37 protein-coding genes and 3 pseudogenes are annotated in these 46,662 nt (G+C 71.3%); 23 read left to right on the top strand and 17 right to left on the bottom strand.

Annotation, left to right across the window (positions count from 1 at the left end):
* The first annotated feature begins 202 nt into the window (after positions 1–202).
* The 3 genes from UK12_RS17830 to UK12_RS17820 all read left to right on the top strand — a co-directional run bounded on the left by UK12_RS17830 (position 203) and on the right by UK12_RS17820 (position 1,121).
* Positions 203–478, top strand: coding sequence for an isoamylase early set domain-containing protein (locus UK12_RS17830; protein WP_045303993.1), 276 nt, complete (start codon positions 203–205; stop codon positions 476–478).
* A gap of 29 nt (positions 479–507) precedes the next feature.
* The gene (locus UK12_RS17825) at positions 508–807 is read left to right on the top strand and encodes a hypothetical protein (RefSeq protein ID WP_052681959.1); all 300 of its coding nucleotides are present in this window, start codon (positions 508–510) and stop codon (positions 805–807) included.
* A 143-nt stretch (positions 808–950) separates the two neighbouring features.
* Positions 951–1,121: a hypothetical protein gene (locus UK12_RS17820; protein ID WP_045303992.1), complete on the top strand. Its 171-nt coding sequence runs from the start codon at positions 951–953 to the stop codon at positions 1,119–1,121.
* 846 nt (positions 1,122–1,967) lie between these two features.
* Here UK12_RS17820 and UK12_RS17815 read toward each other — a convergent pair.
* Positions 1,968–2,879, bottom strand: a complete 912-nt coding sequence (locus tag UK12_RS17815) for an ABC transporter substrate-binding protein (RefSeq protein WP_045303991.1) — start codon at positions 2,877–2,879, stop codon at positions 1,968–1,970.
* Positions 2,880–3,649: 770 nt separating this feature from the next.
* Here UK12_RS17815 and UK12_RS17810 point away from each other — a divergent pair.
* Both UK12_RS17810 and UK12_RS39800 read left to right on the top strand, forming a co-directional pair.
* Positions 3,650–4,573 (top strand): phosphotransferase family protein, encoded by a 924-nt coding sequence (locus tag UK12_RS17810; protein WP_045303990.1) that lies wholly within the window; start codon positions 3,650–3,652, stop codon positions 4,571–4,573.
* 69 nt (positions 4,574–4,642) lie between these two features.
* Positions 4,643–4,939 carry a hypothetical protein gene (locus UK12_RS39800; protein WP_045303989.1) on the top strand — a complete coding sequence of 99 codons (297 nt, stop codon included), beginning with the start codon at positions 4,643–4,645 and terminating at the stop codon, positions 4,937–4,939.
* A gap of 601 nt (positions 4,940–5,540) precedes the next feature.
* On the opposite strand, the gene UK12_RS17800 is transcribed toward UK12_RS39800, so the two are convergent.
* Positions 5,541–6,347, bottom strand: a complete 807-nt coding sequence (locus tag UK12_RS17800; RefSeq protein WP_231591264.1) for an alpha/beta fold hydrolase — start codon at positions 6,345–6,347, stop codon at positions 5,541–5,543.
* A gap of 619 nt (positions 6,348–6,966) precedes the next feature.
* On the opposite strand from UK12_RS17800, the gene UK12_RS17795 reads away from it, so the two are divergent.
* The gene (locus UK12_RS17795; RefSeq protein WP_052681958.1) at positions 6,967–7,392 is read left to right on the top strand and encodes a cupin domain-containing protein; all 426 of its coding nucleotides are present in this window, start codon (positions 6,967–6,969) and stop codon (positions 7,390–7,392) included.
* 642 nt (positions 7,393–8,034) lie between these two features.
* Here UK12_RS17795 and UK12_RS17790 read toward each other — a convergent pair.
* Together UK12_RS17790 and UK12_RS17785 are read right to left on the bottom strand one after the other, a co-directional pair.
* Positions 8,035–9,378 (bottom strand): sensor histidine kinase, encoded by a 1,344-nt coding sequence (locus UK12_RS17790; protein WP_045303988.1) that lies wholly within the window; start codon positions 9,376–9,378, stop codon positions 8,035–8,037.
* Positions 9,379–9,385: 7 nt separating this feature from the next.
* Positions 9,386–10,054 carry a response regulator transcription factor gene (locus tag UK12_RS17785; protein WP_045303987.1) on the bottom strand — a complete coding sequence of 223 codons (669 nt, stop codon included), beginning with the start codon at positions 10,052–10,054 and terminating at the stop codon, positions 9,386–9,388.
* 114 nt (positions 10,055–10,168) lie between these two features.
* Between UK12_RS17785 and UK12_RS17780 the strand changes: the two genes are divergently transcribed.
* The 3 genes from UK12_RS17780 (at position 10,169) to UK12_RS36685 (ending at position 12,649) form a co-directional block, all read left to right on the top strand.
* Positions 10,169–11,392, top strand: a complete 1,224-nt coding sequence (locus UK12_RS17780) for a COG4705 family protein (protein WP_231591263.1) — start codon at positions 10,169–10,171, stop codon at positions 11,390–11,392.
* Positions 11,393–11,612: 220 nt separating this feature from the next.
* Positions 11,613–11,864: an Ig domain-containing protein gene (locus tag UK12_RS41385; protein ID WP_197084959.1), complete on the top strand. Its 252-nt coding sequence runs from the start codon at positions 11,613–11,615 to the stop codon at positions 11,862–11,864.
* Positions 11,865–12,007: 143 nt separating this feature from the next.
* A complete protein-coding gene (locus UK12_RS36685; protein WP_052681957.1) occupies positions 12,008–12,649 on the top strand; it encodes an enoyl-CoA hydratase-related protein in 642 nt (213 codons plus the stop codon).
* 255 nt (positions 12,650–12,904) lie between these two features.
* Here the strand turns inward: UK12_RS36685 and UK12_RS17755 are convergent, their stop codons facing one another.
* The 4 genes and pseudogenes from UK12_RS17755 to UK12_RS45060 all read right to left on the bottom strand — a co-directional run bounded on the left by UK12_RS17755 (position 12,905) and on the right by UK12_RS45060 (position 14,630).
* Positions 12,905–13,402 (bottom strand): adenosine-specific kinase, encoded by a 498-nt coding sequence (locus tag UK12_RS17755; RefSeq protein WP_045303982.1) that lies wholly within the window; start codon positions 13,400–13,402, stop codon positions 12,905–12,907.
* Positions 13,350–13,958 (bottom strand): hypothetical protein, encoded by a 609-nt coding sequence (locus tag UK12_RS41380; protein ID WP_052681956.1) that lies wholly within the window; start codon positions 13,956–13,958, stop codon positions 13,350–13,352. The genes UK12_RS17755 and UK12_RS41380 overlap by 53 nt, the downstream gene beginning before the upstream one ends.
* A gap of 61 nt (positions 13,959–14,019) precedes the next feature.
* Positions 14,020–14,478, bottom strand: a pseudogene (locus UK12_RS45065) (family 65 glycosyl hydrolase); the annotation flags it as partial.
* Positions 14,385–14,630 (bottom strand): hypothetical protein, encoded by a 246-nt coding sequence (locus UK12_RS45060; RefSeq protein WP_156178784.1) that lies wholly within the window; start codon positions 14,628–14,630, stop codon positions 14,385–14,387. The gene UK12_RS45060 and the pseudogene UK12_RS45065, both read right to left, overlap by 94 nt.
* Positions 14,631–15,003: 373 nt before the next feature.
* Here UK12_RS45060 and UK12_RS17745 point away from each other — a divergent pair, with 373 nt between their 5' ends.
* The 4 genes from UK12_RS17745 to UK12_RS17730 all read left to right on the top strand — a co-directional run bounded on the left by UK12_RS17745 (position 15,004) and on the right by UK12_RS17730 (position 19,645).
* Positions 15,004–17,751: a bifunctional acetate--CoA ligase family protein/GNAT family N-acetyltransferase gene (locus UK12_RS17745; protein ID WP_045303981.1), complete on the top strand. Its 2,748-nt coding sequence runs from the start codon at positions 15,004–15,006 to the stop codon at positions 17,749–17,751.
* A gap of 174 nt (positions 17,752–17,925) precedes the next feature.
* Positions 17,926–18,357, top strand: a complete 432-nt coding sequence (locus UK12_RS17740) for a 4Fe-4S dicluster domain-containing protein (RefSeq protein WP_231591262.1) — start codon at positions 17,926–17,928, stop codon at positions 18,355–18,357.
* Positions 18,354–18,806 (top strand): cyclic nucleotide-binding domain-containing protein, encoded by a 453-nt coding sequence (locus UK12_RS17735; RefSeq protein WP_045303980.1) that lies wholly within the window; start codon positions 18,354–18,356, stop codon positions 18,804–18,806. Before UK12_RS17740 ends, UK12_RS17735 begins: the two co-directional genes overlap by 4 nt.
* The gene (locus tag UK12_RS17730; RefSeq protein WP_045303979.1) at positions 18,803–19,645 is read left to right on the top strand and encodes an FAD/NAD(P)-binding protein; all 843 of its coding nucleotides are present in this window, start codon (positions 18,803–18,805) and stop codon (positions 19,643–19,645) included. Before UK12_RS17735 ends, UK12_RS17730 begins: the two co-directional genes overlap by 4 nt.
* Here UK12_RS17730 and UK12_RS17725 read toward each other — a convergent pair.
* A complete protein-coding gene (locus UK12_RS17725; RefSeq protein WP_269432029.1) occupies positions 19,613–20,146 on the bottom strand; it encodes a histidine kinase in 534 nt (177 codons plus the stop codon). The genes UK12_RS17730 and UK12_RS17725 overlap by 33 nt on opposite strands.
* 120 nt (positions 20,147–20,266) lie before the next feature.
* Positions 20,267–21,370 carry a PP2C family protein-serine/threonine phosphatase gene (locus UK12_RS17720; RefSeq protein WP_197084957.1) on the bottom strand — a complete coding sequence of 368 codons (1,104 nt, stop codon included), beginning with the start codon at positions 21,368–21,370 and terminating at the stop codon, positions 20,267–20,269.
* 517 nt (positions 21,371–21,887) lie between these two features.
* On the opposite strand from UK12_RS17720, the gene UK12_RS17715 reads away from it, so the two are divergent.
* Positions 21,888–24,566 carry a SpoIIE family protein phosphatase gene (locus UK12_RS17715; RefSeq protein ID WP_231591261.1) on the top strand — a complete coding sequence of 893 codons (2,679 nt, stop codon included), beginning with the start codon at positions 21,888–21,890 and terminating at the stop codon, positions 24,564–24,566.
* 13 nt (positions 24,567–24,579) lie between these two features.
* Here UK12_RS17715 and UK12_RS17710 read toward each other — a convergent pair whose 3' ends face one another.
* Positions 24,580–24,765 carry a hypothetical protein gene (locus tag UK12_RS17710; protein ID WP_045303977.1) on the bottom strand — a complete coding sequence of 62 codons (186 nt, stop codon included), beginning with the start codon at positions 24,763–24,765 and terminating at the stop codon, positions 24,580–24,582.
* A 124-nt stretch (positions 24,766–24,889) separates the two neighbouring features.
* Positions 24,890–25,408, bottom strand: a complete 519-nt coding sequence (locus tag UK12_RS17705; RefSeq protein ID WP_045303976.1) for a MarR family winged helix-turn-helix transcriptional regulator — start codon at positions 25,406–25,408, stop codon at positions 24,890–24,892.
* A gap of 94 nt (positions 25,409–25,502) precedes the next feature.
* Between UK12_RS17705 and UK12_RS17700 the strand changes: the two are divergent.
* The 3 genes and pseudogenes from UK12_RS17700 to UK12_RS17690 all read left to right on the top strand — a co-directional run.
* Positions 25,503–25,802, top strand: a pseudogene (locus tag UK12_RS17700) (EamA family transporter); the annotation flags it as partial.
* Between the two features lie 103 nt (positions 25,803–25,905).
* Positions 25,906–26,202, top strand: coding sequence for a DUF1330 domain-containing protein (locus UK12_RS17695; RefSeq protein ID WP_045303975.1), 297 nt, complete (start codon positions 25,906–25,908; stop codon positions 26,200–26,202).
* A gap of 386 nt (positions 26,203–26,588) precedes the next feature.
* Positions 26,589–26,972, top strand: a complete 384-nt coding sequence (locus UK12_RS17690) for a hypothetical protein (RefSeq protein ID WP_045303974.1) — start codon at positions 26,589–26,591, stop codon at positions 26,970–26,972.
* A gap of 276 nt (positions 26,973–27,248) precedes the next feature.
* Here the strand turns inward: UK12_RS17690 and UK12_RS36670 are convergent, their stop codons facing one another.
* The 3 genes from UK12_RS36670 to UK12_RS17675 form a co-directional block, all read right to left on the bottom strand.
* Complete coding sequence (locus UK12_RS36670) at positions 27,249–34,814, bottom strand: LamG-like jellyroll fold domain-containing protein (RefSeq protein ID WP_156178783.1); 7,566 nt, start codon at positions 34,812–34,814, stop codon at positions 27,249–27,251.
* Positions 34,815–35,340: 526 nt separating this feature from the next.
* Positions 35,341–36,927, bottom strand: coding sequence for a Na+/H+ antiporter (locus UK12_RS17680; protein ID WP_045303973.1), 1,587 nt, complete (start codon positions 36,925–36,927; stop codon positions 35,341–35,343).
* A 266-nt stretch (positions 36,928–37,193) separates the two neighbouring features.
* Entirely contained in the window at positions 37,194–37,445 is a 252-nt protein-coding gene (locus UK12_RS17675; RefSeq protein ID WP_045303972.1) for a hypothetical protein, read from the bottom strand.
* Positions 37,446–38,040: 595 nt separating this feature from the next.
* Between UK12_RS17675 and UK12_RS17670 the strand changes: the two genes are divergently transcribed.
* Together UK12_RS17670 and hemC are read left to right on the top strand one after the other, a co-directional pair.
* The gene (locus tag UK12_RS17670; RefSeq protein WP_197084955.1) at positions 38,041–38,439 is read left to right on the top strand and encodes an MBL fold metallo-hydrolase; all 399 of its coding nucleotides are present in this window, start codon (positions 38,041–38,043) and stop codon (positions 38,437–38,439) included.
* 738 nt (positions 38,440–39,177) lie between these two features.
* Positions 39,178–40,104 (top strand): hydroxymethylbilane synthase, encoded by a 927-nt coding sequence (gene hemC / locus UK12_RS17660; protein ID WP_045303970.1) that lies wholly within the window; start codon positions 39,178–39,180, stop codon positions 40,102–40,104.
* Positions 40,105–40,270: 166 nt separating this feature from the next.
* On the opposite strand, the gene UK12_RS17655 is transcribed toward hemC, so the two are convergent.
* Entirely contained in the window at positions 40,271–40,810 is a 540-nt protein-coding gene (locus UK12_RS17655) for a MarR family winged helix-turn-helix transcriptional regulator (RefSeq protein WP_082119710.1), read from the bottom strand.
* A gap of 785 nt (positions 40,811–41,595) precedes the next feature.
* Positions 41,596–42,048 carry a universal stress protein gene (locus UK12_RS17650; RefSeq protein ID WP_197084954.1) on the bottom strand — a complete coding sequence of 151 codons (453 nt, stop codon included), beginning with the start codon at positions 42,046–42,048 and terminating at the stop codon, positions 41,596–41,598.
* Positions 42,049–42,947: 899 nt separating this feature from the next.
* On the opposite strand from UK12_RS17650, the gene UK12_RS38135 reads away from it, so the two are divergent.
* From UK12_RS38135 to UK12_RS17625, 4 genes and pseudogenes are all read left to right on the top strand, one after another.
* On the top strand, positions 42,948–44,129 hold the full coding sequence (locus UK12_RS38135) for an ice-binding family protein (protein WP_082119709.1): 1,182 nt from the start codon (positions 42,948–42,950) through the stop codon (positions 44,127–44,129).
* 288 nt (positions 44,130–44,417) lie between these two features.
* Positions 44,418–45,188, top strand: coding sequence for a DUF5819 family protein (locus tag UK12_RS17635; protein ID WP_197084953.1), 771 nt, complete (start codon positions 44,418–44,420; stop codon positions 45,186–45,188).
* A complete protein-coding gene (locus UK12_RS17630) occupies positions 45,178–46,287 on the top strand; it encodes an HTTM domain-containing protein (RefSeq protein WP_082119708.1) in 1,110 nt (369 codons plus the stop codon). The genes UK12_RS17635 and UK12_RS17630 overlap by 11 nt, the downstream gene beginning before the upstream one ends.
* 73 nt (positions 46,288–46,360) lie before the next feature.
* A pseudogene (locus UK12_RS17625) lies at positions 46,361–46,662 on the top strand (DCC1-like thiol-disulfide oxidoreductase family protein); the annotation flags it as partial.

Below are 46,662 nucleotides of genomic sequence, written 5' to 3'. Positions count from 1 at the left end.
TGGCCGCGTCCTCGGCGCCGAGGAAGTCGGCGAGGGAGCTCCGGGAGCTCCTGGAGGTGGACCGGGCTCGGCCGAGGGGCCGTACGGCAGGGCCGGACGAGTGGCAGTTGCACCGGGCGGGTTGCCACCGCGCGCGGGAGTGGCTCGGCCGCGCGAGGATCGGCTGAATGCACTCCCCGAACGCTGTTAGGAGCGATCACCCATGCTGGAACGCACCCGTCGCAAGAACCGCACCGAGGTCACTTTCGTGCTGCCGGCCGGTCACCCGGCCGGCGAGGCCAGTGTGGTCGGCGACTTCAACGACTGGCGGCCCGGCGCCCATCCGCTCGCGCCGCGCCCCGACGGCTCCCGGGCGGTCAAGGTCGCTCTGCCGGCGGATCAGCAGGTGGGGTTCCGCTACCTCGCGCACGGCGACTACTGGTTCGACGAGGAGGCGGCGGACGGCCACGACGGGCGCAACAGCCTCCTGAACACCTGACATCCCAGGTTCGGCAAGTCCTGTCCCGAGTGACGGCCCGGTTCCGGGTGAACCGGACGGTCCGTCCTGAGATCCACCCCGCGTACCGCCGCTCGCTGCCGCTCGACGCCAAGGATACCGGCGTCGAGGGGAAAGCCGCCCTGTGGCGGGCACTTCGCGCAATCGCGGACCAGGACCCGCGCCTGGACCCGGACGCGCTGGACCGCCTCGCCCAGCGCGCCGACGATCAAGCGCGCACCCTGAACCGCTGGCATCGGGCGGTCAGCGCCCAGGTCCTGCCTCAGGACGAGGGGAGGCCCGGGCACGGCACCAGGTCGTCGTCCCCGTGACCCCCGGCCTCCAGGTGTCGATCACGTAAGCCCGCTGGAGGATGCGTACCGGGTGCCACCTCCACCCGGCCTGCGTATGCGCGCCCTGCCGCGCGGGGGCGACTGGCTGACGGTGACTGTGCCGACCGTGGAGGTAGTCGACGATGGTTCCGCTTCTGCTCGTACTGCTGCTGATCCTGATCCTGTTCGGCGCGGGGTTCGCGCTGAAGATCCTCTGGTGGGTGGCGCTGGCCGTGCTCGTCATCTGGCTGATCGGGTTCGTTGCCCGGGGCACCAGCGGTTCGGGTGGCCGCGGTCGCTGGTACCGCTGGTAGGGCCCCCGGGGGTGGACGGTTCGTGGTCGCTGGGCATGCGGCGGCCGGGGGCCGGTACAGAGTCAGACAAAAGCCGGTGCGCCCGTGGTGTGCGTGCCCCGGCCCGATACCGAGGAGCATGATGTGACCGCTGCAGTGTCCTTCCGGCCGTCCACGCTGCCGCCGTGGCCCATACGAGTACCTCGCCAGGCCGATCCGCGCAAGGCGGGCAACCGGTGAGCGCCGACGCCCCTGCGGCCGGTGTCCCGACCGGTACGGGCAAGGCCTCGGCTCCGGGGCCGAGGCAGGGCAGTACCGTCAGTGCGTGGCCAAGGTATTCACACGGATGGCGGCATGGGGGGAACTGGATCCGCCCCTGTCCGGGAGCGGCCGCACCCGTACCCGGTGGGAGACACTCCCGCGGTGGGCCCAGTGGGATCTGGTCGCTGGCGCGCCCCGCCGAAGGGCACACGGACGCCGTGGCGATCCTGGCCGAACTCGCGGTGTACGTCGGGAGCGACCTCCCCGCGGCCGGGGTCGGGGCGTGCCGGGGGTGGGCGGCAGAGCCGCCCGGCTACGTGCTGGAGGCGTGCGGGGTGCCCGGCGGGTGGCTGTTGTCGGGGGTGAAGCCTTTCCACAGGCAGGTCGCGCCAGGGCGAGCAGGTGCGCTACCCCTGGGCGTCCGACAGTTCTGGCGTGCTCGCAGGACCCGCCGACCGCAAGGCCTCCATGCCGCCCTCGCGCCAAGCGCGGAGCCGGCGCTCCACCGACCGCTCGCTGACCTGCAGACCACGGGCATCGGCTCGGCAGGTGAGGATCTCCTGCCGAGCCGGCCCCGGTGCGACCCGCTGTTCGAGCGTTCGTTGCTCAGCTGCCGTCGACGACGGAGTTCTGGACAGCGCCGGCGGACAGCTGCCGCTTCGAGAGGATCTGGTCGTACGTGCCGTCCGCGACGAGTGTGTTCAGGGCCTTCGTCAGGATGGTCTGCAGGTCCTTGTCGCTCTTCCGGACGGCGATCCCGTAGGGCCTGGGCTGCAGCTGGGGGCCGGCGAGGTCGAAGTCCTTCCCGCTGCCGTCGGTCTGGCTGCGGTACTGCGCCTTGGGGTAGTCGGTGAGGTACGCGTCCGCCGAACCGTCGCGCAGCTCGCTCAGTGCCTTGTCGTCGGTGTCCAGTTCGTCGACCTTGAGGGGTTTGCCGAGGTGGTCGCAGGCCTTCATCTGGCCGGTCGCGAGGTCGTCGTGAATGGTGCCCTTCTTCACCGCGACCGTCCTGCCGCACAGGCTGTCGAGCTTGGCGATCTTCTCGGGGTTCCCCTTGCGGACCACTATGCCGATTCCGGCCATGAAGTAGTCGACGAAGTCGACGCCGTCGTTGATCTTCTTGCCGTCCTTGTCGACGCCCTGCTCGCGCTCACGGGTGTCGGTGATGCCTGACAGCCCGACGTCGTATTTCTGGGCCAGCAGCCCCGGGAGCACGTTCGCGAAGGCTCCGACGTCCTCGAACTCGAACTTGACTCCGAGCGTCTTCTCCAGGGCGGCGGCGATGTCTGCGTCGAGACCGTCCGGGTCTCCCTGCGGGCCCCGGAAGATCACCGGGGCGGCGGTGAACGACGTGCCCACGTGGATCACCCCGGTCTTGCGGATCTGCGCGGGCAGTTGGTCGTGCAGCGAGGTCTTTCCGCCGCCTGCACCGCCGCCTGCACCGCAGGCGCTCAGCAGGAGCGCGCCGGTGGTGATGACGGCGACGCCGCCGAAGCTGCGAGTGGTGGAAGCTTTCATCTGAGATTTCTCCCGGTGGTCGACGCACAGTGCCGCGGGTTCGAGGCGTGTGGTGGCACCGAGCCGCGCCGACAGGCCTCCCACCGGCCCCGCTCCGGTGAGGTGGCATCCAGCCTCCGGGCGCTGCCGGGCTGGCACCCGGCAGCGCCCGGAGGCGGAGAAGCCGGTCAGACTATAACCACCATTACCGAGTGAGTGTTCACCGAGGTTCACGGGTGGTGGTGCCGCACCCCCACGTCACTCACCGTCGTCGGACGCCCACCGGCCTGGCCGCGGCACCGTCCCCGGCAGGTCGGTGGGCTGGCGGGCTGGTGGGCCGGCCGAGGACGCCGGGCGGCAGGGCTTCCTCCGGGGCCGTGAAGGTGGCGCCAGACGACCTGGACCGGGCAGCTGTCCGCCCCTCGTCCGTTGTGGGTACTCCACAAAAGGAACAGCCGGAGGGGCGGGGTCGGCGATGCGAGCCGCGGTCGCCGAGGTCGGCCATGAGGTTGCGGGCCTGCTGGGTGGTGATGTCCAGGCTTGGCCAGTCCAACTGAGCTCGAGGACCGGAACTCCGTGGTCTGCGAGGCGGATCGCATGCGCGGGTTCTTCCGGTGGCGTGGTCGCCGGCGTGCTCCTGGCGGCAGTCGCGAGAGCGGCACCCTGGACTTACCAAGGCGTGTTTGGCAAGTGGTCGGGCCGTGGCCGTTCGTCGGCGTGGCGGTGATCGTGAGCATGCATCGCGGGAAAGTCCGGTGCATCGATGAACTGTCAGCCCCTGGCATGCGTAGGTGAACCTTTCGCATCTCGGCGCGCCGATCGGGCCGATGATCCGCGTCCACGGCGGGTTCGCCAACCGGATGTACCGGCTCGACACCGGCCAAGGGTCGTTCGCGGTGAAGGAGTTGAACCTCGTCGGCCGCCGCTGGGCCTATCGCGTCGAGGACGTGTTCAGGTTTGAGCGGGCGGCCTTCGCCGCCGGCATCCCGATGCCGGAGCCGATCTCGGCCAGCCACCACACGCTCGTTCACCGATGGGTCGAGGGAGAAAAGGTGCCAGACGCACCGGTGTCGGCGGCGTACGCGTTTGAGATCGGTGAGATCCTCGCGCGCATCCACGCGCTCGACGTCGCGTGGACCCATGTGTCGATCGAGGAACCGACGTCACGGGACTGGCCCGAGCTCGCCGCGCGGGCGGCGGCGACCGGACAGCCGTGGGCCGACGAACTCGCCTCTCACATCGAGACGTTCCTCGCGATTGCCCACTTCGTCGACACCTGCGAACGGCCAGGCCCCGTCGTGCTGACCCATAGGGACATCCAACCGTGGAACCTGCTCGCTCGAGAGGGTCGGCCGGTGGTGCTCGACTGGGAGCTCTCGGGGATGCTCGACCTGTCAGGTGAGCTCGGCTCGACCGCGCTGAGCCTCGCGAAGGGACCTGGCTTCGACGACATCAAGCCCGCCATCTTCCGCTCGGTCCTCGACGGCTATGTCGCGGGGAGCGGAGCGCTGCCGCCGTCAGGTCCAAGCTGGTTTGTGTTCATGATCGGCGGCTGGCTGGGGCACACGAGGTGGAACATCCTCCGGTGCCTCGCCGGTGTCGAGGCGAGCACCGGCCCTGACCTCGCGCTGTCGCACGAGTCCGTGCGCAACGGCGTGCGCGGCCTCCCCGACCTGTTCGGCCGACTTCCGGAGCTCGAGGCGCTGCTCGTGTGACAGTGACCCGCGTCTGTGCTTGGTACGCGGCGTAAGGCGCGCTCCCGATTCCGCTCGGGGCCATAGTCGATGACCTGCACCGACGCGGACCCGCTGACACCGTCTCGGACCGGCCAGGACACCGGAGGCGCGAACGTGATCGCGGGTGTCGCCTGGCGTGACGCGCTCGCAGCAGGCGCCGACCGCGGCAAGCCTGCTCTCGAGGACTGGATCAACGCGGCGACCGCCTCGAAGGTTCGTATCCGACAGGCCGGCGGCGTCGACGCCCTCGGCCGAAAGGCCGTCGACCGCGTCGAGCAGTTCGGCCATGCCTGCCTGCCAGGCGATGTCGGCCGGGCTGTGCAGTCGGCGACCAGCGCGGTGTAGCCCTGGCCTATTTGAGAAGTGGGCTCATAGCCAGTCGTTGATGACGGCGATGGTGATGGTGGCCTGGCAGCGGCAGGCAAGTGTTTGTCATACCGGGTCGCCACCGCACGGTGGCGGTCGGGTAGCCGGGCCACGTTGCCGTGGCCCGGCCGGGTGAAGCGTCCGCCGTCGATCACGCCTGCCTTCAGCCATTGGCGTACGATTTCCCGGCCCGGGAACTCGCCGATGGCGTTCAGCAGGCGATCCGAGTGAAAGATGCAGCCGCGCTCCAGGCTTCCGCGGCCGGCCGCCATCCGCAGCGCGGCCAACGGCAGTTTGGACGCCATGTGGATCACCGTGATCTCCGCCGCGAGGAGGTCCTCCACCCGCTCGCGGGCACGGCGGTCCTGCTCACCGGCGCGCCAGGCGTAGAACGAGGAACGAGCGACGCCAGGATGAGGTTATCGACAAGGGTAAGGTGCACGTTCCTGTGACGTTCTCTTCTATTGACCCGAAACGCTCCGGATCCTGGCCTTGCAGCACGTCTCCGAAGGTCAGCGGCCCGACAGACGGAAGCCTTTGAGTTTCGGATCAATATGCACCCGGCGTGACTGATTTGGTGTCAGCTTTGGGTCGCGGCTTGCAGAATGAGCCTGCTGATCACTTCAGGGTGCGTCACGAGCGACAGGTGGCCTGCGTCGACCTCGATGGTCGTGGCGTTCATGCGCTGGGCCATGAAGTGCTCAAGCTCGGGATTGATGGTGCGGTCGTTCTTCGAGACTGCGTACCAAGACGGCTTCTGGTGCCAGGCGGCGATGCTCGTGGTGGGCGGAGTGGTCGAGAGCGGCCCTTGGGCCGCGTAGAGCACGAGGGCCTCCTTCCTGGGCACGCCGTTCGCGAAGTCCTGGAGGAACGCCGGCTGGCTCAGAAACCTGAAGCCGCCCGAGGTGATGATCCCGGAGTTGACCGGAGGGGTGGGGAACTTCGCGGACAGCGCAGCGAAGTCTTCGCCGGCTTCCGGGGCACGGGCGGCGACGTAGACGAGTCCGGTGACGTTCGGGGCGAGCCCGGCCTGGGAGATGACGGTGCCGCCATAGGAGTGTGCGACCAGGACCGTGGGCCCGTGTTGCCGAGCCAGTGCGAAGTTCGTGGCGGCGACATCGTCAGCGAGAGACGTGAGCGGGTTCTGCACCGCGATGACGTTCATTCCCGCCGCTTGCAGTAGTGGGATGACCTTCGCCCAGGAAGAGCCATCCGCGTAGGCGCCGTGTACGAGTACGACATTGCGTACTGCGGGCTTGTGGTCACGGGTTGCCTCCCGGGCTGTCGGAGCCGCAGAAAGCGTGGTTGCTGCGACTCCCGCGCCCAGAAGCGAGAACTGACGACGGCTGATCACCATCGTTACCGTCCCTTGCATGTCATTGCCCACGAAAACAGCGGGCACCTTGAGGTGTGCGTAGGTCCGTAGGCAGATGACCCCTCTCGTCCAACGAGATCCACGGGACAGAACGAGGGCGGATGACCGATGGGCATGCCGGACAGGTTCCGACGCCATCGCCCGGCACGGATTCTCCTCAATGGGCGAATTTACCTGGGCGCGGCGGTTGGCGCCCACTTTCCCGGTCTTGGCGGCGACGGTCAACTGATCGTTTCAGAAAGAGTTGAGCTGCGGGTCTTATGCTCGGCGATCTTCGTCGGCAGGGTGTCCGGGCGCGTGTTGATCTCGTTCCCGATGACCTGTGGGAGCGCGTGGCTCCGCTGCTGCCCCCCGCTCCGCCGCGGGTAGAGCGGCCAGGTCGAGGCCGAGCTCCTCAAGGAGCTCCCGGCGCAGCGCGCACTGGAGGGCCAGGTCGTGGTCCGGGTCGTAGCGTCTCGTCAGGGTGCCGGCGGTCGGGTCGCGCACCGAACCGGCTGTCAGGACATCGCCGCCTGAAGCGGCCGGTGTGCGTCACGGGACGTCAGATTCCGGCCGTTCGTCGGCGAACACCACAAGGTGTCGAGGACATCCCCCTAGTGTCGGGAGCCCGCGAAAGATCACGGAGGACCCCATGACAACGTACGATCCCGCACCCGCTCCGCCGGCTGCGGACCGGCTCACCGTCCTGCCCGCCCCCCAGGCGATCGTCGCCCCACAGGGCGGCCGCGCGCAGCGCGGCATCACCAGGGAACGTGCGGGGTCGCGCCAGCTGTGCCTGAGCCGCCTGGTCATCCCACCGCTCACCACCGAGCAGGCCCACCTCCACGCCGACCACGAGAGCGCGATCTACATCCTCAGTGGCGAGATCGAGGTCCGCCACGGGCCCGAGCTGGCCGAGGTCACCGTCGCCCGGGCCGGTGACTTCGTCTACATCCCCCCGAGCGTGCCCCACCAGCCGATCAACCGGAGCCCGACCCAGGAAGTCGTCGTCCTGGCCGCACGCACCGATCCGCACGACGTCGAAAGCCTGGTCCTGCTGCCCGACCCCCAGAACTGACCCCCACACGCCGACAACCCCTGGTGCCCGCAGAGGTGCCACGCCGCCCCATGTCCCGGCCGGGCGGGGCCGCCGCCAAGGTCGGCGACGGGCAGGAGCCGCAGGCAAGCCACGACAGAGGCCAGGCGCAGCAGGCGCTCGCCCCCACCGCCCCGGGACCAGACCCAGCGGCACCACAGCGACCAGGAGCAGCAGGCCGAGACGGCGGCGGGGCGGAGCTGCAGACCGGACCGGCGCATCGATCAGCGTGCCGTCGACCAGGAGGTCGGCGTTGGCGGTGATGTCGATGCCGGCGAACATCACGCCGTCCTCGCAGCGGGAGGAGTCGGTGTGGCAATGTCAGCACCCTGCGCACTGCCGTCCTGGGCTCAAGAAGCCACATCAACTGGACCTGTGTCCAGCCGCTTTGCGAAGTGCCTGAACTCCGAAGTCGCTCAACGAGCGACACGGGCCGGGTCCGGCACTCATCGGGACGCTCTCGCTCAACGGACACGGCACACGTCACAACTGTGAGCAGCCGGTGCCATAGACCGAGAACTCACACTGGAGCAGCACGGCTCGGGTGCGGCGGTGTGGCACGCGCTTGCCGCCCGCCGCGCGCCGGCAGCCGCGGTGCGGGGCCTGGGAGCCGTGTCCCGTCCGTCAACCTGCGGGAAGCGAGACCACGAACCTCGCGCCGTCGGACGAGTCCGCGAGGGTGATGTCGCCCCCGGCGGCGCGGGCGAGGCGGCGGGCCAGGGGAAGGCCGAGGCCTGCACCGTCGTGGCCGTCGCCCGGGTGGGCGCGGCGGCCCGCCTCGAAGACGGCCGCGCCCACCGACGCGGGCACGCCACAGCCGTCGTCGACCACCGCCACCTGCACCCCGCCGGGCCGCCGCTCGGACTCCACAGTGATCCGGTGCACCGCGTAACGGCGGGCGTTGTCGAGCAGCGGCGTAAGGATGCGCTCCATGAGCCCGTCGGAGATGCCTGCGGTCGCGCCGTCGCCGACCACGGTGACGGACGGAGCCTCGGGGTGTTCCTCGGAGCTGCGCCGGGCCAGTGCGCGGGCCACGTCGTCCACAGCGCAGCGACCGGGCACCTGGTCGTTGCGGGTACGGGCCTCGGAGAGCAGCGTCTCGCAGATCCGCTGCATCTGGGCCGCGGCGGTAGCGATGGCCTCGTGCGAGGCACGCCGGTCGTCGGCGCCCCGGGGACGGGCGGTGAGCCAGTCGGTCTCGGCGGTGATCCTGGCCAGGGGGGTGCGCAGCTCGTGGGAGAGCTCGGCGGTCAGCTGCTGCTCGTGGCGCAGCACGGCGGCCTGCCGGTCGAGGAGTTCGTCGAGGTTGCCGGCGAGCCCCGCGAGCTCGGCGAGGTGGCCATCGGCGCCGAACCTCTGGGCGGTGCCGTGTTCGCTCCACTCGGAGGCCTGGGCGCTCATCTGGCCCACCGGCCGCAGGGCCCGGCTGACCACCGTGCGGGTCACCAGGTAGGTGCCGCCGAGCAGCAGCACGCAGAGCCCTATCGAACCGGCCAGCACCGCCCGGGCGGTGACGTGGTACGCGTCCAGACCGACCGAGGCAACAACCGTGCCCACCTGGCGGTCCCCTGCCATGACCGGCAGCGCGTACATCCGGAAGGCGTGCGGTTCGGAGGTGTCCGCGAAGGTCTCTCCGTTCCCGGCCAGGTGGTCCGCACGGTCCTGGAGCGTACTCGATGCGCTGGGGCGCTCGATCGCCGTGGCGCCCTGGTAGATCCAGATGCCGACGTCGAGCGCCGTGTCGTCGGTCGGCTCACGCACCACGATCCGACCGTCCGGCTGAGCCTCCACGGTCGCGGCCACCGCCGCCGCGCGGGTGCGCACCAGGTCGTCGGCCTGCTGGCGCAGGCGCGCGCCCAGCTCCACGTTGAAGATAGTGGTGAGCACGGCGACCCAGATCGCGGTGGTGGCCAGCGCGAGCAGGGCGAGGCGGCCGCGCAGGGTGGCAGGGGCTCTCATGCTCTTCATGTGGTCCTCATGCGAAGCGGTACCCCACGCCACGCACCGTCAGGATGCCCTGCGCGCTGCCCGCCTCCCGCAGCTTGCGCCGCAGGCGCACCAGGTACTGGTCGAGGGTGTTGTCACTGACCTGGGCGCCCTCGGGCCACCCCGCCCGCAGCAGCGTCCGCCTGCGGACCACCGCGCCGGGGGCGGACATCAGGCAGGCCAACAGTCTGAACTCGGTCGGGGTGAGTGCCACCGCCTCGCCGCTTGTGGGCTCCAGCACGTGCGCGATCGGGTCCAGCCGCAGGCCGTCCACCTCCATGCCGGGCTCGCGCCCGTTGCGGCGCAGCGCAGCGCGTACCCGGGCGGCGAGCTCGGTCAGGTGGAAGGGCTTGGCGAGGTAGTCGTCGCCCCCGGCTGAGAAGCCCGACAGTCGGTCGGCCAGCGCGTCGTGGGCGGTGAGGAAGAGTACGGGCGCGTCGAAGCCCGCGGCACGCATGGCGTGGCAGACGTCACGCCCATCGGAGTCGGGCAGACCGATGTCCAGGACTACGGCGTCCACCCGGTCGTGGACGGCGCGCAGCGCGCCCGCCCCGTCGGCGGCGGTGAGCACCTCGAAGTGCTCCTCGCGCAGGCCTCGGGCGAGCACGTCGCGAAGTCCGTGGTCGTCCTCGACGACCAGCACGCGGTGAGCAGTCATGCAGGCCAGTATTGCCCGGCCGCGGCGTATCCCGGCAACCGGTGCTCAGGTTGTGTTCAGGTCCGATGTGTCAGCCTCGCCCTCATGGCTACCACCACTGAACGGCCCACGGCCATGCCCGACGCCCGCCGGATGCTGAACAAGGTTCCTGAGGTCACGATCTGGTTTTGGGTGATCAAAGTCTTGTGCACCACGGTCGGCGAGAGCTTCGCTGACTGGATCAACACGGCTCTCGGCGTTGGTCTGATCAACACCTCGTTGATATTCACCGCCGTTCTGGCCGGTGTCTTGGGCTGGCAACTCAGCACCAAGCGCTACATCCCGTTCGTGTACTGGCTCACCGTCGTGGTGCTGAGCGTGACCGGCACCCTTTACACGGACATCCTCACCGACAGCCAGGGCGTTCCCCTCGCGGTGAGTAGCAGCGTGTTCGCCGGCGTCCTCGCCATCGTCTTCGGGATCTGGTACGCCCGCGAGCGGACCCTGTCGATCCACAGCATCATCACCCGTCCCCGTGAACTCTTCTACTGGCTCGCGGTCCTGGTCACCTTCGCCCTCGGCACCGCGACCGGCGACTGGACCTTGGACCTGACCGGCTGGCCCCCGGGCATCTCCGTGCTCCTTCCTCTCGGGTTGATCGTGGCGGTCGTGGTCGCGTGGCGCCTCGGCGCCGGCGTGGTGCTCTCCTTCTGGCTGGCCTACGTCCTCACCCGCCCGCTCGGAGCCAACCTCGGCGACTGGCTCGCCTCGCCCGGCAGCGACGGCGGCCTGGGCTTCGGCACCGCGGTGACCAGCGTGATCTTCCTGGTCGCGATCCTCGCGACGGTCCTCTACCTCACGCGCAGCCGCAGCGACGTCATCGAGCCCCACGATCTGACCCGTACCCCACGGGCGGCTAACCCGGTGCGTGAGCGGATCATGCTCGGTTACTACGCCGTCGTGGCGGTCGCGACCGCGGCGCTTCTCGTCTGGGCGCACCAGCAGCCGCACGCGGCTGCGGCCGGTGAGGGTGACACCCCTGCACCCGCGTCCGCCGCTCTCACCCCGGACCAGGCGACGTCGTCGTTCCCTCCGGCTGAGATCGCGAAGTTCCACACGATCACAGCTGACACCCTGGCGAAGCTCAATTCGGGCAATCAGGCAGCCGCGACCGCCCGCGTCACCGACCTCGAGAAGGCTTGGGACGACGACCAGCCCACTCTCGAGCCCAAGAGCGAGCAGGCCTGGACCTTCCTCGACGGCGAAATCGACCACGTCCTGAAGGCGCTGCGCGCCCCGAACCCGGGCAAGGCCACCGAGGTCGAGGCCCTCAACACCCTCCTCACCTCGCTCAGCTGAGCGAGCGCGCTTCGGGCCATGCCCGGACAGCGGAGTGCCCGTCGGCGCGGGACCGGCGGGCACTCGGGGCTGCGGCTGTCAACCCTTGAAGGCTGCGAGGCCGTTGGGCGTTCCGAGCCCGGCTCCCGGAGCGGCACCGCGGTCTCGCTGCAGATCCACGCCACCGACTCCGCCTCGGGCCAGACCCTGACCTACAGCACCAGCGGCTAGTCAGGCCGGCCTGTCGATCAACTCCTCGACCGGCCTGATCAGCGGCACCCCGACCACCGCCGGTACCAACTCGGTCGGCGTCACGGCCACCGACAAAGTCATCCGAGGTCACTTCTTCTCACTGTCCGGAAGACGGCTGCTTCATCGTCGCCGAAGCACCCTCTCCGATCACCCACCGGGCATGCCTGCGCGGGTCGGAGAATCTACGAGGAGAGACTTTCCTGGACAACCTCCACGGACATCTCGATCGCGTCTTGCATGATCCGGAGCAGGTCCTTTCCCATGGCGCTCTGCGCCTCCAACTCCGCGACGGCGGTAGTGAGGTCGACCTCTGTGTGACCGTAGAGGATGTCGTCCCAGGCGCCCGCCAACCACCGGGCACGCACAAGCGCGATCCACTCCTCGGTGGATACCGTCCGTGGCGCGGCCACCGTCTCCGGAGACGATCCCGGTGGAACGCAAGGACCGGGTGGACTGATCACGCTGAACCGGCCGAAGGCGCTGAACGCGCTCAACACCGAGGTGATGAACGAGGCCGTCGATGCCGCCGGGGCCTTCGACCGGGATCCGGAGATCGGCGCGCTGGTCGTCACCGGCTCGGAGAAGGCCTTCGCGGCCGGCGCCGACATCAGGGAGATACAGGCGCTCACCTTCGTCGACGCCTGCCTCGGCGACTGGTTCGCCGCCTGGGACGAGCTGGGACGGCTGCGCAAGCCGGTGATCGCCGCGGTGGCGGGCTACGCGCCGGGCGTCGGCACAGGCTGGTGCGCGAGCCGCTCACGAGCGGTTTCGCTGACACCGGCGTACCGGGCGCGGCCCGATACCGGGTTGCCTGTGCGGGTGCGCGGGTCGAGCCTGGGGGAGTGGGGTGTTCCTGCGGTTCTGCGAGGGCAGGCCTCGAGGAAGCCGGCCCGCAGCCTGGCCTCCGCCCTGGTGGGCGGCCCCGGTGGGCTGCTCTGGCTCCACCTGCTCGGCCCGCTCGCGGGTGCGGCGCTCGCCGTTCCGCCGGCGCGTGGATCCTGCGCGGTCCGCCCGGCCCCGTGGTGACCCGTGCGGCGCAGGCCGCGGACGGGCGGCGCGGCAGGGACGACCTGGACGACGACCGCCGCTCGGCCCTCACGATGAGAGGTCCGACCGAGCCTTCGCAGAGCCGGGCCGCGACAGCGAGCCGGGTGAAAGGCCGCAGCGGCCCGGCACAAGGGGGGCGCGGCAAAGGAGGCGAGCCGCCCGCGGAGCGGTGACTCCGCGCGCAGCGGCACAGCCTCGTTCAGTAGAAGATGGCACCGAGATAGAACAACGAGCTCAGAGTTTGTAGCCGATCCGCCGTAGCAGGCGGTGCCGGTCCGCGGCGTCGTCGTCGGTCTCGACACCGACCGGTGGTACGCCGTCGACCACGCCGATCACGCCGCGGCCCTGCTCGGTGACGGCGAGCAGGACGTCCACGGGGTTGGCGGTGGCGCAGAAGATGCCACACAGCTCAGGCACGAGCTTGACGGCGTTGAGGACGTTGACCGGATAGCCCTCGCGCAACAGGATCACGAAGGAGTGGCCGGCCCCGATCGCCTGCGCATTGCGCACTGCCAGCGACACCAGCTCGTCGTCGTTACCGGAGCGGCGGACCAGGCAGTCGCCGGAGGCCTCGCAGAAGGCGATACCGAAGCGCAGGTGCGGGCCTGCCCCGGCCATCGCCTCATGCAGGTCCTCCACGGTCTTGATGAAATGCGACTGCCCGATGATCACATTCACATCATCGGGCTTCTCGATGCTCACCACATCGAAGGACAATCCGGTCGTGGTCATCAGGCCACCTCCTGTTCTCGCTCGGCATCAGACGATGCACGCCGCCCCGATCATGGCCACTGCCCGGGAGCGACGCCCGGACGGCACGCGGACGGCCCCTGCCAATCAACCGGGTAGGGCGAGCTGCCCCGACTTCGGGGAAGCGGAGGTTGAGCAGCCGGAGGACGAAGAGCTCGTCCCAGAAGACGTGACCGCGGTAGGCCTCGCCGTGCAGGCCCCGGGCGGGGATTCCGACGTCGAGGTCCACGGAGTGCTCGGAGTACGTCTGGAGCAGGTGGAACAGGTTCAGGTGGACCGCGCCGATGCCGTCGAAGTCGGCGTCGATGTGGCAGCGGCGCCACAACTCGGCCCAGCGCAGGGCGTGTTCGTCCAGTAGCCGGTCGAAGTCGGGGGCCTGCGCTGCGAGCAGCCGGGCGGTCTGCAGCGGAGAGGCGGTCGCCGGGTCGCGGGAGGTGTACACCGCGACGGTCTTCTCCACGGTGACCGGCCGGCCCTCGGCGGCGTCCAGGGTGAGGAGCTGGGCCGCCCAGCCGTCCAGGAGCTGTTCGGTGTGCACGAGGGGCAGCGGTGTGCCCCCCGTGGCGTACCCGGGTGCGGGCAGCGAGCGCGATGCGCAGCGGGGATCCGTTGGCGGCGGCCTCCAGCCAGAGCAGGCCGCCGGGGTCCGCGCCCTGCCCGGCCGGGAGGAGCTGGCGGCCGGCCAGACCGGCGTAGCGCGTGACGCCGGTGTTGGCCACCGCGCCGTCGAGGGCGGAGCGGACCTCCAGCGGGCCGGACCAGTTCTCCGGCACCAGGGTGGTCTCCAGCGCGACCAGGTGGGGCTGCGCCTGGCTGGCGATCCTGCGCTGCACCAGCCGGGTGCGGCGGCCCTGCGGGTCCGCCACCAGGGCGTACCGGGTGAGCACGCCTCGCCGCAGATCCAGTTCCAGGCGCTGGTGCGCGGGCGGGCCGTCGAACCAGTCGCCGCCCTGGCGGCGGAAGGTCAGCGGCAGCCAGTTGGGGCAGTTGACCAGGTCCTCGTTGTCGACGATGCGGCCCGCGACGCTGGAGGTGACGCGGTCGTAGCGCCCGGCCAGGTACGTGCCGGGGTAGTGGACGCCGTCCGCCGGGACTCGGGTGCGGCGCCCCGGGTGACCAGATAGCCGTTCCCGGCGGCGCACAGGACTTCGCGGACGCCCTCCTGGGCGGGGTCGAATCCCTCGTACCGCAGGGTCCACGGGTCGGGCATCGCCGGCTCCGGGGCCGGACGCGGGGACCCGTGTGCCGGGGCCGTCGGGGACTGGGCCCGGGCGTCCGCGTCCACCTGGCCTCCTCCGCTCGGCTGCTTCCAGTGTGCGCAGCACGCGGTCGCTCCGCTCGGTGGTCGCTGGTCGGCGGCGACTCCTCGGTCCGGAGTCGGCGGCGCGCGGGCTCACCTCCGGCGTCGGCGGCCGGGGTGGCCGCCGGGGAGGGCCGTTCGGGCCGTGACGCGAGGCCGCGCGGCCCCACTGCCGGGTACGGCCGGGGTGACCTGGGGGCCGGTCGGCCCTGTGCGGCACGCGTGGTGTGAGCGGAGGCTGGAGGTGCACAGCCCGAGGGCCGCCACGGACAGAGGAGCTGCCATGTCCACCGCCCAACACCTGCCGCACACCGTCGAGGCGCTGCTCGCCGACGGGACCACGGTCACGATCCGGCCGATCGGCCCGGCGGACCGGGCGGCCGTACTGGACCTGCACGCCGAGCGGATGTCGGACGAGAGCCGCAGAATGCGCTTCTTCGGTGCCAGCCGGCAGGCCCCGCAGCTGGCGGCCGACCGGCTCTGTGCCGCGCCGAGGCCGGAGCTTCTCGCACTGGGTGCCTGGGTGGGCGGGGAACTCGTCGGGGAGGCCGACTGCGAGAGCGTCCAAGGGCGCCCGGACACGGCCGAGCTGGCCGTGGTGGTCGCCGACGACTGGCACCACCGGGGCGTCGCCACCCTGCTGCTGGAACACCTGGTCCACGCGGCACGGCAGAACGGCATCCGCGCCGTCGAGGCCGACACCCTGGCGGGCAACCTGGCCGTGCACCGGGTCTTCACCGACCTGGGCCTCCCGGTCCACCGCCATCTCGAACAGGGTGAGGTCCGGGTCCGGGTCCCGCTCGACGAGACGGACGAGCACTACCGCGAGGCCGTGGACGAACGGGGCCGCAGGGCCGACATCGCCAGTCTGGCCGCCCTGTTGCGCCCGGCCTCCGTCGCGGTGGTGGGCGCCTCGCGGCGGCCGGGCTCGGTCGGGCAGTCCGTCCTGCTGAAGATCCGGCAGGCCGGTTTCACCGGGCAGCTGTGGGCGGTCAACCCGTACGCCGCCGAGGTCGCGGGTGAGGCCGCCTATGCGTCGCTTGGCACCCTGCCCGGCATCCCGGACCTCGCCGTACTGGCGGTGCCGCCGATCGCGGTGGCGGGGGCGGCCGAAGAGTGCGGCCAGGCCGGGGTGCGGGCGCTGGTCGTCCTCGCCTCCGGCCTCGACGCCCACACCGCAGGGCAGTTGATGCACGCCTGCCGTCGCCACTCGATGCGGCTGGTCGGCCCGAACAGCCTGGGCATCGCCCAGACCGACCCGGCGATCCGGCTGGACGCCGAGTTCGGCGCGGTGTGGCCGCTGCCGGGCAGCGCGGGAGTGGCGGTGCAGTCGGGCGGTGTCGGCATAGCGCTGCTGGAACGCCTGACCTGGCTGGGTATCGGCGTCTCCAGCTTCGTCTCGCTCGGCGACAAGTACGACGTCAGCGGCAACGACCTGCTGCAGTGGTGGGAGAGCGACGGCAGCACCGACCTCGCCCTGCTGCACCTGGAGTCCTTCGGCAACCCGCGCGCCTTCTCCCGCACAGCCCGCCGGGTCACCCGCAGGTTCCCGATCCTCACCGTCGACGCCGGCCGCTCACCCGCCGGCCGCCGGGGCGCCGCCTCGCACACCGCCGCAGCCGCCACCCCGACCGTCGCCCGCGAGGCCCTGTTCCGCCAGGCGGGGATCACTGCGACCCGCAGCCTCTCCGAACTCGTCGACACGGCAGCCCTGCTGCACAGCCAGCCGCTGCCCTCGACGCGGTGTGCGGTGGCCGTGGTGTCCAATGCGGGCGGCGTCGGCATCCTGGCCGCCGACGCCTGCGCCGATGCCGGGCTGACCCAGCTCGAACTGCCCCCCGACATCACCGCGGAGCTGCGCGAACTGCTGCCTGACGGCTCCGCCACGGCCAATCCGGTGGACACCACCGCGGCCGTGCGCCCCGTCGAGCTGGCCGCCTGCCTGGACACGCTGGCGCGCAGCCGGGCCGTGGACGCCCTGCTGGTCTGCCTGGTCCCCACCGCGCTGGCCACCGGGCCGCACGATGATCCGGTCCGTGCCCTGCTCGACGGCCCGGCCCGCCGCCGCGTCCCGGTCGCCGCCGTCCTGCTCAGCCAGGAGGTGCCGGTCCGCTACCTGACCTGCTCCGACGGAGGGCGCATCCCTTCGTACGCCGACCCGCAGGCCGCCGCGCGGGCGCTCGCCCACGCCCGCGACCGGGCCCACTGGCTGACCGAACCTCCCAGTCCCGAGGCCGCGCCCCCGCCCGGCTGCGATCCGCGGTCGGCCCGACACCTGGTCGAGGCGTTCCTCGCCGCCAACCCGGACGGCGGCTGGCTCGACCCCGCCCTCACCGTCGAGCTCTTCGACTGTTACGGCCTGCCGCTGACCATCTCGATCTGGGTGCCGGACGAACACGGAGCCGTCGTTGCTGCCCAGTCCCTGCGGCAGCTGGGGCACCGGGGTGAGGTCGTGCTCAAGGCGTACTGGCCGGGCCAGGTCCACAAGAGCACGCTCGGAGCGGTACGTACCGGCCTGGCCACGGACGGCCAAGTCCGCGAGATCTTCCGTGAGTTCACCGAACGCTTCGGCAGGCAGCTCACCGGCGTGGTGGTCCAGCCGATGGCCGCACCCGGACTGGAGCTGCTCGCCGGAGTCGTCCAGGACCGGGTCTTCGGCCCGCTCGCCGTCCTGGGCCTCGGCGGTACTGCCACCGACGTACTGGACGACCGCACCGCCCGGCTCGCCCCGCTGACCGAACGGGACCTGGCCACCATGGTCACCGAACTGCGCGGCTCCCCGGTGCTGTTGGGGCACCAGGGCGCGGCGGCGGTGGACGTGGCGGCAGTCCAGGACGTGCTCGCCAGGATCTCCCACCTGGCCACCGACCTTCCACAGCTCGCCGAGCTCGACCTCAACCCGTTGATCGCCCGGCCCGACGGAGTGCTCTGCGTGGACGCCCGGGTGCGTCTGGAGCCCCGAGGGTCCTTCGACCCCTACCTGCGACGGCTGCGCCGCCCGGCGGCCGCCGAGGAGGTGCGAGAACCATGAACCACAGCGTCCTCGGAGCTGGCCGACGGGAGCGGCCACCGGTTCTGGATCCGCAGCGGCAGCCCGGAGGGCGCCGAGGTCCTCGCCGAACTCCCCGGCCGGAGCGCCGACGACGCCACCCGGGAGGCCGCCCGCGAACAGGTCGCTGCGGCCGCCGACCGGATGGGCCGCACCATGCCCGAGGCCGACCTGCACCAGCTGATGGCGGGCACGCTCGACGCCCCGCGCTGGGACGACGTGGCATCACGCTGTCTGACCTGCGGCAATTGCACCATGGTCTGCCCGACCTGTTTCTGCACCACGACCGAGGACGTCACGGACCTGACCGGCGACCACGCCGAGCGCTGGCGGCTCTGGGACTCCTGCTTCGACCTGGACTTCTCCTATCTGCACGCGGGCACGGTGCGCGCCTCGCCACGCAGCCGGTACCGGCAGTGGCTCACCCACAAACTGGGCACCTGGTACGACCAGTTCGGCTCGTCGGGATGCGTCGGCTGCGGCCGGTGCATCGTGTGGTGCCCGGTCGCCATCGACATCACCGAGGAAGCGGCCGCTCTGCACGACTGGGCCAACCGGCCGGCCGACGACGGTGGGGCACCCGCATGACCGGCCTGCCCGCGCTGCTCGGTGGTCTTCCGGAGACGCACCGGGACCAGCTGCTCGCCATCGCCCGCGACCGCTCCTTCCCCGGAGGGGAGCGGCTGTTCGACGAGGGCGGGGCGGCCGACCGCTTCTGGCTGATCCGCTCCGGCGAGGTCGCCCTCGACCTGTACGTCCCCGGCCGCCCGCCGCCAGTGGTGGAGACCGTCGGGCCGGGTCAACTCCTCGGCTGGTCCTGGCTCTTCCCGCCGTACCGCTGGCACCTGGGCGCGCAGGCACTCGCACCGGTGGACGCCTGGGAATTCCCCGCCGACCAGGTTCGGGCACCGTGCACGGCGGACCCGGAGCTCGGATACCGGCTGACGCTGCGCTGCGCCGAGGTGATCGCCGAACGACTCCAGGCCACCCGGATCCGCCTGCTCGACCTCTACGCGCCCCGCACGGCCGCGTCATGAGTACCGTCACACCGCCCCTGCCGTACCGGGTGGCCGCCGCCCGCCCGGAGACCGCCGATGCCGTCTCGCTCGAACTGCTGCCCGTCGCAGCGGCGTTGCCCCGCTTCCAGCCCGGGCAGTTCGCGATGGTGTACGTCTTCGGCGTCGGCGAGGTGCCGATCTCGGTCAGCGCGATCCGAGGCTCGGGCGATGCTCTGGTGCACACCGTACGCGCGGTCGGAGCGGTCTCCGGGGCGCTCTGCCGGCTGCGGCCGGGCGACGTCGTGGGGCTGCGGCCGGGCGACGTCGTGGGGCTGCGCGGGCCGTACGGCACCGGCTGGGACCTGGACTCGGCGGCCGGGGCCGACGTGCTGGTGATCGCGGGCGGTATCGGGCTCGCCCCGCTGCGCCCGGTGGTGCACCATGTGCTGGAGCGTCCAGGGGAGCACGGCCGCCTCGGTGTTCTGGTGGGTGCCCGCGCCGCCGAGGACCTCCTCTACCGGGACGAACTGCGGCGCTGGCGGGCCTCGGCCCGGGTCGAGGTGACGGTCGATCGCCCCACTCCCGGCTGGCAGGGCGCCGTCGGTGTGGTCACCGGACTGCTCGACCGGGTCGAGCTGCGGGAAGAGAACACCTGCGCGCTGCTCTGCGGGCCGGAAGTGATGATCCGGCACACCGCGCAGGCACTGACCGCACGCGGCCTGCCCGCGCATCGCATCCAGGTGTCGCTGGAACGGAACATGAAGTGCGGCACGGGCCACTGCGGTCACTGCCAGCTCGGCCCGCTCCTGCTGTGCCTGGACGGACCGGTGGTCGACTGTGCCGGATCACAGTCCCTGCTCGCGGTAAGGGAGTTGTGACGTGGGCGACGACGGGCTCCCCACCCTCGCGGTCTGGAAGTTCGCATCCTGCGACGGCTGCCAGCTGACCCTGCTCGACTGACCGAGTACGGCCGCCGCCCGCTCGACGACCTCGACCACCCTGGCCCGCAACCCCTTCGCCGCCGGGCCCGCCTCCCTGATCCGCAGGCCGAAGATGGTTGCGCGGATGGTTCTCGCGGTCTCGTCGAGGTCGTCGATGGCACGCAGCACCCGGTCGGCGGCCTCCGGATGGTCGATGAACCTGAGCGCGCCCTGCAGCGTCATCCCGGTGGCGAGCAGCCGCTGGATCGCCAGGTCGTGCAGGTCCCGGGCGATCCGGTCCCGCTCCTTCAGCAGGACGATCTGCTCGGACTCGCGTCGCCGCTCCGCCAGCTCCATCGCGAGCGCCGCCTGCCCGGCGAAACCCAGCAGCGGCCCGGACTCGTCCCCGTCGAACAACGGTGCACCCGTTGCGCGGGCCAGCATCAGCACGCCGCGCACGTCGTGCTCCGCAGTCCCGATCGGCACTGCGACGGCCGGGCCGAGTCCCTGCCAGCGTGGCGGCCCGCGCGGGTCCACCGTGCGGCGGCGCGCCTGCGCATCGGCTCGGGTTCCGGGACTTCAGGCGACGCGGGGAGCGCGGTGGAGCCGGGTGACCACCAGGATGGCCATGTCGTCGTCGCGTCTGCCCCCGGTCCAGCGGCCGACGTCTTTGGTGAGGGCATCCACCACTGCGTCGGGGTCGGTGAACCGCCTGCGCATGCACTCCGAGGCGACCGGATCGTAGAAGGTGCCCCACTTGTCCCGGGCCTCGGTGACACCGTCGGTGACCAACAACAGCGAGGCCCCCGGGGGCAGCCGCACCACATCGGCGGACACGGCGCCGGCAGGAGTGAGATCGCCCAGCCCCAGGCCGAGGGGCAGCTGTGGGACGGTCGGGTCGAGCCGTACGAGCTGTCCGTCGTGAAGCAGGTACGGCGGCGGATGCCCACGGTTCACCAGGCTCAGTACCTCGCCGTCGGTGGAGACCTCGGCCAGTAGGGCGGTGATGAAGCCCTCCATGGAGTACACCGTGCCGCTCCGGGCTGCTTCCCTGGTCAGCGCCTCGTCCATCCGCTGTCCCAGGGCGACCAGGGTGGGAGCGTACTCGGCCTCCTGGCGGAAGGTTCCGAGCGCGATCGACACGACGGCGACAGCCGCAATACCTTTGCCCCGCACGTCGCCGATGATCATCCGCACCCCGAACGGCGTCTCCTGCACCGAGAAGAAGTCACCGCCGATCCGCGCCTCGGCCTGCGCCGCCGTGTACCCCGCAGCCACGGCCAGCGGCCCGATCGTCCTCGGCGGCTCCGGGAGCACCGCCCGCTGGACCCCCTCCGCGACATCCCTGGCCAGCGCCAGATCGCGCCTCTGCCGCACGATCAGCCGGTTGACCGCCAGAGCCAGCACGCCGATCAAGCCGACCACGGCAAGATCGACGAACAACGGTGTCGCCGGACGCCCGCGTTCGACATCCACCAGCACCGAGACCACGCACGTGACGCACACGACGGCGAGCGCGGAGCGGAAGGAGAGCGTGGCACCCGCGACGAGCGGTGCGGCTGCCAGCAGCGGGAGCCCGGTGTACGGCTGGGGCGCGAAACGGTCCAGCAGGACGCCGGCCACGAGGGCCAGCGCCGCGAGCAGCCACGGCACCTTCGCCAGCGTGGGTCGCAGGACGTTCACAGCGCACCTCCCGTCCCGGCTGATCAAGGCCCGGATCGCAGGCCCCGGCCAGCCTGTCACATCACGGACTTACACGATCTTCCGGACACGGTCATCCCGAGACCACGACGACGTCGCTCCGCACATCGCCCGAGCCCGACCGCTGCCCCAGGTGTTCCGGCCCGGCCGATCGGGACCACCGGGAGTCCGGCTGGTCCGGAAATCCCCCGCTCGTAGCCCGTTGTCACAGGTCAGGCGGCCTCTGCAGGTCGGAGGGTGACCCAGCGGCCGCGTCGGGTCGGTCGGCTTACCAGTCGACGGGTCCGCCTGGTCCGTTCGGCCCTGCGGCGGCTTCGCGCATGCGCGTCTCCGGGCGGGGTGGCAGCGTGGAAGAGGAACACCCGTATGCGCGGGGACGGCCCGGATGCACGCAGTGAGTCATGCCCGTGGGGACAGGGCACAGGGCGGACCGAGGGAACACCGGTCCCCTCGGGGCCGGCTGCGCTCGCGGCTGTGCGTGCACAGTGTCGCCGGGCAGGTGTTCCTGTGGCTGCTGGTCGCGGTGGTGCTCCTGGTCGGCGCCGCGCTGACGGCGCTCCTGCTGCAGGCCAGGAGCTTCGCCATGAGTGACGCCGCGCACCGCACGCGCGCCGCGGCCGTCACCTTGGCGCAGGTCCCCACGGTGGTGAACGCCCTGGACAGCGCCGATCCGACCGCGGTGCTGCAGCCGCTGGCCCTGGACATCATGAAGAAGGGCGGTTTCGACTACGTCGTGATCGCCAGCCCGGAGGGGATCCGCTACACGTCCGACAATCCTGCGCTGATCGGGAAGCACGTCATCGGCCCGTACCAGGAAGGCCTCAAGGGGCCGAGCACCACCAGCCTCACCGCGCCCATCGGACGGGTCGTGGAAACCGACGTGCCGGTCACCAGGCCGGACGGTTCGGTCGCCGGGCTGGTCGAGGTCGGCTACACCGTCGCACACACGGGCAGCGCGGTGAGCCGGCAGCTGCCGGTCCTGCTCGGCGGCGCGGCGGCCGCGCTCGCCGTTGGCATGGGCGGGGCGGCGCTGGTGCGGCGGCGGCTGCGCCGCCAGACGCGCGGCTTGGGCCCGGCCGAGATGACGCGGATGTACGAGCACCATCACGCGGTGCTGCACGCGGTCCGCGAGGGTGTGCTGATCGTCGGCGGGGACGGACGGGTACTGCTGGCGAACGACGAGGCCCGGCGGCTGCTGGAGCTGCCGCCCGAGGTGGAGGGGCGGCCGGTCGCCGGGCTCGGGCTCGATCCCGGACTGGCCGAACTGCTGGTGTCCGGGCGGGCCGCCACCGACGAGGTGCACCTGGCCGAAGACCGGCTGCTCGCCGTCAACAACCGCCCGACCGCGCCGTTCGGCGGAGGGCCCGGCAGTGTCGCAACCATCCGGGACACCACCGAGCTGCGGGCGCTGGCCGGGCAGGCCGAGGCGGCCCGGGCCCGGCTGCGGCTGCTCTACGAGGCGGGGCTGCGGGTCGGCACCACGCTGGACGTGGTGCGGACCGCCCAGGAGCTGGCCGACGTGGCGGTTCCGCGCTTCGCGGACTTCGCCACGGTCGAGCTGGCCGACCCGGTGCTGTGCGGTGACGAGCCGCTCCCGGACCCGGGCACCGCACAGGGCCCGCGGATCCGTCGCACGGCCGCCAGCGGCATCAGCGACGACCGGCCGTTCTACCCCGTGGGCTCGCAGATCAGCCCCCTGCCCGGCACCCCGGAGGAGACCGCCCTGGAGACCGGGAACGCCGCGCTCGTCGCCGACCTGCGGCAGGCGGACGCCTGGCGGGCGTGCGACCCGGAGACCGCCGACCGAATACTCGCGTACGGGATCCACTCGCTGATCTCCGCGCCGCTGCGGGCGCGCGGTCTGACCCTGGGCACGGTCAACTTCTGGCGCGCGGGGGAGTCCGATCCGTTCGGGGAGGAGGACGTCTCCTTCGCCGAGGAACTGGTCGCCCGCGCGGCGATCACCGTCGACAACGCCCGCCGTTACACCCGCGAGCACCGGATGGCCGAGACACTCCAGCGCAGCCTGCTGCCCCGGGGGCTGCCCGAGCAGAGTGCCATGGAGGTGGCCTACCGCTACCTGCCGGCGCAGCGAGGGGTCGGCGGGGACTGGTTCGACGTCATCCCGCTGCCCGGCTTCCGCGTGGCACTGGTCGTCGGCGATGTCGTCGGCCACGGCCTGCACGCCGCCGCCACGATGGGCCGACTGCGCACGGCCGTACTCAACTTCTCCGCCCTCGACCTGCCCCCGGACGAACTGATCGCCCGCCTCGACGAACTGGTCGCCCGGCTCGACCAGGGCGAGGCGGCTGCGGGAGAAGGCGACACCGAGGGCAGGGGCGAGCGCGAGGGTGAGGGCGAGCGACCGGTCGTCACGGGCGCCACCTGCCTGTACGCGATCTACGATCCGGTCTCCGGACGCTGCACGATGGCACGGGCCGGTCACCCACCGCCCGCGCTGGTGCACACCGACGGCAGCGTGGAGTTCGTCGATCTGCCCGCCGGGCCGCCGCTCGGCGTGGGCGGCCTGCCCTTCGAAACCACCGAGCTGCAGCTGGCGCCCGGCAGCGCGCTGGTGCTCTACACCGACGGGCTCGTCGCGGGCCGCGACCGCGACCTGGAGAGCGGACTCGCCGCGCTGCGCAGTTCCCTGGCGGGTGCCGATGCCGACGGATCCCCGGACGACACCTGCCGGGCCGTGTTCGGCGCGTTGGTCCCGTCGCGTCCGAGTGATGACGTCGCGCTCCTCGTCGCACGCACGCGGCTGCTCGAGCCCGACCAGGTGGCCGGCTGGGACGTGCCGTGCGACTTCGCCGCCGTCTCACGCATCCGGAGCGAATGTGTCGACCAGTTGGCGGCCTGGGGGCTGGAGGAGCTGTCCTTCACCGCCGAGCTGATCCTCAGCGAGCTGATCACCAACGCCATCCGCTACGGCGCCGAGCCGATCCGTGTCCGCATGCTGCGGGACCGCAGCCTGGTCTTCGAGGTCTCCGACGGCAGCAGCACCGCCCCGCACCTGCGCTACGCCGCCAGCACGGACGAGGGCGGCCGGGGCCTGTTCCTGGTGGCCCAGCTGGCCGATCGGTGGGGGACCAGATACACGGCCCGAGGCAAGGTCATCTGGTCCGAGCAGCCGCTGGCCGCGCCCGAGTTCCAGTTCGAGGCGATGCTGCTGTGACCCCGTGGGAACGTCAGTGGCTGCGCACCGCAGCCGGGCACTCGTCGTACGGGTCCGTGATGTCGCCCTTGCCGTCGCCGTCGACCCAGGTCATCGATGCGGCGTCCAGGTACGCGAACGCTGTCGCGATCACCGCGCGGGCCCGTGAACCCGGCGGAGGCAGGTGAGCAGTGTGCGGATGGACCAGCGCCGTTCCCATCCCACGCTCCTTCGCGCCCGCACCCGGGCCGCCACCCCGACGGCCCCGACAGCAGTGCCACGGGAACCCGGACCGTCCCAGAGGGCGCTCATCCCGAACTGCGCCCGAGTCGGACGGCGCAGGGTCAGCCGGCTCGGGGGATGGGGTCGGTGTCGCCGTGGGCGATGAGGAGTTTGCGGAGGAGGGTGTTGAGTTGGGTGCGCTCGGTGGGGGTGAGGGCCTCGATGAGGCGTTCCTCGTTGCTGACGTGGCCGGCGAGGGCCGTGTCGATCAGTGACCTTCCCGCCGGGGTCAGGCGGATCAGGACGGCGCGGCGGTCGTTCGGGCAGGGGTTCCGCTCCACCAGGCCCTTCGCGGACAGGCGGTCGACCCGGTTGGTGATCGCGCCGGAGGTGACCATGGCCGCCTGCAGGAGCGCTCGGGCGTTGAGCTCATAGGGCTCGCCCGCGCGGCGGAGGGTCGCGAGAACGTCGAACTCCGAGGAGTCCAGGCCGCATTCGGCGAAGTACTCGCGCAGGGCGCTGTCCACACGGATGTTCAGGCGCCTCAGCCGGCCGATCAGTGAGATGGCCTCGGGGTTCAGGTCGGGGCGGACCCGGGCCCACTGGTCGACGATGTCGTCGACGGTGTCATGCTCCTTCATGGAACTATCTTAACATTCAGATACTTGACGTTCACTCACCTCGGGGCGTAGAACTTATCTCAACGTTCACATAGTCAACGTTGAGGGGGATGCCATGGCTGGGACGTTCACGGGACGCACGGGGGCGGCCGTCACGACGGCGCTGGCCCCGGCGGCATGGGGCACGACGTACCTGGTGACCACGCAGCTGCTGCCCGAGGGCCGACCGCTGCTGCTCGCCGTGATGCGCGCGCTCCCGGCGGGTCTGCTGCTCCTGCTGCTGGGAAGAAAACTGCCGAGGGGCCGCTGGTGGGGACGCGCGGCGGTGCTCGGGATGCTCAACATCGGGCTCTTCTTCCCGCTGACCTTCGTCGGCGCCTACCGCCAGCCGGTCCGGCCTCGGCCGACGGCCGGTCGACGGCCGGAGCCCGCACCGCAGCCTGCGGCAGTCCGCCGCTGACGCATCGTCACACCGAAGTTGACACATCGTCACACCGAAACGGAAACAGGAGCAGACCATGCACTACGTGATCTTCGTCCGGACCGACCACACCCCCGACGCCGATCTGGGGCACTATCTCGCCAACGTCGGCGCGACTCTGGAGCCGTTCCACGGCAGGCTGCTCGCCTTCGACGCCCCAGCCCGGCTGGAGGGCGAGACGGCTCACTCCAGGATCGCCATCCTGGAGTTCCCCGCCGAGGAGGACGCCCGCGGCTGGTACCACTCGCCCGCCTACCAGGAACTGGTCGCCTGGCGGACCGGCGTCCTGGGTCGACCGGTGGACGTCGGCCTCCTCAAGGGCCTGGCCGGATGAGGCGGGGCTGCCGAGCCCCCGGGCGACGTCCGAGGCCGCATTGAGCATTCACGGGTGTTCGCCCGTCCGGCCTTCCTCGTTGCCTGCCGCCCCCGCTGGGGCAGGACTTGGGCCTCGACCGAACCGCCGACCTGGTTGGCGGTCATCCAGGCTCCACCATGGTAGTTGCTCGGCTGCGCCGGGCCGTTGACCCGGGTGCCGGCGCCGCCGTCGGCACCCGGGGCGCCGGCCGGCGCGAAGCCGCTCGCCCTGACTCGCCGGCGGACGCTCTTGGACGTCCAGTCCGCAGTGGTGGCATGAGGAGTCAAGTCGGGTACGGGAAAAGGATGTTGCCTGTCCGGCCGGGGCGGGGGGAGACTGCTTGCGAGTAGAGAGAGGGTGCGCCCGTGGCAGCAGCCGATCCGGAGCACGTCGCCTGGTTGACCGAGAGGCAGCTGGCCCGAGCCTGGCCGACCATCCGGGCGACCTGCCTGCACGCCACCGCGAATGCCAACGGAGTCCGCAACAACCTCCTTGTATCGCAATCCACTTGGGGCGAGAGCAAGTGGCACACGTACCACCCTGCGGACGTCGCCCGGGTGGCCGGGACGATCGCCGACGGCACCGCGGAGCTCCAGCCGCACTGGCGGAACGACACCCCCGAGGCCAAGCTGCTCGATCGGCGCCTCCGCAGGAAGAACCTGCCCGGTGCCATCGGGTGCGCCCTGCTCGTCGCCGTCCCGTTGGCGATCACCGTCATTCTCCTGGTCATCTCCTGGAACGGCTCCTGATCGTCCTCGCCCACCTGCCGGCACCGACCCGCACGGAGCCCGCCCGGTCGAGATCCGGTCCGCCGCCCTTCGCGAACAGCTCCGAGCGCGCCCGGGCGAGAGCAGCAGACAGCCCTCGCCGTCGGCCTTGGTGCCCGGGTGCTCCGCCTCCGTCAGCTCACGCCTCGCCCGGACCGGTACGCCCGCCACCGGCATTCACCTGGAGCACGTCCGCCCGTCCGAGCAGTGGGGTGGCCTCCGGAAGCACGCGGGCCCGGAGGCCACCCCACCAGGTGCTCAGGCCTCCACGCCGTAGTACTGCGCCAGGAAGCCGGTCACGTCCGCCGCGTGCGGCAGCAGCTCCGGCAGCTGGGCGGCGAGGGCCGAGCGGGTGGCCTCGGCCAGTTCGGGCAGGCCGGTGGGGGCGCCCTTCACGTACGGGTCGAGGCGGCGGACGAGTTCGTAGTTGCTCTCCACGTCCAGTTGCCGCATGGCCTTCTCCAGCGGCGCCGCCCCGGCCGGCGGGACCTCGGGCAGCACCCGGCTGACGAAGGTGACCCGGTGCAGTACCCGCCAGCACGGCGGCTTGCGGTCCGACTGACGGGCGTGGCGCAGCGCCGCCGCGTCGGGGTCGCTCCCGTTCTCCAGCCAGCGCGGGTCGACCACCTTGTGGAAGAAGGCGTCGAAGTGCTCGCTGTCCTCGCCGAGGTAGAAGCTGAGGAACCGGTAGGCGTCCACCTTGCCGGGCACCTTGACCGGCTGTCCGTCCTGGTCGAAGACGGGCTTGCGGTCCTGGTCGTAGCGCTGCAGGTTGCTGCCGGGGGCGACCTGCACCGCCAGCCCGAACGAGCGGGTGGCCTCCTTGCCCCGGGCCCGGGTGGCGGTCATCCCGCCGCCGACCGAGGCGTCCAGCTGGGCGCCGATGCCGATCCCGGCGATCTGGAACGAGGTGCCGATCGAGGTGCCCACCGAGCCGGACAGCGAGTACGAGCCCGAGGTGGTCTCGCTGACCACGTCGGTGGTCTCGGTGGTCTCGGCGAAGAAGCCGCCGGCGGCCGTCCAGACGTAGGTGTTCACCAGGTCCCGGCGGGAGAAGCCCTGGCCGGTGGCGCTGTCGGCGGTCTCCCGTCCCCGTGCCGGCGAGGCGTCCGCGCCGATCGCACCGCCGAGCACCCGCCCGGCCCGCTGCGCGGTCGGGGCCGGGGCGTGGGTCTCGGTGGAGACGGTGTCGTAGTAGCTGTGCAGACGCTGCTGGTCGCGCTGGATGCGGCGCTTGAGCGCGTACGCCTCACGGGGCTTGAAGTAGCTGTACTCGCCCCGGTCGCGGGTGCCCTGGTAGTCGGGGTCGGCGACCTTGCCCCGCTCGTCGAAGCCGACGGTGCCGTCCAGGGTGCCCTGCTTGGTGTAGCGCGGGTTGATCGGGAACGGGATGACGTTCCAGTCCTTGGGGATGTCCGGGTTGGGCTGGATCCGGTACGCCACCAGCGCTCCGCTGTGCGCCAGGCGCAGCGCGAAGACGTCGGCGGTCTGTGACTGCACCACGGCGAAGCCGGTGTTGGCCGGCACGTAGCGCCGTCCGGTCGTGGGGTTGAGCAGCCGGCCCGGGTCCTCCCAGTGGCCGGTGAGCGAGACCTTGGTGGTGCGGGCGGTGTTCTCGCCCTGGGAGACCGAGGTCTCCTCGGCCCAGCTGTTGGAGAACTCCAGGCTTCCGCGCACCCCGGCGGAGACCCCGCCCTTGGCGATCGCCTTGGCGATGCCGAAGCCCAGCGGGGCGGTGATCATCCAGACGTCGACGTCCACCTCGTTGGAGAGCGCGAAGCCGAAGGCGGCGTCCACGCTGCGCTCCTTGGCGGAGGACAGCGAGCGCACCACCTGCTCGGCCTCGGTGAGCTGCACCGAGGAGGCGCCCTCGAAGGTGGCGCTGCCCGGGTCGGTGAGCCCGGCGGTGAGGTTCTCCGAGGGCACCGGCGGGGCGCCCTCCACGTAGCCGACGAGCTGTGGGTCGAACTGGATCTGGCTGACCCACTCGCTCACCAGCTCGCCGACCTTGTAGCCGGTGACCAGGTGCCAACGCCCTTCCCGCAGGTAGCTGTAGGCACGCTTGAGCACACCGAACGCCTCGCCCCGGGCGCCGTACTGCATGTCGGCGTACTCGGCCACCGCCGGGGCGGCGGAGACGCTCTCGTGGAACGGGGTGCGCATCCCGGCCAGCGCCGAGCGGACCTGCGCGGTGTCGGTGGAGACCGGCGCACTGGAGAGCACCGTGCGCGGGCGGGTCGCCTCGGCGCCCAGGCGCAGGTGGTTGCCGCGCAGTCCGTCGTCGCGGACCTGGGCGACGTCAGGCTCGGTGGAGTCCCGGTCGAACGGCCAGTAGGCGACCAGGTCCTCCTTCTCGCCCTTGAGCCGGGTGAACAGGTTGTCCAGCAGCTGCTCGTGGGTGCGGGCGGTGCGCCAGATCCGCACCTCCTCCAGGACGCCGTTGAACGACTCCACCGCCTTGCCGCCCCTGACCACCGCGCCCAGGGTGAGCTGGGCGTCGCCCGGGTCGGCGAAGGCGGCGGTGTCGGGCGTGCCGGGGGTGCCGGCCGGGTCGCAGGCCACCGAGACGCCGTTGCGGTAGAGCCGGAAGACGCTGCCGTGCGGATCGGGGTTGCGCACCCAGCGGGCGCCGCGCAGCCGGGCGGGGTGCGAGCCGGTGGCGTCGGCCGCCGTACTGCCCGCGTTCTCCTCGAAGCGCCAGTGCGCGACCAGGCCCCGGTCGCGGGCGGTCACGGCGGTGCCGAGGCGGGCCGCATCGCGGGCGGCGCCCCAGATCCGCACCTCGGCGAGCACGCCGGTCAGCGGCTGCACCGTCGAGCCGTCACGGGCCCGACCGAGCTCCAGCGGCGCGTCGTTGCCGCGCGGGCCGGGGCCCTCGTAACGGGCCGCGCCGATCTCCCGGCCGTCCAGGTGGAAGCGGATGTCCTGCCACTCGCGGACCTCGACCGACTCGACCAGCTCCACGCTCCGGGTGACCGGCTTGCCGTCCGCCCCGACCGCGCTGATCTGGCGGGTGCCCTTCTGCTCCTGCATCGAGCGCCCGCCCTTGCGGACCACCGCGATCCGGTGGAACGTCCCGGCCTCGACGCCCTCGGTGGAGGTGAAGCGCACGGCTTGGCCGGCCGGCTCCTCGAAGGCGAACTCCAGCCTGCCGTCCGGCAGCACCGCCAGCCGGTACGGCACGCTGCCGCCCGCGCCGTCGGCGGTGCGGCCCTTGGAGAGCAGGCCCTGGGTCTCGCCGAGCCGCTCCAGTCGGGCGAACACCTCCAGTGTCAGGTCGTCGGCGATGTCCAGCGTGTCGTCGTCCGCGACCTCCAGGTACGCCTCGCCGTCCAACCGGACCGCCCAGGACTGCCGGTAGGCGGCGGCGAGGTGGCTCCACTCGCGCAACGGGAAGCTCTCCCGGCTGACCACCCGCCGGTCGCCGACGGCGGCGACCGCCCGGTAGCCGCCCTCGTCGATCGGCGAACGCGCCGGGACGGGGCCGGGTTTGCCGCGCAGCTCGGCGTGCCGGTTGTTGCCGGAGCGGTCCGCCAGCACCGGCTGCGCGCCCTGCGCCGGGGCGGAGTACGCCCAGTAGCCGAGTAGCCCGGCCTCGGCGCCGGTCAGCCGCTGCTTCATGGCGGCGCGCACGTCGTCCCCTCCGCGCGCCGTCGACCAGAGCCGGACCTCGTCGAGGTGGACGGAGGCGAACTCGCCCGGCCAGCAGAGCACCGTGCCGAGCGAGAGCCGGCCCTGGCCCCGGTACGGGGCGTCGGCGGTGCGGCGGGCGATCTCCTGGCCGTCCAGGTAGATCACCTGCTGGCGGGCCTGGCGCTGGAAGACGCAGACCCAGTGGTGCCACTCGGTGTCGACGAACTGCCGGTCCGTCGTCAGATCGTCGCCGCAGAAGGCGAAGGTGAAGGAGGAGTCGGAGCGGAAGCCGATGTGCAGGGACTCGTTGTTCCGTTGCTGCTCGGTGCTGTGGCCGAGCAGGTAGTGGGCCTTCGGGTTGATGGTGGTGCGGCGGGCCCAGAACTCCACCGTGAAGTCGCCGTCCCCGAAGCCGAACGCGCCGGGCACCACGGCGGCGGCGCTCAACCCGTCGTAGGCCAGCGCGGTGACGGCGGGAGCACCGACCAGACCGAGCCCGCACGGGGTGTCGCCGGTGTTGGCGTGCAGCAGCCGTACCGGGCCCTCGACCCGCTCCGGGTTGATCCACGTCTCCAGCGTGAGGTCGCCCGGCGTCGCTGCCCGGGACACCTGCTCGGCGGGCAGCGCCAGGAAGCGTCCCTGGCCGTCGAAGGCGTACGCGCGGCCCGGCATGTCCGCGCGCCAGCGGCCGCCGTGCCCGCGCACCAGGCGGTCCGCGCCGCCGAGTGGGATCTCGGCCAGACCGCCGGAGTCGACGGTGACCAGCCGGGAGCCGGCCGAGAGCGCGACGCCGGGCTGCGAGGCCGTGGACCAGCGGTGGTCGTAGCGCACCCGCTGCACGCTCATGCCCGGCTTGAGCAGGGTCACATCCCCGCCCGCGCCGAGGCGAAGCGACTTGGCGCCGATGGGATGGCTGCCCTCGAAGCGGAAGCCGTGGCCGCCGACGGTCACGAAACCCGGGCCGGTCAGCGGGGCGAGGGTGCCCTCGGTGAACTGCACCACGTCGCCGTCGATCCGCAGCACGGTGCCGATCGTCACGGGCTGCTCGTCGGCGCCGTTGACCACGGCGGCGAAGTCCTCGGCCCGGCGGGGCAGATGGGACCACTGCTCGGTCCGTCCGTCGCGGCGGACGGTCAGCCGCACCTGCGCCGGGTGCTCCCCGGCCTCGACGGTGATCTCCGCCCGGTCCAGGTCGGTGGCCGCGTCGCGGGCGGTGAAGGTCACCGCCCTGCCGCCGGCGGCCAGCTGCCGGGAGGAGCGCAGCACCTGGGTGTCGTAGTAGCCGGCGAAGAACTGCCCGTTGGTGCCCCGGAAGTAGAGCACCAGGCTGCCGGTGGCGCTGTCCAGCAGGAACGGCCGGTCGGTGCCCCGGGCGAAGGCGAGCAGCGCACCCGAGCTGCTGAGCCCGGTGCGGTCCACCGCGAGCTGCGGCATCGGCAGGGCGATGTCGTCGGCGCCGCGCACCCCGCCGGTGAGCCGGCCCAGCTCCTCGCGCTTGGCGGCGAGTTGGGCCTGCTGGGCCACCAGGTCGCGGCGCAGCTCGCCGAGCCGCTCCTGCTTGATGCCGAGCACCTGCAGCCGGCTGTCGAGTTCGGAGATCTGCCGGTTCAGCCGGTCACTGGCGGGGCTGGTCCTGAGCGAGGCGTCGACTCGTTCCAGGACCAGCACGCCCTCGCCGGAGGCGTTCGCCGCCGTGTAGTCGTACTGCACGATGCGGTCGCCCTGGCTGTCCCGGGCCGCGACCAGATTGCCGGTGCGGCGGACCACCAGGCCGTAGCCGTTCCAGCTGTCGAGCGCGAAGTGCGTGGCGTCGTTGTTCGCCTCCCGCGAGTACTGGATCAGCGGGACGTCGTTACCTGTCCGGCCGCCGTCGAGGTTCATGTCGAGCCCGGAGTTGACGTTCCGCACGAAGTAGCAGGTGATGCCGTTGAGGTTGGTGCCGGTGGGCTCGAAGGTCCACAGCGTGGACGCGGCCTGCCGGTTGGCGGTGCGCACCAGCGGGGCCAGGTTGTCCTTGCGGTCTCCCGCCACCGCGAGGTACTGGTCCTTGCCGTCCTTGGGCAGTTTGAACCGCAGCCGGTAGCGCCAGTACGTCGGCTCGTTCTCCAGCGCGGTGCGGGCCTCGGCGCGCCGGCGCTCCACGTCCGGGATCTCGGCGGTCTCCAGCTGGAGCCGGGTGATCTCCGCCTCGGTTCCGGCTATGTCCTGGGTCAGTGTGGCCACCTGGGCCTCCAGCTGCGACGCCGCGTCCACGGTGCCGCTGGACTCCGGGGCGGCGAGCACCGGCAGGGCCAGCTCGTCCGGGATCTCGGCGAGTCGGCCGTCCCGTCCGACACCCAGGTCGAGGGTGGTGACGTAGGCCTCGTCGGAGGCCTTGCCGGTCACCGGGTCGGGGCCGCCGGTGGCGCAGGCGAGCAGCACCCGGGCCTGGCGCTTGACGGGCTTGGCCGCGCCGTCGTACCCGGCGGGTGCGGCCTCCTGCTGGTGGTGCAGCACGGCGGAGAGGCCGGAGACCACCTTGCGCCCGGTGAAGGCGAAGCTGTCGCGGCGCACCCCGGGGTTCTCGCCGACCGGGGCGTCGGAGGTGATCCAGGCAGGGCCGCCGCGCAGGGCGGCGTGCCGGGCGTTGTCGGTCTGGTCGTACAGCCTGTCGCCGGAGCCCTCGTCGAAGCGGTAGTAGAGGGCCAGTCCCGGCTCGTTGCCGATCAGACGGCGCAGGCGGTCGGCGGCGATCTCCTCGCCGCTGCGGGGGCGGTTCCAGATCCGGACCTCGTCCAGTTCGGCGCGGCCGTACGAGCCGAGGGCGCGGCCCAGGGTCAGCGGGCCGAGACCGGCGTAGGGCATGTCGGTGGTGCGGCGGGCGAGTTCGACGCCGTCGCGGTAGACGATCTGCTCACGGGTGTCCCGTACGAAGACGCAGGCCCAGTGGTGCCAGTCGGTGTCGGTGGTGCGCTGCTGGACGTTCAGGTCCTCGGCGTAGAAGGCGAAGGCGAAGGTGTCGTCCGCGCGGAACCCGATGTGCAGGCTGCGCAGCCTGACCCCGGCGGCGGCGCCGTGTCCGAGCAGGAAGTCCTCCCGGCCGCCGGTCGCGGTGCGCCGGGCCCAGAACTCCACCGTGAAGTCGGAGTCCGCGAGGGAGAGCGCGCTGCTCGGCAGCTCGGCCAGGTCGTCGACGCCGTCGAAGCGCAGTGCCGTCTCGGCGTGGCCGCTCTCGCTCAGCACCGGCACCAGCGGCCGGCCGGTGAACGGGCAGCTGCCGGGGGCGAATTCGTAGACGGCGTCGCGGTAGCGCTCCTCGGGGCTGGTCCAGGCCTGTGAGCCCTGGGTGTTGAACAGGCCGTCGCGGCTGCGTTCGACGCTGAAGCCGTCGATCCGGCCGGTGGCGTCGTTGTGCGCGAAGAACTGCCAGCGCTCCCGGCCGTGCACGGCGGTGGGCACCAGCAGGGCGGTGAACCTGCCGCCGGAGAGGTTGCGGACGAAGGACAGCTCCTGGGTGGGCTCGTGGAACGCCCGGCCCTCCATGTCCCGGGTGCCGAGGCTGTCCTTCCCGGAGTCCGGGCGGCCCTTGTGGCGGCTGCGCCGGTAGCGGACCTCCAGCACCGGCTTCAACTCGCCGCCGGCCAGCACGAAGCGGTCGCAGAGCAGGGTGGCGTCGACCAGTGCGACCTTGCCCGCGCCGCCTCGGCTGAGGTAGTCGGTGCGCGCCGGGTCGGCGGAGGAGCCGGTGCCGTCGGAGAGCCGGAAGACCGCGTCCGGGTCGTCGGCCCGGACGGACTGGCGCAGCACGTACAGGTGGGTGCCGTCGGAGACGACGTGGAAGGGGGCGGCGGCGCCGAGCCGGGCCGTGCTCGACAGGAACGGGTCCAGCTCGTCCTCGTCGAGCCGCTCCTCCGCACCGGCCTCGACCCGCCCGCCGCGCTTGACCGCGGGCATCCGTACCGCGCCGGCCACGGCGTAGCCGACCCGGGCCAGCTCGGCCGGGAAGCGCAGCGGCAGCGGATTCTCCGACCAGTACGCCGCGTCCGCCTCACCACGCGCCTCGTCGTGCTGCGACAGGTCCAGGACCGTGTAGACGATGCGCCGCTGCTCGTCCATCGCGAACGCGACCGTGCTGCCCTGGTGCCGCACGGTCGTGGTGTGCACGTAGGCACGGTCGCTGTAGACCTTCGCCAGGTGCTGGATTTCCGTCAAGCCTGCCACCTCGTACGTCAGTGGCCGCCGGGAACCGACGTCCACGATCAATACCGAACGTGGCAAAACTTTCACCCAGTGTCACAGGCGGACAAGATGCTTTTCCGTCAGCCGGGAGATCGAAATCGGCCCGGGACCGTGATGCGGACCCCGACCTCACGGCTCCGTGCGAAGCGGCGCACACGGACAGCGACGGAGGTCGGGGAGAACGAGCACCGGCTCGACGGGCAGTTCCAGCGTCGGCCCTGCGGGCCGCCACCACCCGGCGTTGCCTCCACCCTGACCTGCGATCTTGCGGGTGACGTAGGTGTGGCCGCTCCCTTCGGCGGAGCGGAGCTCGATGATCGGGCGCAGTTCGTTGCGGGCCCTCGTCGAGACGGAGCCGCCACGTCTGCCCACTGCCGGCTCACCGGCCGAAGGCCCGGGTTCGGCAGCGCCATCTCCCACTCGCATCCGCCGAACCAGCCGGGGCTTCGTCCATCGGCCGGAGCGGAAGGCTTCGACCAGGGGTTGCCGGGGCCGGCGGTCAGTCGCGGGCGCGGAGGCTGGCTTCTTCGAGGTCGAGTTCGTGCTGGATCCGGCGCCGGGTGGCGTAGCTGATCTTGTTAGCTTCGTAGAGGCGCTGAAGCTCGGCCGCCTCGATGGCGATGAGTGTTTGGCGGATCTCACGGTAGGCATCGGCAGGACGGGCGTCCGGGTCGTTGTGGTGGGCGTCCTCGGCCTGGTGGACACGCGCCTCCAGATGGCGACGGGCCTGCTTCAGGGCGGCCTCGGATGCGGCACCCAGATCGGCGAGCTGATCCAGGTCGCCGAGCTGTTTGAGCTCTTCGAGAGCGGCGTGGGCAATGTGTCGGCGGGTCCGGGCCTCCTCGCGGGCGGTGTGCGCCGGTTCCAGAGCGATGCCGGAGCGGCGGACGACGGGAACGAGGGTGAAACCCTGGAAGACGACGGTGAGCGCGATGGTCCCGGTGGTGAGCGTGAGGATGAGCGCCCGGTGCGGCAGCGGCGCCCCCGTGTGGGTGACCAGGGGGATGGAGAGCGCGGCGGCCAGCGGCATGACGCCCCGGGTGCCTGCCCAGGACAGGACGGCCGGAACGCGCCAGGAGAGGCGGCTGCCGCCCTCCTTGTGCCGGTACTGGATCAGGGCGGACAGCGGGAAGACCCACAGCAGGCGGATGGCCAGCACGGTGAAGGCGATCACCGGCACCCACAGCGGCCAGCCGTGCTCGTCGTGCGCGAGGTGTCGGATGGTGGAGGGGAGTTCGAGGCCGATGAGGGCGAAGACGACGCTCTCCAGCAGGAAGGTCACGGTGTCGTAGACGGCGCGGATCTGGAGGCGGATGGGGGCGTTGCTGAGCTTGTGGCCGGTGCTGCCGAGGACGACCCCGGACACGATGACGGCGGTCACGCCGGAGGTGTGCGACTGCTCCGCGATGACGTACGAGGCGTACGGAGTGACCAGTGCGATGACGGTCTCCAGCACGGGGTCCTCGGTCCGTCTGCGGATGAGGTTCACCACTGCGGCGACCGCCGCGCCGATGAGGGCCCCTCCGCCGGCGAGGACCAGGAACTGCTCGACGGTCCCGGGCACGGTGACGGCGCTGCCGGAGACCGCGGTGGCCACGGCGACCTTGTACAGGACCAGGGACGTGGCGTCGTTGAACAGGCTCTCCGCCTGCACCATGGCCTGCACGCGCGGTGGGAGGGACAGACGCCGGCCGAGTGCGGTGACGGCCACGGGATCGGTGCTGGCCAGGACGGAACCGAGGATGAAGGCGGCCGCGGTGGTGAGCGGCGTGATCGCCCGGGCGACGTACCCGACGGCGACGGCCGAGGCGAGGACCAGGCCGAAGACCAGGCCGGTCACGGGCCGCCACACACTGCGCAGGTCGCGGACGGACATCTCCCCGGCCGAGGCGAACAGCAGCGGCGGCAGCACCAGCACGTTGATCACGTGCGGCGGCAGACGGACCTCGGGAACCCAGGGCACCAGCCCGACGACCAGACCGGCGATGACGAGGAGCGAGGGGGCGGGCAGGCTCCAGCGCCGGGCACCGGTCGCCACGGCTGTGGCCAGGACCACGAGCAGCAGGATGACGATCAGGCCGGTCATGGGGCGTCCCGGTGGGCTACGGCTTGTTACCCCCCTCTGACCAGGTGCTTTTATCAACCTAACCGACCCTTGGCGATGACGCAGCCGACACGGAGCCGTGAGCTCGGTTCGGCACCGACGACGGGCGCCCCGAACGCGCGGTTCGGGCGGAAGAGCGACTGCCGGACACGGGCAGCCCGTCGGCGGATCCGGCCCGGCCCGACCCGACCCGTATGTCGTTCCGTCTCCGCCGCGACGCGATCCCTCTCCCACGCCCGCCGGCGTCCTCACCCACCCTCGGTCTCGTCCTGCGGCTCCGCCCCGAACACGCGGTGCGCCTCCAGGTAGGGCAGCCGGGCCTGTTCGCGCCACCGTGCCCCCTGCTCGTACGCCGCCGGGCGCACCGCCGCAACCTCCGCCGGGTCCTCGACCCAGCCGTACGGGAACGGGCTCGCCGGACCCGCCGTGCCCGCCAGGTAACGGGCCATCGCGGCATCATCCGCCACGGTCCGGGTCTGCACCTCGCCCCGGTCGAGCACGAAGCCGATCTCCCAGCTGCCGTTGGCCGCGCGCCCCAGCCCGACTCCCAGGTGACGGACTCCGCCGTGACCTCGCCACCGGGCCGGGGCACCAGACCCGCGGCACGCAGCGCCGGCACGACCTCGACGGGAGCGGACCAGGCGATGGGCAGTCCGGCCCCGACGGCTACTGCGAGCACCGTTCGGCACGGGTACGGTGTCCGGCACACCGTGCAGCGTGGCGGCGTGTGCGTGCTTCCGTCGGCCCTCGGCACGACGGGCGGGTGCAGCTCCACCACCCCCGCGAGCAGGAACTGGAGTCTGCCGACCGGCTCGCCGGCCTCCTTCAGGTCCCGCAGGAGGAGCAGCAGCAGCCGGTGGAAGAGCTGCCCCTCCTCGTACGTGCCGAGCGGCGGCACCGGCACCTGGACGGCGTCGACACGATCCTGCTCCTCAGCTCCCATGCGGGCGAGCCTAGCCGTCCGTGCCCTGGTCGGCGGTCGGCAGGCGCGGTTGTCGGTCGGCGGGGCGCGGCCGCCGCAGGACGCGTCGCTCCGCCCACCGCGCCGCCTACTGGAACCCGGCCAACGGACACCGGACCCGCTCCGGACCCCGGATGGCCAACGTCTTCGAGGACAGCGTCGCCCCCGTGCACCAGGCCGGACAGACCGTGCTGTGGGAGGGGGACCACCACGACATCGACGCCCGGCTCCGTATCGAGCCCGCCCCCGGCCATACGCCCGGCTCCTGCGTCGTGTGGCTGCGGTCGGGCACGGAACGGGCGGTGTTCGCCGGGGACTTGCTGCACAGCCCGCTGCAGGTCGTGGAGCCGGACGACTGCCCCAGCTTCGACGAGGACGAACCCCGCGCACGGGACAGTCGGCGCCGGGTTCTGGGGGAGGCCGCGGACCGGGGCGCCCTGCTCCTCCCCGCGCACTTCCCCGGGCCCGGCGCAGCCGAAGTGCGGCGCGTCGGCGACCGGTTCGCGGTCAAGGAGTGGGCGGCATGGCGGTGAGGGCGTTCCGCGGCATCCTCGTGGTGCCCGGCTCCGTGGGCCCGATCACGCCTGATCTCCTGGACCGATCGACCGCACACCTTGCCCAAGCGAGCGCGGTGGACGAAGGCCGCCCGCCGTCGGCGGAGCGCCCGGGTCTCCCGGGCCGGGGCGTCCTGCGGACACGCCACGGAGGGAGGGCGGGGACCGGGCCGGCGCCGTCCGGCATCGTCGGAATCCAGGGGTGGGGAGTCGGCAGAGCAGGTCCGGCCCGCTCGCACGCCGGCTGCCCGGCCGTCGGCCACGGCGCCATCCACCGGATCACCGACCCCGAGGTCGCCCCGCCGGCCGGCCCATGACCCGGACCGGCGGTCTGGGCAAGCCGGCACCATGCGCACTCGCTGCTCGCGGTACTGCTGCGTGTCAGTGGCGCCAAGCTCGGTGCCTTCGCCGCCGCCCCGATCTCTCCGGCGAAGGAGCCGGTGTCGTGCAGCTCGGCCCGCCGGCCGGGTTCGAGGTCACCGGCCGAGGTGAACGGCGCCGGCTCGGTCCCGGCGTCCGGGTGGGGGCGCGCAGGTCCTCGGCGGCCCGGGCGACCCGGGCCGGCGACGTCGGAGAGGTGCGGGCGCCGATGCGGACGGTCCGGGTGGTGTCCGACGTGACGGTTCCTCCCGAGGTTCCGACATACCGTCGGAAACCAGGCGTGTTCGATGCGGGTAGCATGCGGTCAACACCTCGTCGGAGTCCGGGAGTTGGCGTATGAGCACACTGGTGGTGGGGTCGCGGGCCAGCCACCTGGCAAGGGCCCAGGTCAAGGAGTTCCTGGCGCCGCTGCGGCAGCGCTTTCCCGACGTGACGTTCCGCCACCAGGTGATCCTGGAAGGCGGCGACCAGGACCGGAAGACGGCCCTGTCACAGGTGTCGGCCCGCGCCGGGGGCTCGGCGTTCTCGACCAATCAGGAGGCCGCGCTGGTCGCGGGCGAGGTCGACGTGATCGTGCACAGCCTCAAGGACCTGCCGACCGCCAACCCGCGCGGCCTGATCCTGCTGCCGCCGCCGGGCCGGGAGGACGTGCGGGACGCGCTGTGCGGGAGCACGCTGGCCGGCCTGCCGCAGGGCGGGAGGATCGGTACCGGGGCGGCCCGCCGGATCGCCCAACTCCGCCGTGCCCGCCCGGACCTGGTGCCGGTGCCGATCCGCGGCAACGTCCCGCCGAGGCTGAACAAGCTCAAGACGATGAACCTGGACGCCGTGGTGCTGGCGGCGGCCGGCCTCAAGCGTCTCGGCCTGGACGATGCGATCAGCGAGATCCTGCCCGTCGAGCAGTTCCCGCCGTCGCCGGGCCAGGGCGCGTTGGGCATCCAGATCCGGGAGGACAACGAGCTGGCCCGCGAGATCCTGGCCGGCACCGGCGACCTGGTGGTGGATGCGGAGGTGCGGGCCGAGCGGGCGATGCTCGCCGATCTGCACGGCGGGTGCTCGGTGCCGATCGGCGCCTACGGCAAGGCCGACGGAGACATGCTGACGCTGCACGCGCAGGTCACCTCCGTGGACGGCACGAAGCAGGTTCAGGCCTGTCTCTCCGGCCCGCTGAACGAGCCGGAGAAGCTGGGCATGCAGGTGGCGGGCCTCCTGCTGGACCAGGGTGCGGAGGGCATCCTGGCCCAGATCCGGCCCGGCGTCTAGGCGCGGAGAAGGCGGGCCGGGGCCAGCCGCGCGGGTGGTGATCCTCTCGGCCCCGGCCCGAGCCTCCACCAGGCCGTCCGCGAGGTGCGGAGCAGCCTCGCCCCGTGAGCCGACTCCTGCCCCCGCCACCGCGACATACCCGCGCGACAGCACACCTGACCAAGCCCTACCGGCCGGGGGGACCTTGCGGGGCGGGCGACCGGAGCTTGGCCATGACCCGGTCCAGGGCGGCCAGGTCCTCGGGGCCGAGCGCGAGCAGGGTGTGCGGCGGGCGGGACAGGATGTGTTCGGCCTGTTCGGCGGCGGCGGTGCCGGCCGCGGTGAGGGTGACGATCTTGGAGCGGCGGTCGTCCGGATGGACGTTGCGCTCCACGAAGCCGCGCCGCTCCAACTCGTCCACGACCAGCGTGGTGTAGGGCTTGTCGGTGGACAGGCTGGCAGTCAGCTCACGCATGGTCAGCGGGCCGGTCAGCAGACGGCGCAGCGCCTTGACGCGGAAGAAGCTCATGCCGAGTGCCTCCTCGACCTCGCTGCGCCGGTTCTCCTGCTTCAGGACGAGGAAGGACATGGCGGCCCAGACACGGGCCGCCGCCTCCGGGGCCGCCGCGGCGGCGGTGGCAGGGGTGCGGCCGGTGAGGCCCGTCGCGGCACCGTCGCCGGTGCCGCCCGCGGCCTCGTGTCCGGTGCCGTTCGTGCTGTCGTTCATGTGCTGTTGCTGTCCACCCTCCTGGTTTAGCCAGGGACGTGGCGCTGCGCCGCGCGTGCGGCGGTCTGCCCGGCCCAGCGGCCGGTGGTGAGGATCCGGTGCGACGTCCGCTGCCGGTAGTGCGCTCCGGCGCCGCTCCGGCGACCCTGCGGGCGCCGACAGCCCGTCGGTTGCGCCGAGTTCCACCAGGCGCACAGGACGCCGGTGCCCAAGGACCGCCGGTGACTCACCTGCTTCGGGGAAGGAGGGGCGGCGTCAACTGGCAGAACCGGCCTGCCTGCGCAGACGCGGGATCCACTGCATGATCCCGGACAGCGGCCGACCACGTTCGCAACCGCAAGAAGCTTGGCCCCCGAGGCAGCCGTCCCACCGAAGTCCGACACATGGACCCGCCCCCCAACGACGCTGACCGTTGCGCGTGAACGCCTCCGGGTTCTCCCGGACCTCAGCCATCTCGCCAGGTGTCACACACCATCAGCGGTACAACTGCCCCATGGACACGCCACCGTTGCGCCGGCATGACCAGGCCCTACTGGGGATTTCCCGGATGTACACGCCCAGCCGTCAATGATTCTGCGTCAATCTCCTTGCGAGGATGGGCTTTCGTGGTTCGCGGTGCAGAGTGGCCCGGTGCGGCCGGGAAGGCGGCGCCGGGCCGGGGGCGGTACGAAGGACCGTTACGAAGGCGATGGTCGGCCGGCCGGGGCCGCTTCGGTCTTCCGGGGCGCTCGAATCGCGGTCCACGCCGCGGTCGGATGGGAGCCCGTCTCGGGTGGAATCGACGTTCAGGAGGCTGCTGTGTCGTGCTCCGCCGGGACGACAACGACGGGAAGGCGGGCGTGGTGGACCACCTCGGTGCTGGTCGACCCAAGGGTGAGGCGTCCCCAGGCACCAGATCCTCGGGAACCGACCACGAGAAGACAGGCGTCCCTGCTCGCTTCCAGGAGGACCTGCGCCGGACGTCCCCGTTCGCAGACAATCTCCACCTCCACGGAGAGCCCACCGAGCTGTTGTCGCAGTTCTGCGATGGAGTCGAGCATGGATTGAGTGACGAGATCGCGCTGCTGCGGAATGCGGTCACCGGTGCCGGTGGTGGCCGTGTGTTCGAAGCCTGATTGCTGGGTGGGTGTGTACTCGTACGCGCAGACGGCTCGCAGGCCGGTGCCGCGTAGTTGAGCCTCCCGGAGTGCGAAGATCACAGCCTGCCGCGCTGGGGCCGAGCCGTCCGTGCCGACCACGATCGGATGGACCGGGCGGGGGACAGCAGGATCGGACATGGGAGACCTCCAGGGATTCGTTGGGCGCGGTGACACACTGTTCTTCGCCGCGAAGGGTCAGGAGGCCGTGCGCGTGCCACTCGGGTGTCGCATGGGCCGATCGCCGCGGGTCGTCGGCGGCAGGCGGCCGACCCGGTGCGTACGGCGACGGGGTCCGACTGGTCGTCGGCGACCTGTGCACTTCTCAGCCTGCTCCTGTCCGTCTGCGGGCACCAGCGCACGCATGAGCACTGGAGGGATGCCGGGGCGGCCCAGGGCGGCGAGCACCCCGGAGACCTTGGAGCGGGCAATGCAAGCTATTGACTCAATATCCGATAGACGTGTCATCATATATATCTGTGTAATCGGCCCTGAGTCTCCAATCCAGGTCGCAACCCGGTGGATCTTCTCGGCCGCAGCACCGGCGATCGGTCGGGCTGCGCCGTCCCGGTGACGACCTGTGGCGTCTGGCGGAGAATGGCGTACGGCCGTGGATACTGATCTGGGTGCAGGGTGTCTTCGCTCGGTGGCCGCCGAAAATCATCCTCGATTCCTCAGCTTCCATGCCGCTTGCACGGCGGCCGGCGATGCGGTCGGCCGTGGTGCGCCAGCTCCGGTTGAGTGTCATGGGCTCGGCGCCACCGAGTGGCTCGGCCATGCCGAATGCCTGGGAGTACGGGTTTTGTCATGCAGAGGTTGCGTAATTCACTCAGATGGATCGTATGCATACAAGATCGTTCGGGTAAATTGGATCGAACCCCGACGGGGGCTTTGTTGATTTCGGCCTTCGCGTCCTGCGGTCGCCATAGGGAAGGCGATTCGTCGCGACCGGATCGGGATCATCGAAATTGCCATATTTCCCCACAGGAATAGGCTTCTAAATGAATCTGAACATCTCTGCCGCGCCGCACTGGCGCACAATTTCCTCCTGGATCGCGGGGATCGTGCTGATTGCCGCCTTCGCAGTGGCCCTGACGCCTGTCCGGGCTCAAGCCACCGCATCCGCCGTTTCCCTCGGCACGGCGGACAGCTTTGCGGTCCTGGGCGGCCAGTCGGTCACCAACACCGGTCCCTCCGTCGTCACGGGAGACCTCGGTGTGAGTCCGGGAACGGCCGTAAGCGGGTTTCCGCCCGGCCTGGTGAACGGGACCATCCACCAGGCGGATGCCGTTGCCGCCCAGGCCCAGAGTGACCTGACCGTGGCCTACAATGACGCCGCCAGCCAGGCTCCGGACGCCAGCATTTCCGGAGACCTCGGCGGTCAGACGCTGGTTCCGGGCGTTTACAACGCCTCCTCCTCGATCGCGTTGACGGGCACGCTCACACTGGACGCCGGGGGCAACCCCAACGCCGTCTGGGTCTTCCAGGTCGGATCGACTCTGACGACGGCCTCTGCCAGCCGGGTGCTCCTCATCAACGGTGCCGCGCCGTGCAACGTCTTCTGGCAGATCGGAAGCTCCGCCACTCTCGGTACCAACTCCACCTTCGTGGGCAACATCCTGGCCCTGACGTCGATCACCGTGACCACCGGGGCGAGCATCGACGGCCGGGCGCTGGCGCGCAACGGCTCCGTGACGCTGGACACCAACAGGATCACCCGCCAGACGTGCGCCGCCGGTACCACCACTGCTGGTACGACGGCTGGTACGACCACTGCTGGCACCACGGTCGGCACGACCGCCGGTACGACCACTGCTGGTACGACGGCTGGTACGACCACTGCTGGCACCACGGTCGGCACGACCGCCGGTACGACCACTGCTGGTACGACGGCCGGTACGACGGCCGGTACGACCACTGCTGGCACCACGGTCGGCACGACCGCCGGTACGACCACTGCTGGTACGACCGCTGGTACCACGGCCGGCACTACTGCTGGCACCACCGCCGGTACCACGGGCGGCACTTCGGGCGGCGGTGGTCACGAGTGCAAGCCCTGCGATCACTGTGACGACTGTCATGATCACGGCGGCCACTGGGGTGACCAGTGCGGTGACTGCGACCACGGTGGGCACGGCGACCACTGGGGTGACAAGTGCTGCTGCGAGCCCGGAGGTTGGTAGTCGACTCACAGGTCGGCAGGTGCCGCGGGCCGCGAGGTGTGAGTACCAGCGAACCTCTCGCGTGACCACGGCCTCTCGTGAGAGGGCCGCTCCGGAGCGAGCTGCCGCCCGAGGTGGTGGCCTGCGTGGTGCGGCCGAGACCGGCGGCGCGTGGCGGATCGTCAGGATCCCGCCACGCGCCGCTCAGGCGCCCGACCCGGGGGGAACGGCGAGGTTCCGGAGCGTCGGCCGCCGGGCCTCGGATGTGTGTAACAAGCTCAGCGGAAGCAGATGCGAGGAGCAGTAAGGATGGGACGAACCGGACGCGGCCATCGCGCGGGTGGCAGCGAGTCGGCGGACGTGGCGGAACCGGGCCGCTTGCCGGTCGGTGGCAGGGGCGCTACGGGAGCTGCGACGGCCGAGCCGCCGTCGGGTGGCGAACCCGGGCCCGAGGTGCGGCATTCCGGACGGTTGCGGGTGCTGCGAGCGGTGACGGGGGGCGTGGTAGCTCTGTGCCTGACCGCCTCTCTCGTTCACGTTGTGATGGTGTTTCTGTACGTGGCTCCATCGAACCAGATCTCGCAGCGCTACAGCCGACAGATCGACGCGTGGATCTATCCGCTGTTCGAGCAGAACTGGCGCGTCTTCGCCCCGGATCCGGAGTCGGCCACCCGGCAGATCTCGGTGCGGACTGAGAATACTTCTGTGGACGGCGCGCACCAGGTGAGTGACTGGTTCGATCTGACGGCCATCGACGACGCCGATGTGAAGCACAACATCTTCCCCAGCCACACGGCACAGAACATGCTGCGCCGGGCGTATATCGGTTATCAGGAATCACACGGTAACGACGATCGATCGCACTCGGCGCGGGCTCTGATGTTTCAGCAGTACCTTCGCAACATCGCGGTGGAGAGGCTCGCCGCTCATCGGCACGGCACATTCCAGGCCATCCAGCTGAGGGTGGTCACGCGGCCGATCGCGCCGCCCGTTCGACCGCGCGCCCCCCACTCGGCCGCGAACGCCTCTGTCGACACCAGGTACCTGCCGTGGTGGAAGGTGACACCGAATGGCAACTGACCAGGCACCACCTGCGGCCCCGCCGCTTCATCGCGCGGCCGTGCGGCCCGACCGCCTCGGTGCGTTCTTCGCCACCCTGACCGAGCGGCCGGCCTCCCTCTACGCAGCCGCGACGCTGCGAATCGGATACGGGCTGCTCTACCTCGCCTTCCTGCTGCGGGAGTTCCCGCACCGTGAGGAAATCTGGGGCCCCGCTTCACCGTGGACACCCGCCCTGGCCATCGAACTGTTCGACCAGACCGGCTGGGCCAGCTTCCTCACGTGGTCCAGCAGCCGTACGTACTTCGAGGTCTGCTACGCCCTGGCTCTCGTCACGGCTGTGCTGTTCGTGATCGGCTGGCGGACCAGGGCGACATCCGTCCTGTTCGCAACCGTGGTGGTCGCGTTCCACGCGAGGGCCATCTTCATGACGGACGGAGGAGACAACCTGATCCTCCTCATGGCGGTCTACCTCTGCTTCACCGCGTGTGGCCGACGCTGGTCCCTCGACGCGCGGAGGGCCCGCCTCGGAGCTTCCGCGCGCACCGCCGGGACCTCGTCAGCACGACCGGAAGCGCTCGGCTTCTGGCATCAACTCCGCTCCTCGCAGAGGTACTTGTCTACAACGCTGCACAACTGCGGTATGTTCGTCATCGCGGTTCAGGTCTGCTTCCTCTACGGTGCCGCAGGGTTGTTCAAGGTACAAGGGGGCTTCTGGCGCGACGGGACCGCCCTCCACTACGTCCTGAACCTCGATCTGTTCCGGCCATGGCCCGCGCTGTCGCTCCTCCTGGACGGTCACCAGATGCTGGTCGCCGTCGCCAGCTACCTGACCGTGCTGCTGCAGGTGGCCTTCCCGTTCGTCCTGTTCGGCCGGTTCAAGTACATCGTTCTGACGATGCTGCTCGGCATGCACGCGGGTATCGCTGTACTCCTGGGACTCCCGCTCTTCTCCGGTGCGATGATCATCGCGGATGCCGTGTTCCTTCCGGACCGGTTCTACGAGTTCCTGGGACAGGTGTGGCGGCGTACGTTCCACCGCAGTGTTGCCACGCGGGTGGGAGCCTTGTCCAGCGCAGATGCCTCGTTCGTACCGCCGCAGCCCGGATCGCTTGGATGACGCCGAGAGCCAACGCCGAGAGCCAACGCCGAGAGCCAACGCCGAGAGCCGACGCCGAGAGGAGCCGGCGGAAGTGGACGAAGGTCTGATGATCAGCTCGCACGGCGGCACGGAGCCGGTCCTGGCGTACGACGGGGACTGCGGCTTCTGCCAGGCCGCCGTCGACCGGATCCGCCGACTGGCCGATCCCCGGATGACCGCCGTGCCGTGGCAGGCTCTGCCGGAACGGCTCACTTCTCCGCACCTCGCCCGCCTTGAGCGGGAGGTACTGATCTTCAAGGACGGCAATGTGCGTGCAGGCGGCGCCGACGCGCTGGCCCGGTACGCCGGGTCATCACCGGCCCGTCGATACCGGCTCGCCGCTGCCGCGGTCGG

This window comes from Saccharothrix sp. ST-888, from assembly GCF_000955975.1.
In the GTDB taxonomy this organism is placed as follows: Bacteria; Actinomycetota; Actinomycetes; order Streptomycetales; family Streptomycetaceae; genus Kitasatospora.
The sequence above is the reverse complement of the archived record's forward strand: the minus strand, read 5'-3'. Positions and strand labels throughout refer to the sequence as shown.

Excerpts from the sequence above, each read along its gene's own strand:
- UK12_RS17785 (WP_045303987.1), bottom strand. The coding sequence starts at position 10,054 with ATGACTGCTCACCGCGTGCTGGTCGTCGAGGACGACCACGGACTTCGC.
- UK12_RS17820 (WP_045303992.1), top strand. The coding sequence starts at position 951 with ATGGTTCCGCTTCTGCTCGTACTGCTGCTGATCCTGATCCTGTTCGGC.
- UK12_RS17670 (WP_197084955.1), top strand. The coding sequence starts at position 38,041 with ATGGCCAACGTCTTCGAGGACAGCGTCGCCCCCGTGCACCAGGCCGGA.
- UK12_RS17795 (WP_052681958.1), top strand. The coding sequence starts at position 6,967 with ATGACAACGTACGATCCCGCACCCGCTCCGCCGGCTGCGGACCGGCTC.
- UK12_RS17830 (WP_045303993.1), top strand. The coding sequence starts at position 203 with ATGCTGGAACGCACCCGTCGCAAGAACCGCACCGAGGTCACTTTCGTG.
- UK12_RS17710 (WP_045303977.1), bottom strand. The coding sequence starts at position 24,765 with ATGGGAACGGCGCTGGTCCATCCGCACACTGCTCACCTGCCTCCGCCG.
- UK12_RS17790 (WP_045303988.1), bottom strand. The coding sequence starts at position 9,378 with ATGAAGAGCATGAGAGCCCCTGCCACCCTGCGCGGCCGCCTCGCCCTG.
- UK12_RS45060 (WP_156178784.1), bottom strand. The coding sequence starts at position 14,630 with ATGCCCGACCCGTGGACCCTGCGGTACGAGGGATTCGACCCCGCCCAG.
- UK12_RS17780 (WP_231591263.1), top strand. The coding sequence starts at position 10,169 with ATGCCCGACGCCCGCCGGATGCTGAACAAGGTTCCTGAGGTCACGATC.
- UK12_RS17735 (WP_045303980.1), top strand. The coding sequence starts at position 18,354 with ATGACCGGCCTGCCCGCGCTGCTCGGTGGTCTTCCGGAGACGCACCGG.
- UK12_RS39800 (WP_045303989.1), top strand. The coding sequence starts at position 4,643 with ATGACCTGCACCGACGCGGACCCGCTGACACCGTCTCGGACCGGCCAG.
- UK12_RS17680 (WP_045303973.1), bottom strand. The coding sequence starts at position 36,927 with ATGACCGGCCTGATCGTCATCCTGCTGCTCGTGGTCCTGGCCACAGCC.
- UK12_RS17740 (WP_231591262.1), top strand. The coding sequence starts at position 17,926 with ATGCCCGAGGCCGACCTGCACCAGCTGATGGCGGGCACGCTCGACGCC.
- UK12_RS17705 (WP_045303976.1), bottom strand. The coding sequence starts at position 25,408 with ATGAAGGAGCATGACACCGTCGACGACATCGTCGACCAGTGGGCCCGG.
- UK12_RS17635 (WP_197084953.1), top strand. The coding sequence starts at position 44,418 with ATGGGACGAACCGGACGCGGCCATCGCGCGGGTGGCAGCGAGTCGGCG.
- UK12_RS17815 (WP_045303991.1), bottom strand. The coding sequence starts at position 2,879 with ATGAAAGCTTCCACCACTCGCAGCTTCGGCGGCGTCGCCGTCATCACC.
- UK12_RS17755 (WP_045303982.1), bottom strand. The coding sequence starts at position 13,402 with ATGACCACGACCGGATTGTCCTTCGATGTGGTGAGCATCGAGAAGCCC.
- UK12_RS38135 (WP_082119709.1), top strand. The coding sequence starts at position 42,948 with ATGAATCTGAACATCTCTGCCGCGCCGCACTGGCGCACAATTTCCTCC.
- UK12_RS17695 (WP_045303975.1), top strand. The coding sequence starts at position 25,906 with ATGCACTACGTGATCTTCGTCCGGACCGACCACACCCCCGACGCCGAT.
- UK12_RS17745 (WP_045303981.1), top strand. The coding sequence starts at position 15,004 with ATGTCCACCGCCCAACACCTGCCGCACACCGTCGAGGCGCTGCTCGCC.
- UK12_RS17655 (WP_082119710.1), bottom strand. The coding sequence starts at position 40,810 with ATGAACGACAGCACGAACGGCACCGGACACGAGGCCGCGGGCGGCACC.
- UK12_RS17730 (WP_045303979.1), top strand. The coding sequence starts at position 18,803 with ATGAGTACCGTCACACCGCCCCTGCCGTACCGGGTGGCCGCCGCCCGC.
- UK12_RS17630 (WP_082119708.1), top strand. The coding sequence starts at position 45,178 with ATGGCAACTGACCAGGCACCACCTGCGGCCCCGCCGCTTCATCGCGCG.
- hemC (WP_045303970.1), top strand. The coding sequence starts at position 39,178 with ATGAGCACACTGGTGGTGGGGTCGCGGGCCAGCCACCTGGCAAGGGCC.